The organism is Sphingobium sp. FG58 (assembly GCF_057809055.1).
Map to the genome: position 1 here is coordinate 222333 of NZ_JBMDJF010000002.1, position 57671 is coordinate 280003.

Annotated in this window: 55 protein-coding genes, 2 tRNA genes and 1 other RNA gene (2 of these 58 cut by a window edge); 21 read left to right on the forward strand and 37 right to left on the reverse strand. The window is 63.8% G+C overall.

The window, feature by feature from the left end; genetic code table 11:
• From ACODR8_RS03825 to ACODR8_RS03865, 9 genes are all read right to left on the reverse strand, one after another.
• On the reverse strand, positions 1–359 hold the start of the coding sequence (locus ACODR8_RS03825) for an NADH-quinone oxidoreductase subunit D (RefSeq protein WP_489006028.1). Its footprint begins 877 nt before the window's first position; only the first 359 of its 1236 coding nucleotides appear in the window; the start codon lies at positions 357–359; its stop codon lies beyond the left edge, outside the window.
• The gene (locus tag ACODR8_RS03830; RefSeq protein ID WP_489006184.1) at positions 359–1141 is read right to left on the reverse strand and encodes an NADH-quinone oxidoreductase subunit C; all 783 of its coding nucleotides are present in this window, start codon (positions 1139–1141) and stop codon (positions 359–361) included. The genes ACODR8_RS03825 and ACODR8_RS03830 overlap by 1 nt, the downstream gene beginning before the upstream one ends.
• Position 1142: 1 nt before the next feature.
• Positions 1143–1697, reverse strand: a complete 555-nt coding sequence (locus tag ACODR8_RS03835) for a NuoB/complex I 20 kDa subunit family protein (protein ID WP_489006029.1) — start codon at positions 1695–1697, stop codon at positions 1143–1145.
• Positions 1688–2062, reverse strand: coding sequence for an NADH-quinone oxidoreductase subunit A (locus tag ACODR8_RS03840; RefSeq protein WP_006959701.1), 375 nt, complete (start codon positions 2060–2062; stop codon positions 1688–1690). Before ACODR8_RS03840 ends, ACODR8_RS03835 begins: the two co-directional genes overlap by 10 nt.
• A gap of 128 nt (positions 2063–2190) precedes the next feature.
• A complete protein-coding gene (locus ACODR8_RS03845) occupies positions 2191–3003 on the reverse strand; it encodes an inositol monophosphatase family protein (protein WP_119743853.1) in 813 nt (270 codons plus the stop codon).
• A gap of 120 nt (positions 3004–3123) precedes the next feature.
• On the reverse strand, positions 3124–3687 hold the full coding sequence (gene efp, locus ACODR8_RS03850; RefSeq protein WP_119743854.1) for an elongation factor P: 564 nt from the start codon (positions 3685–3687) through the stop codon (positions 3124–3126).
• Between the two features lie 102 nt (positions 3688–3789).
• A complete protein-coding gene (locus ACODR8_RS03855; RefSeq protein ID WP_489006185.1) occupies positions 3790–4344 on the reverse strand; it encodes a M23 family metallopeptidase in 555 nt (184 codons plus the stop codon).
• Between the two features lie 2 nt (positions 4345–4346).
• A complete protein-coding gene (locus ACODR8_RS03860) occupies positions 4347–5429 on the reverse strand; it encodes a L,D-transpeptidase family protein (protein WP_489006030.1) in 1083 nt (360 codons plus the stop codon).
• 67 nt (positions 5430–5496) lie between these two features.
• Positions 5497–7626, reverse strand: a complete 2130-nt coding sequence (locus tag ACODR8_RS03865; RefSeq protein ID WP_489006031.1) for a malate synthase G — start codon at positions 7624–7626, stop codon at positions 5497–5499.
• A gap of 92 nt (positions 7627–7718) precedes the next feature.
• Here ACODR8_RS03865 and ACODR8_RS03870 point away from each other — a divergent pair, with 92 nt between their 5' ends.
• The 5 genes from ACODR8_RS03870 to ACODR8_RS03890 all read left to right on the forward strand — a co-directional run bounded on the left by ACODR8_RS03870 (position 7719) and on the right by ACODR8_RS03890 (position 14392).
• A complete protein-coding gene (locus ACODR8_RS03870; protein WP_489006032.1) occupies positions 7719–8642 on the forward strand; it encodes a LysR family transcriptional regulator in 924 nt (307 codons plus the stop codon).
• Positions 8643–8651: 9 nt separating this feature from the next.
• Positions 8652–10919 carry an NADP-dependent malic enzyme gene (locus ACODR8_RS03875; RefSeq protein ID WP_489006033.1) on the forward strand — a complete coding sequence of 756 codons (2268 nt, stop codon included), beginning with the start codon at positions 8652–8654 and terminating at the stop codon, positions 10917–10919.
• A gap of 53 nt (positions 10920–10972) precedes the next feature.
• The gene (locus ACODR8_RS03880) at positions 10973–11650 is read left to right on the forward strand and encodes a L,D-transpeptidase family protein (protein ID WP_489006034.1); all 678 of its coding nucleotides are present in this window, start codon (positions 10973–10975) and stop codon (positions 11648–11650) included.
• A gap of 353 nt (positions 11651–12003) precedes the next feature.
• The gene (locus ACODR8_RS03885; RefSeq protein ID WP_489006035.1) at positions 12004–13212 is read left to right on the forward strand and encodes an MFS transporter; all 1209 of its coding nucleotides are present in this window, start codon (positions 12004–12006) and stop codon (positions 13210–13212) included.
• A gap of 40 nt (positions 13213–13252) precedes the next feature.
• The gene (locus ACODR8_RS03890; protein ID WP_489006036.1) at positions 13253–14392 is read left to right on the forward strand and encodes an aspartyl/asparaginyl beta-hydroxylase domain-containing protein; all 1140 of its coding nucleotides are present in this window, start codon (positions 13253–13255) and stop codon (positions 14390–14392) included.
• A gap of 79 nt (positions 14393–14471) precedes the next feature.
• Here the strand turns inward: ACODR8_RS03890 and ACODR8_RS03895 are convergent, their stop codons facing one another.
• A complete protein-coding gene (locus tag ACODR8_RS03895) occupies positions 14472–14711 on the reverse strand; it encodes a hypothetical protein (RefSeq protein ID WP_489006037.1) in 240 nt (79 codons plus the stop codon).
• 3 nt (positions 14712–14714) lie between these two features.
• On the opposite strand from ACODR8_RS03895, the gene ACODR8_RS03900 reads away from it, so the two are divergent.
• Positions 14715–15335, forward strand: coding sequence for a YitT family protein (locus tag ACODR8_RS03900; RefSeq protein ID WP_489006038.1), 621 nt, complete (start codon positions 14715–14717; stop codon positions 15333–15335).
• On the opposite strand, the gene ACODR8_RS03905 is transcribed toward ACODR8_RS03900, so the two are convergent.
• The 13 genes from ACODR8_RS03905 to ACODR8_RS03965 all read right to left on the reverse strand — a co-directional run bounded on the left by ACODR8_RS03905 (position 15329) and on the right by ACODR8_RS03965 (position 26184).
• Entirely contained in the window at positions 15329–15859 is a 531-nt protein-coding gene (locus ACODR8_RS03905; protein WP_489006039.1) for a hypothetical protein, read from the reverse strand. The genes ACODR8_RS03900 and ACODR8_RS03905 overlap by 7 nt on opposite strands.
• Positions 15846–16217, reverse strand: a complete 372-nt coding sequence (gene hisI, locus ACODR8_RS03910; protein WP_489006186.1) for a phosphoribosyl-AMP cyclohydrolase — start codon at positions 16215–16217, stop codon at positions 15846–15848. The genes ACODR8_RS03905 and hisI overlap by 14 nt, the downstream gene beginning before the upstream one ends.
• Positions 16218–16307: 90 nt before the next feature.
• A tRNA-His gene (locus ACODR8_RS03915) sits at positions 16308–16384 on the reverse strand.
• 106 nt (positions 16385–16490) lie between these two features.
• Positions 16491–17042, reverse strand: coding sequence for a septal ring lytic transglycosylase RlpA family protein (locus tag ACODR8_RS03920; RefSeq protein ID WP_489006187.1), 552 nt, complete (start codon positions 17040–17042; stop codon positions 16491–16493).
• Between the two features lie 208 nt (positions 17043–17250).
• Positions 17251–17523, reverse strand: coding sequence for an HU family DNA-binding protein (locus ACODR8_RS03925; RefSeq protein ID WP_006959670.1), 273 nt, complete (start codon positions 17521–17523; stop codon positions 17251–17253).
• Positions 17524–17705: 182 nt separating this feature from the next.
• The gene (gene lon, locus ACODR8_RS03930; RefSeq protein ID WP_489006040.1) at positions 17706–20102 is read right to left on the reverse strand and encodes an endopeptidase La; all 2397 of its coding nucleotides are present in this window, start codon (positions 20100–20102) and stop codon (positions 17706–17708) included.
• A 419-nt stretch (positions 20103–20521) separates the two neighbouring features.
• The gene (locus tag ACODR8_RS03935; RefSeq protein WP_006959664.1) at positions 20522–20845 is read right to left on the reverse strand and encodes a YbaB/EbfC family nucleoid-associated protein; all 324 of its coding nucleotides are present in this window, start codon (positions 20843–20845) and stop codon (positions 20522–20524) included.
• Positions 20846–20848: 3 nt separating this feature from the next.
• A complete protein-coding gene (locus ACODR8_RS03940; protein ID WP_489006041.1) occupies positions 20849–22459 on the reverse strand; it encodes a DNA polymerase III subunit gamma/tau in 1611 nt (536 codons plus the stop codon).
• Positions 22460–22507: 48 nt separating this feature from the next.
• Positions 22508–22605, reverse strand: an RNA gene (ffs, locus tag ACODR8_RS03945) — signal recognition particle sRNA small type.
• A gap of 57 nt (positions 22606–22662) precedes the next feature.
• Positions 22663–23592, reverse strand: a complete 930-nt coding sequence (blaSGM, locus tag ACODR8_RS03950) for an SGM family class A beta-lactamase (RefSeq protein ID WP_489006188.1) — start codon at positions 23590–23592, stop codon at positions 22663–22665.
• Positions 23593–23639: 47 nt separating this feature from the next.
• Entirely contained in the window at positions 23640–23975 is a 336-nt protein-coding gene (locus ACODR8_RS03955) for a 2Fe-2S iron-sulfur cluster-binding protein (protein WP_489006042.1), read from the reverse strand.
• A 17-nt stretch (positions 23976–23992) separates the two neighbouring features.
• A complete protein-coding gene (locus tag ACODR8_RS03960; RefSeq protein ID WP_489006043.1) occupies positions 23993–25081 on the reverse strand; it encodes a cysteine desulfurase family protein in 1089 nt (362 codons plus the stop codon).
• A complete protein-coding gene (locus ACODR8_RS03965) occupies positions 25078–26184 on the reverse strand; it encodes a cysteine desulfurase family protein (protein WP_489006044.1) in 1107 nt (368 codons plus the stop codon). The genes ACODR8_RS03960 and ACODR8_RS03965 overlap by 4 nt, the downstream gene beginning before the upstream one ends.
• Before the next feature lie 152 nt (positions 26185–26336).
• Between ACODR8_RS03965 and ACODR8_RS03970 the strand changes: the two genes are divergently transcribed.
• A complete protein-coding gene (locus tag ACODR8_RS03970) occupies positions 26337–26993 on the forward strand; it encodes an alpha/beta hydrolase (RefSeq protein ID WP_017184627.1) in 657 nt (218 codons plus the stop codon).
• Positions 26994–27173: 180 nt separating this feature from the next.
• On the opposite strand, the gene ACODR8_RS03975 is transcribed toward ACODR8_RS03970, so the two are convergent.
• On the reverse strand, positions 27174–27365 hold the full coding sequence (locus ACODR8_RS03975) for a hypothetical protein (protein WP_294136239.1): 192 nt from the start codon (positions 27363–27365) through the stop codon (positions 27174–27176).
• 102 nt (positions 27366–27467) lie between these two features.
• Between ACODR8_RS03975 and rpiB the strand changes: the two genes are divergently transcribed.
• The 4 genes from rpiB to ACODR8_RS03995 all read left to right on the forward strand — a co-directional run bounded on the left by rpiB (position 27468) and on the right by ACODR8_RS03995 (position 31002).
• Positions 27468–27905: a ribose 5-phosphate isomerase B gene (gene rpiB / locus ACODR8_RS03980; protein WP_489006045.1), complete on the forward strand. Its 438-nt coding sequence runs from the start codon at positions 27468–27470 to the stop codon at positions 27903–27905.
• Between the two features lie 12 nt (positions 27906–27917).
• Positions 27918–29219 (forward strand): serine hydroxymethyltransferase, encoded by a 1302-nt coding sequence (gene glyA / locus ACODR8_RS03985; protein ID WP_489006046.1) that lies wholly within the window; start codon positions 27918–27920, stop codon positions 29217–29219.
• Positions 29220–29387: 168 nt separating this feature from the next.
• Positions 29388–29846 carry a transcriptional regulator NrdR gene (gene nrdR, locus ACODR8_RS03990; RefSeq protein WP_119744218.1) on the forward strand — a complete coding sequence of 153 codons (459 nt, stop codon included), beginning with the start codon at positions 29388–29390 and terminating at the stop codon, positions 29844–29846.
• A gap of 76 nt (positions 29847–29922) precedes the next feature.
• Positions 29923–31002 carry a TrmJ/YjtD family RNA methyltransferase gene (locus ACODR8_RS03995; RefSeq protein ID WP_489006047.1) on the forward strand — a complete coding sequence of 360 codons (1080 nt, stop codon included), beginning with the start codon at positions 29923–29925 and terminating at the stop codon, positions 31000–31002.
• A 205-nt stretch (positions 31003–31207) separates the two neighbouring features.
• Here the strand turns inward: ACODR8_RS03995 and ACODR8_RS04000 are convergent, their stop codons facing one another.
• Positions 31208–31504: a chorismate mutase gene (locus ACODR8_RS04000; protein ID WP_489006048.1), complete on the reverse strand. Its 297-nt coding sequence runs from the start codon at positions 31502–31504 to the stop codon at positions 31208–31210.
• A gap of 213 nt (positions 31505–31717) precedes the next feature.
• On the opposite strand from ACODR8_RS04000, the gene rpsD reads away from it, so the two are divergent.
• From rpsD to ACODR8_RS04020, 4 genes are all read left to right on the forward strand, one after another.
• Complete coding sequence (gene rpsD, locus ACODR8_RS04005) at positions 31718–32332, forward strand: 30S ribosomal protein S4 (protein WP_006964269.1); 615 nt, start codon at positions 31718–31720, stop codon at positions 32330–32332.
• Between the two features lie 81 nt (positions 32333–32413).
• Positions 32414–32641 (forward strand): hypothetical protein, encoded by a 228-nt coding sequence (locus ACODR8_RS04010; RefSeq protein ID WP_489006049.1) that lies wholly within the window; start codon positions 32414–32416, stop codon positions 32639–32641.
• 44 nt (positions 32642–32685) lie between these two features.
• Positions 32686–33216, forward strand: a complete 531-nt coding sequence (gene folK, locus ACODR8_RS04015) for a 2-amino-4-hydroxy-6-hydroxymethyldihydropteridine diphosphokinase (RefSeq protein WP_489006050.1) — start codon at positions 32686–32688, stop codon at positions 33214–33216.
• Between the two features lie 23 nt (positions 33217–33239).
• A tRNA-Lys gene (locus ACODR8_RS04020) sits at positions 33240–33315 on the forward strand.
• A 16-nt stretch (positions 33316–33331) separates the two neighbouring features.
• On the opposite strand, the gene ACODR8_RS04025 is transcribed toward ACODR8_RS04020, so the two are convergent.
• From ACODR8_RS04025 to ACODR8_RS04055, 7 genes are all read right to left on the reverse strand, one after another.
• A complete protein-coding gene (locus ACODR8_RS04025; RefSeq protein ID WP_489006051.1) occupies positions 33332–33892 on the reverse strand; it encodes a hotdog domain-containing protein in 561 nt (186 codons plus the stop codon).
• Between the two features lie 113 nt (positions 33893–34005).
• Positions 34006–35892: a glycogen debranching protein GlgX gene (glgX, locus tag ACODR8_RS04030; protein WP_489006052.1), complete on the reverse strand. Its 1887-nt coding sequence runs from the start codon at positions 35890–35892 to the stop codon at positions 34006–34008.
• Positions 35889–37337, reverse strand: coding sequence for a glycogen synthase GlgA (glgA, locus tag ACODR8_RS04035; RefSeq protein WP_489006053.1), 1449 nt, complete (start codon positions 37335–37337; stop codon positions 35889–35891). Before glgA ends, glgX begins: the two co-directional genes overlap by 4 nt.
• A gap of 8 nt (positions 37338–37345) precedes the next feature.
• Positions 37346–38608 carry a glucose-1-phosphate adenylyltransferase gene (gene glgC, locus ACODR8_RS04040; protein ID WP_217672117.1) on the reverse strand — a complete coding sequence of 421 codons (1263 nt, stop codon included), beginning with the start codon at positions 38606–38608 and terminating at the stop codon, positions 37346–37348.
• 57 nt (positions 38609–38665) lie between these two features.
• Positions 38666–40825, reverse strand: a complete 2160-nt coding sequence (gene glgB, locus ACODR8_RS04045) for a 1,4-alpha-glucan branching protein GlgB (RefSeq protein WP_489006054.1) — start codon at positions 40823–40825, stop codon at positions 38666–38668.
• Between the two features lie 21 nt (positions 40826–40846).
• Positions 40847–43315, reverse strand: a complete 2469-nt coding sequence (locus ACODR8_RS04050; protein WP_489006055.1) for a glycogen/starch/alpha-glucan phosphorylase — start codon at positions 43313–43315, stop codon at positions 40847–40849.
• An 85-nt stretch (positions 43316–43400) separates the two neighbouring features.
• On the reverse strand, positions 43401–44609 hold the full coding sequence (locus ACODR8_RS04055; protein ID WP_489006056.1) for a serine hydrolase domain-containing protein: 1209 nt from the start codon (positions 44607–44609) through the stop codon (positions 43401–43403).
• A gap of 235 nt (positions 44610–44844) precedes the next feature.
• Between ACODR8_RS04055 and ACODR8_RS04060 the strand changes: the two genes are divergently transcribed.
• The 4 genes from ACODR8_RS04060 (at position 44845) to ACODR8_RS04075 (ending at position 52039) form a co-directional block, all read left to right on the forward strand.
• Entirely contained in the window at positions 44845–45357 is a 513-nt protein-coding gene (locus ACODR8_RS04060; protein WP_489006057.1) for an RNA polymerase sigma factor, read from the forward strand.
• A 55-nt stretch (positions 45358–45412) separates the two neighbouring features.
• Positions 45413–46342, forward strand: coding sequence for a FecR family protein (locus tag ACODR8_RS04065; protein ID WP_489006058.1), 930 nt, complete (start codon positions 45413–45415; stop codon positions 46340–46342).
• Positions 46326–48749 (forward strand): TonB-dependent receptor, encoded by a 2424-nt coding sequence (locus ACODR8_RS04070; protein ID WP_489006059.1) that lies wholly within the window; start codon positions 46326–46328, stop codon positions 48747–48749. The genes ACODR8_RS04065 and ACODR8_RS04070 overlap by 17 nt, the downstream gene beginning before the upstream one ends.
• A gap of 86 nt (positions 48750–48835) precedes the next feature.
• Complete coding sequence (locus ACODR8_RS04075) at positions 48836–52039, forward strand: autotransporter outer membrane beta-barrel domain-containing protein (RefSeq protein ID WP_489006060.1); 3204 nt, start codon at positions 48836–48838, stop codon at positions 52037–52039.
• A gap of 163 nt (positions 52040–52202) precedes the next feature.
• Here ACODR8_RS04075 and gatB read toward each other — a convergent pair whose 3' ends face one another.
• Genes gatB through gatC form a run of 5 tightly spaced genes read right to left on the reverse strand, consistent with a single transcriptional unit; the run spans position 52203 to position 56029 of the window.
• Complete coding sequence (gene gatB / locus ACODR8_RS04080) at positions 52203–53708, reverse strand: Asp-tRNA(Asn)/Glu-tRNA(Gln) amidotransferase subunit GatB (RefSeq protein WP_489006061.1); 1506 nt, start codon at positions 53706–53708, stop codon at positions 52203–52205.
• A complete protein-coding gene (locus ACODR8_RS04085) occupies positions 53701–53877 on the reverse strand; it encodes an AbrB/MazE/SpoVT family DNA-binding domain-containing protein (protein ID WP_489006062.1) in 177 nt (58 codons plus the stop codon). The genes gatB and ACODR8_RS04085 overlap by 8 nt, the downstream gene beginning before the upstream one ends.
• Before the next feature lie 40 nt (positions 53878–53917).
• Positions 53918–54259: a hypothetical protein gene (locus tag ACODR8_RS04090; protein WP_489006063.1), complete on the reverse strand. Its 342-nt coding sequence runs from the start codon at positions 54257–54259 to the stop codon at positions 53918–53920.
• A gap of 1 nt (position 54260) precedes the next feature.
• Positions 54261–55745: an Asp-tRNA(Asn)/Glu-tRNA(Gln) amidotransferase subunit GatA gene (gene gatA / locus ACODR8_RS04095; RefSeq protein WP_489006064.1), complete on the reverse strand. Its 1485-nt coding sequence runs from the start codon at positions 55743–55745 to the stop codon at positions 54261–54263.
• Positions 55742–56029 carry an Asp-tRNA(Asn)/Glu-tRNA(Gln) amidotransferase subunit GatC gene (gatC, locus tag ACODR8_RS04100; protein ID WP_489006065.1) on the reverse strand — a complete coding sequence of 96 codons (288 nt, stop codon included), beginning with the start codon at positions 56027–56029 and terminating at the stop codon, positions 55742–55744. Before gatC ends, gatA begins: the two co-directional genes overlap by 4 nt.
• A gap of 140 nt (positions 56030–56169) precedes the next feature.
• On the opposite strand from gatC, the gene ACODR8_RS04105 reads away from it, so the two are divergent.
• Both ACODR8_RS04105 and ruvX read left to right on the forward strand, forming a co-directional pair.
• The gene (locus tag ACODR8_RS04105; protein WP_489006066.1) at positions 56170–57288 is read left to right on the forward strand and encodes a DUF3089 domain-containing protein; all 1119 of its coding nucleotides are present in this window, start codon (positions 56170–56172) and stop codon (positions 57286–57288) included.
• On the forward strand, positions 57285–57671 hold the 5' portion of the coding sequence (ruvX, locus tag ACODR8_RS04110) for a Holliday junction resolvase RuvX (protein WP_489006067.1). Its footprint extends 84 nt past the window's final position; only the first 387 of its 471 coding nucleotides appear in the window; the start codon lies at positions 57285–57287; the stop codon falls past the right edge of the window. The genes ACODR8_RS04105 and ruvX overlap by 4 nt, the downstream gene beginning before the upstream one ends.

The following is a 57671-nucleotide window of genomic DNA, read 5'->3' on the forward strand; positions in this document are numbered from 1 at the left end:
AACACGCGCAGATATTGCGCGCGCAGCGGCACTTCCAGGTTCAGCAGCTTTTCGATCGCCAGCACATAGCTATGCTCCATGCCCAGCGGCGAGCAATAATCGAGCCGGTCGAAATAGGGCAGCGCCTGCAAATAGGTCTTATATTCGATCAGCTTCTCAGTGCCGCGATGCAGCAGCCCGACATGCGGGTCGCAGCGTTCGACAATCTCGCCTTCCAGCTCCATGACGAGGCGGAGAACGCCATGCGCTGCGGGATGCTGCGGGCCGAAATTGATCGTGTAATTCTGGATTTCCGTGTCGCCATAGGTCGGGTCGGCGGCGTCGGTATGGTGGTCCAGCTTTTCGAGATAATCGGACATTATGCCTTGTCCTCCGGCTTGGCAGCGCCCTTGCCCTCATCCGTCGCGGACGCAGGCTTTGCGGGCGCGTCGGCCGACTTGACCTGCGACGCCTTGTTCGCCGCTTCGCCAGCGCCGGTGTCGGCCTTTGTCTCGGTCGTCTTGGGCGTGGAGGCGGCGGGAGCGGACGGAGCAGCCGCCTTCTCGTCACCCGGCAAAATATATTCCGCGCCTTCCCATGGCGACATGAAGTCAAAGCTGCGGAAGTCCTGCGCCAGCTTCACCGGTTCATAAACGACCCGCTTATCCTCTTCGGAATAGCGCAGCTCGACATAGCCGGTCAGCGGGAAATCCTTGCGCTGCGGATGGCCCTTGAACCCATAGTCGGTCAGGATGCGGCGCAGGTCGGTATTGCCCTCGAAAACCACGCCGTACATGTCGAACACTTCGCGCTCCAGCCAGCCCGCGACGGGCCAGATGTGCGTGACGGTCGGCACCGGCATATTCTCGTCGGTGGACACCTTAACGCGGATGCGGTGGTTCCGTGTGACGCTGAGCAGATGATAGGCGACCTCGAACCGTTCGGGACGGTCGGGATAATCGACCCCGGCAATCTCCATCAGCTGCTGATACTGCGCACGATCACGCAGCAGCATCATCGCCTGCGGCAGCGCGTCGCGCAGCACGGTGAAGTTCAGTTCATCGGCGTGATCGACCGTCTCGACCAGCATCGAACCGAGGATCGCCTCGATTTCCTGCGTGATCCCCTCGATGGTCGCGATTTTCGGTGCGGAATGGCCCATCTTAACGCTCAATCGTCCCGATCCGGCGGATCTTCCGCTGCAACTGCATCACGCCATACAGCAGCGCTTCGGCAGTCGGCGGGCAACCCGGCACATAGATGTCGACCGGCACGATCCGGTCGCAGCCGCGTACTACCGAATAGCTATAATGATAATAGCCACCGCCGTTCGCGCACGACCCCATGGAAATCACATATTTCGGTTCCGACATCTGGTCGTAAACCTTGCGCAACGCGGGAGCCATCTTGTTGCACAGCGTACCCGCGACGATCATCACGTCGCTCTGGCGCGGCGATGCGCGCGGCGCGACGCCGAAACGCTCCATGTCGTAACGCGGCATGTTGACGTGGATCATCTCGACCGCGCAGCAGGCCAGACCGAACGTCATCCACCACAACGAACCGGTGCGCGCCCAGGTGAACAGATCCTCGGTCGAGGTTACCAGGAAACCCTTGTCATTCACTTCGCTGTTGAGCGAATTGAAAAAGTCCTGATCGGGCTGCGTCCCTTGCGCGGGCAAAGTGCCGGGCGCCGGGCTATAGAGTTCTACTCCCAATCGAGCGCTCCCTTCTTCCACGCATAGACGAGGCCAAGCACCAGCTCCGCTATGAAAATCATCATCGTCGCCCAGCCGGCCCAGCCGATCTGGTCGAGGCTCACCGCCCAGGGAAACAGGAACGCCGCTTCAAGATCGAAGATGATGAAGAGGATCGCCACCAGATAGAAGCGGACGTCGAACTGGCTGCGCGGTTCTTCAAACGCGGGAAAGCCGCATTCATATTCGCTGAGCTTGGCCGGGTCCGGCTTGTGCGCGCCGGTCAGGCGGCCCACCAGCATCGGCAGAAAGACGAACGCGCTGGAGAGCAGCAAAGCGACCCCAAGAAAGATCAGGATCGGCAGATATTGGGCAAGATCGACCAACGTTATCCCCTGGGCGAAAAGGTTGTGGGGGCGCTTTAGGCCTGCTGCATATGCGAAGCAAGGGGCCTAAAGGCTGAGAATGAATCGCAAAAAGGCCAAGCCCCTGAAGCGCTTGGCCTAGATGCACCTTAGCGCAGGGCGTTGGCGACCAGCTTGTGCAATTTGCTGTGGATCGCGTCATTGCCCGCGATGATTTCCTTGCGCTCGATCGCCTGATCGCCGCCGCGGAAATCGGACACGAAACCGCCCGCTTCGCGCACCAGCAACATGCCGGCCGCAACGTCCCAAGGCTGGAGGCCGCTTTCCCAGAACCCGTCATAACGGCCTGACGCCACATGGGCGAGATCGAGCGAGGCCGCGCCAAAACGGCGAATCCCCGCGACCGACGGCGCGACCGCGCCGAAAATGCGGGTCCATTGCGCAAAATCGCCATGACCCATGAAGGGAATGCCGGTCGCGATCAGGCACTCGCCCATGTCGCGCCGCGCCGACACGCGCAGCCGCTGGTCATGCCGCCACGCACCGCGGCTCTTTTCCGCCCAATAGCTTTCGTCGGAAAAGGGCTGATAGACGAGACCCGTCGTGATCTCGCGCTTGCCGCCATAAAGCGGCTCCTCGACCGCGATCGAGATGGCGAAATGCGGGATCCCGTGCAGGAAATTGGTGGTGCCATCGAGGGGATCGATGATCCAGCGCGGCTTGGTCGGATCACCCTCGATCACGCCGCCCTCTTCCAGCAGGAAACCCCAGTCGGGCCGCGCCTTCTGCAATTCCTCCACCAGCGTCTTTTCCGACTGTTTGTCGGCCTTGGACACGAAATCGGCTGGCCCCTTGCGCGACACCTGAAGATGCTCGACCTCGCCAAAGTCGCGGCGCAGCTTGGAGCCGGCCTTGCGCGCGGCGCGTTCCATGACGGTGAGAAGGCCTGAGTGGGATGCCATATTACTGTCTTTCTCCCCTCCCGCTGGCGGGAGGGGTCGGGGGAGGGCATGTGACGGAGAGGGCGAGACACGCCCTCCCCTAACCCCTCCCGCAAGCGGAAGGGGGACTTTAAGGTCGCGTCAGTCCGCGCGCTTCACATATTCGCGCGCATACACATCGACGACGATGCGCGTGCCGCTGACGATATGCGGCGGCACCATGACGCGCACGCCATTGTCGAGGATCGCGGGCTTGTAGCTGGCAGAGGCGGTCTGCCCCTTCACCACGGCGTCGGCTTCCACCACGGTCGCTTCGATCGTGTCGGGCAGCTGCACCGAAATCGGCCGCTCCTCATACATTTCCAGCGTCACTTCCATGCCGTCCTGAAGGAAGTCGGCCGCATCGCCCAGCAATTCCTGCGGCAGGTTGATCTGCTCATAGGTTTCCTGATCCATGAAAACGAGCATGTCGCCTTCGGCATAGAGATATTGGAAATCCTTGGTGTCGAGCCGGATGCGCTCGACGCTCTCGGCAGAGCGGAAGCGGACATTATTCTTGCGGCCGTCGATCAGGTTTTTCAGCTCCACCTGCATATAGGCGCCGCCCTTGCCGGGCTGGGTGTGCTGAATCTTGACAGCGCGCCACAGGCCGCCCTCATATTCGATATTGTTGCCGGGACGAATGTCCACGCCGCTGATCTTCATGGGAAGAGCCTGCCTGTATGTCTGTGGTGAAAAGAGCCGCGCCTTCGTTAAAAAGGCTGGGCGGGCCAATACAGACAGACGGGCCACAGGGCAAGAGGGGCGTCAACGCGAGCCGGTCAGCAGCGGATAGGGGTTGACCGGACGCCCGCCATGCCATGGCTCGCCCGGCGCGATGGCGTGGACCGCGAAGTGGAGATGCGGCCCCGCCGGATCGGCATTGCCGCTGCTCCCCACGCGCGCGATCCGCTGCCCTCGCCGCACCGCCAGTCCTTCACGGATGCCGGGCGCATAGCCGTCCAGATGCGCGTAATAATAAAGGGTGCGTCGATCGGGCGAGCGCAAATACAGCGTCCGTCCGCCCGCCTCACTCCAGAACAGTTTTTCGATCCGCCCGTCCGTCGCTGCGATCACCGCGCTGCCGCGTGCCGCCATGATGTCGATCGCGTCATGGGGCCGTGCGCCGAAGTCCCTCGCCTGCGTGAAGGTGTCCGTTAGCGCAGCGGATGGCACACCCTCGACGGGTATCTCCAGCGTCCCGCCTCCGCGCTTAACGGACGACTCTGGTCCATCACCCGGCACGATCCGCACGCAAAAATGCGCGAAGGCGATGCAGGCCAGCAGCGCCAGCACCACCCCGCCCCACCTTCGCGCGCTCAGCCTCACGGCTGGAACACCGCCTTCATGCCGCCCTGCACCATCTGCGCCAACCGCGCGGCATCCCAATTGGTCAGGCGGATGCAGCCATGGCTTTGCGTCCGGCCGATATTCTGCGGCTCCGGCGTGCCGTGGATGCCATAATGATCCTTCGACAGGTCGATCCACACCACGCCCACCGGGCCGTTGGGACCGGGCTTGAGAACCGCTTTCTCATCCTTGGCCGCCGCGTCCCAGAATAGGTCGGGATTATAATGGAAATCGGGATTGCGGCTGACGCCCTTCACCGTCCAGTTGCCGATCGGCAGCGGATCATGCTGCGACCCGGTCGTCGCAGGGAATTGCGCGATCATCTTGTCATCGGCGTCATAGACTTTGAGCAGCCCTTCGGACTTGTCGACCACGATATGATCGGCCTTGGGCTGGCCCTTCGCCACCGCCAGACTGGCCAGAGTTTCACCCCAGCCACGCTCATCGCCCTCGATTGTCGCAACCGGCTGGTTGGCGACGGCTGGCACCCGGATGCTCGTACCTGCACCCACCTTCGTACCCGGCGGGTTCAGCGCCACCAGCACTTCAGGCGTCGTATGGAACCGCTCGGCCAGCTTCTCCAGCAGGTTGCGATAGGACAGAGCGGGCAACTTCGCCTGCTCGTTCAACCCCTTGGGCAGCACCGCAAACGGCCCGCGCGCAAAGCCATCCGGCACCTGCACCAGCCAAGTCGCGGGCGGCGGCGCATCGCCCAGCAACGCCTTGGCGGTCGCCTCATCATATTGCCCATTGGGCGTCAGTCCGCGCGCCTGCTGGAAGCCGGTCAGCGCCTTGGTGAAGGACATGCCCTCCTTGCCATCCAGCACGCCAGGCGAAAAACCCGCCCGGTCAAGCGCGACCTGCGCTTGCAGGATCGAATCCACACGCGGCGGCGCGCCCGCGGGTTCGGGCTGCACGACAAAGGCATAGGGGTCAGCTACAGGCTGCGGCGCGGCCCGCTCCTCGCCTTTCGGCGCGGCGGCGCTGTCATTCGCCTCCGTCACCGACATATTGCAAGCCGAGCAGCATAGAGCCGCCACAAGCAGAGACTGTTTCAAGACGATACTCTCCCATCAAATATAGGAGAGAACGCCCCGACCCATCAAAAAGCTGCCTCGTCCCCGCTTATGCCGGTTCAAGCGCCGCCTGCGCCTTGGCCCGCGCCCGCCAGGCGTGGAGCAGCGGCTCGGTATAGCCGTTGGGCTGTTCAACGCCCTCGAACACCAGCGCCCGCGCCGCCTGAAAGGCCAGGCTTTCCGCCTCTCGCCCGCTCATCGGCTGATAGAGCGGATCGCCCGCATTTTGCGCATCGACCTTCGCCGCCATCCGCGTCAGCGCCGCATCGACCTGCGCCTCTGTGCAGACGCCATGCAACAGCCAGTTGGCCATATGCTGCGATGAAATGCGCAACGTCGCGCGATCCTCCATCAGGCCGATGTCGTGAATGTCGGGAACCTTGGAACAGCCGACCCCCTGGTCGATCCAGCGGACGACATAGCCCAACATGCCCTGCGCATTATTGTCCAGTTCCTGGGCAATCTCTTCCTCCGACCAGTTACGCCCGGTCGCGACGGGAATCGCCAGCAGCCGGTCGAGCGAGGCAATGCCCTCCGCCTTGCGCTCCTCCTGCCGGGCAAAAACGTCGATCCGGTGATAATGGGTCGCGTGCAGCGTCGCGGCGGTGGGCGAAGGCACCCATGCCGTGTTCGCCCCCGTCCGGGGATGACCGGCCTTCTGCTCCAGCATGTCGGCCATGCGATCAGGCGCGGCCCACATCCCCTTGCCGATCTGCGCGCGGCCCGACAGCCCACAGGCAAGGCCGATCTGGACGTTGCGATCCTCATAGGCCGCGATCCAGTCGCTGCTCTTCATCTCGCCCTTGCGGATCATCGGCCCGGCCTGCATCGACGTGTGCATCTCGTCGCCGGTACGATCGAGGAAGCCGGTGTTGATGAACATGATCCGGTCGCGAACGGCATGGATGCACGCGGCCAGGTTCGCCGACGTGCGCCTTTCCTCGTCCATCACTCCGACCTTCAATGTGTGGCGCGTCATGCCCAGCATGTCCTCGACGGCGTCGAACAGGGCGTTGGTGAACGCCGCCTCCTCCGGCCCGTGCATCTTGGGCTTGACGATATAGACGCTGCCCGCGCGGCTGTTGCCGCCCTCCCGCGCTAGATCATGCATGGCGATCAGGCTGGTGACGATGCCGTCCAATATGCCTTCTGGCGCGTCCTCGCCACTGGGCAGGCGGACGGCAGGCGTCGTCATCAGATGCCCGACATTGCGGACGAACAGCAGGCTGCGGCCTGGCAGCGTGAAGGTGCTGCCGTCCGGCGCGCTATAGGCGCGGTCGGGGTTCAGCGCGCGGGTCATCATCGCCCCGCCCTTCTCGAACGTGTCGGTCAGATCGCCCTTCATCAGCCCCAGCCAGTTGGCATATGCGGCAACCTTGTCCTCCGCATCGACCGCCGCGATCGAATCTTCCAGATCGCAGATCGCCGTCAGCGCCGATTCCAGGATGACATCGGAAATGCCCGCCGGATCGGTCGCGCCGATCGGATGCGCGCTGTCGAAAACAACTTCGATATGCAGGCCATTATGGCGGAACAGACGCCCCTTGGCGCTCCGCCCCAGATATTGCGAGGGATCGGCAAGGCTGATCTCGTCGCTCGCCAGATCAGCCCAACTGCCATTGGCCAACGGGATCGCCTCGTCCAGAAACGCCTTGGCCCAAGCGATAACCTGCGCGCCCCGCGCGGCATCATAGCCTTTGCCAGCAGCGGCACCGGGAATGGCGTCTGTCCCATAGAGCGCGTCATAAAGGCTGCCCCAGCGCGCATTGGCCGCGTTCAGCAGGAAGCGGGCGTTCAGAATGGGAACGACCAGCTGCGGCCCGGCCAGTCGCGCAACCTCATCATCGACATTCTCGCTACCGATGGTGAAGGGGGCGGGTTCGGCGACCAGATAACCAATCTCGCGCAAAAACGCCTGATAGGCGGTGGCGTCATGCGGCTGCCCGGCGCGCTGTTCATGCCAGCTGTCGATCTGCGCCTGCATCGTGTCGCGCTTGCGCAGCAACGCGATATTGTCGGGCGTGAAACGCGCGAAAATATCCGCTGCCCCGGTCCAGAAAGCGTCGGGTGCGATCCCGGTGCCGGGCAGCGCCCGACTGTCGATAAAATCCGCGAGCGATGCTGCGACCTGAAGGCCGGCCCTGTCGATCATGGGTTCGATCATGCGTTCGGTCATCATTCCACTCCTTGATTGCCGACACGCATAGACCTTTTCAATTATGTCGTATATTCACTATTATTCGAACATAGTATTTCCCATGGTGAATGAATATGATGGACCCGGACCATGAATTGTTCACGACCATAGTGGACGAAGGTGGCCTTGCCGCCGCGGGCCGCCGCCTGCATATTTCACCCGCCATGATGTCCAAGCGCCTCGCCCGGCTGGAGGAGCGGCTGGGCGCGCGATTGATCCACCGCACCACCCGCCGTCTGGCCCTCACCCCGGCTGGCGAGCGGCTCCACACCGACCTGCGCACCATATTGGCCGCGCTCGACGAAGCGGAACGGCGCGTGTCGGGCGTATCGGCGGTCGCCGCAGGGCCGCTGCGCATCACCGCCCCCACCTCCTTTGGTCGCCTCCATCTAGCCCCCTGGCTGCCCCGCTTCCTCGACGATCATCCCCGTGTCGACCTGACGCTCAACCTGTCCGATGATTTTGCCGACCTGATCGAGGCGCGCGCGGACCTTGCCATCCGTATCACCGCCGATCCCGGCCCGACGCTCACCGCCCGCCGCCTCGCGACCAACCGCCGCATCCTGTGTGCAGCCCCCGCCTATCTCGACCGTTTCGGCACGCCCCGGCGCATCGTGGACCTCAAATCCCACCGTCTGCTCGCTGCCGATCGCCAGATGCCCTGGCGCCTGGTCGGGCCAAAGGGTCCGGTCATGGTGGAGGGGCGCAGCCATGTCCGCACCAACAGCAGCGAAGTCGTCCGCGAAATCGCGCTGGCCGGCGGCGGCATCGCGCTGCGTTCGCTCTGGGATATCAGCGAAGCCCTGGCACGCGGTGAAGTTCGGCAGATTTTGCCGGATTTTGAGGGGTCAGCGGACGTCGGCCTGTTCGCGGTGCAATTGCCGCAGCATAATCCGCCGCTCGCCATCACCGCCTTCGTCGATTTTCTTGTCCAACTCTACGCCCCGACCCCGCCCTGGGAGCGCACGGCCATTGCCCCCGGCGCGCCGCGCCTCTAAGGGCATCGCATGGACGATAATACCCGCCGCGCCGCCCTCGACTATCATCGCTTTCCCCGGCCTGGAAAGCTGCGCATCGAACCGACCAAGCGAATGGTCAACCAGCGCGATCTGGCGCTGGCCTATTCGCCCGGTGTCGCCGCGCCCTGCATGGAGATCGCTGCCGATCCCGACAAGGCGCTCGATTATACCGCGCGCGGCAATCTGGTCGCGGTCATCACCAACGGCACCGCCGTCCTTGGCCTCGGCGCGATCGGCGCACTGGCGTCCAAGCCGGTGATGGAGGGCAAGGCGGTCCTCTTCAAGAAATTCGCCGACATCGACGTATTCGACATAGAAATCGACACGACCGACGCGGACAAATTCGTCGAGGCCGTAGCCCTGATGGAGCCGACCTTCGGCGGCATCAACCTTGAAGATATCAAGGCCCCGGAATGTTTCGCGATCGAGGCGCGACTGAAAGAACGGATGAATATTCCGGTCTTTCATGACGATCAGCATGGCACCGCCATCGTCGTCGCCGCCGCCGTGCGCAACGCGCTGGTGTTGCAGGGCAAGACGCTGGCGGACGCCAAACTGGTAACGTCTGGCGCAGGCGCGGCAGCGCTTGCCTGTGTCGATCTGCTCGTGTCGATGGGGCTGCCGGTCGATAATGTCACGATGACCGACAAGGATGGCGTCATCCATTCGGGGCGCGAAGGGATGCTGCCCAACATGGCGCGCTACGCCCGCGTCACCAACGCCCGCACCCTGCCCGACGTGCTGCCCGGTGCCAATCTGTTCCTCGGCCTTTCCGCGCCTGGCGTGTTGAAGCCGGAATGGCTGCCGCTGATGGCGCCTAACCCGCTGATCTTCGCGCTGGCCAACCCGGAACCCGAAATCCGCCCCGAAGCCGCGCGGGAAGTCCGCCCCGACGCGATCATCGCCACGGGCCGGTCGGACTATCCCAATCAGGTCAATAACGTCCTGTGCTTCCCCTATATCTTCCGCGGCGCGCTGGACGTCGGCGCGACCCAGATCAACGAAGCGATGAAGGCCGCCGCTGCCGAAGCCATCGCCGGTCTCGCCCGCCTGCCCGCGCATGACAGCGTTGCGCAGGCCTATGGCGGCCAGAAGCTGGTGTTCGGCCCGGACTATATCATTCCCACCCCGTTCGATCCGCGCCTGATCGCGGAGATCGCCCCCGCCGTGGCGAAGGCGGCAATGGACAGCGGCGTTGCCCGCCGCCCGATCGACCTGGAGGACTATAAACGCAGCCTGTCGCGCCAGAGCGCCCGGTCCGGCCAGCTGATGATGCCGGTGTTCGAGGCCGCCCGCGGCGGCAACCGCCGCATCGCCTATGGCGAAGGCGAGGATGAGCGCGTGCTGCGCGCCATTCAGGACGCGCTGGACGAAGGCATTGTCCGCCCCGTCATCGTCGCACGCCGCCGCATCCTCAATCAGAAGCTGCCCGACCTTGGCCTGCGTTTCCAGCTGGACCGCGATGTCGAGGTGATCGACCCTGAAACCGATCATCTGGTCATGGGCGAACTGGTCGAAGCCTATCGCGCTGTTGCCTCGCGCCGGGGCGTGCCTGCCGCCGAAGTCATCCGCCATGTCTATCGCCGCCCGACCGTGACCGCCGCCTTGCTGCTGCGCACCGGGCGGGTCGATGCCGCGCTGGTCGGTGGCAACAGCGAATATTGGGGCCAGGTCGAACATGTGATGCGCATCATCGACCGGGTGCCGGGGCAGAGCCGCGTCTATGCGCTGTCGGGCCTGATCCTGGACGCAGGCGCGCTGTTCATCACCGACACCCATATGGTGCCTGATCCGACGCCCGAACAGATTGCCGAAATGACCCTGCTTGCGGCGACCGAATTGCTCAATTTCGGCCTGACTCCGCGCGCGGCCCTGCTGTCCCACTCCAATTTCGGCGCATCGCACAGCAACAGCGCGCGCAAGATACGATCGGCACTCAAGCTGGTGCGCGAAGCCGCACCCGAACTGATGGTCGATGGCGAAATGCACGCCGACGCGGCGCTCAGCCAGTCGTTGCGCGAACGCCTCATCCCCGATTCGCGCTTTGAAGGTCCGGCCAATCTGCTGGTCATGCCCAATCTGGATGCGGCCAACATCACCCTGACGGCGCTCTCCGCCTCCTCCAGTTCACCCACGGTCGGGCCGATGCTGATGGGCCTGAAACAACCCATCCATGTGCTGACGCCCGGCGTCACCTCGCGCGGCATCCTCAATCTCACCGCCATCGCGGCGGCGGAAGTCGCGCGCGAAGGCTGAGCTTAACCTTTTGGCGCTATGCTCGCGCCGACTGGACATAAGCGAGGACGGACATGGCGGGATTGCTCAAGGCGCTGGCGAAAAGCGCCGGACCCAAGCTGGCGATCGGCGCAGCGCTGGCGGGCGTCGGCCTGCTGGTCACCAACTGGATCGACCGGCCCGCAGCCGAAGAACCGGCTCCCGTTGCCAAATCCGCCGCCGCGCCTGCGCCCGCAAAGCCGGTAGAACGTAGCAGCGATCAGGGCATGGCGGTCGATCCCGCCGCGCTGCGCGTCAAGCGTGTGCTGAAGATCGACGGCCCGTTTCGCCATGGCGACTTTGCCTGGGACGAAAATGGCGCGCCCGCGACCGGCCCGGTCATCATCACCGTCGACCTGCGCGCGCAGACCCTCTCCGTATTCCGCGCGGGTTACGAGATTGGCGCTGCCGTCATCCTCTACGGCGCAACCGACAAGCCCAGCCCGCTGGGTGCCTTCCCGATCATGGCCAAACATGCCGACTATTATTCACGCACCTACGACAATGCCCCCATGCCCTTCGCACAGCGCCTGACCAACGACGGCGTGTTCATCCACGGCAGCGACGTCCAATGGGGACGCGGCACCCATGGCTGCATCGGTGTACCGAAGGAATTTGCCCAAAAACTTTTCGGCGTTACAAAATTGGGCGACCTGGTTGTCATCACCAACGGCAAGATGCTGGACGTCAGCAAGGCGCAAGTTGGGACGTAACTCTGCGTTAAAGCAGCACGGCTTATGCATCCTCCCCTTCGAGGGATCGTTCCGAAATTCGGATGGCCTCAAAAAGCATCGTCATTCCCGCGTAGGCGGGAATCCATCTCCCACTTTATCATCTTGAATTTACGTCGTGAGATGGATCCCCGCCTGCGCGGGGATGACGTGATGGATTTCGCAACGATGCCCTTTTAAGGGTGGCATCGTAATCACGCCAAGCTACTCACCCGCCCACCTCACCCGAATTGTGCGCCATGACGACGCACTTGCAATAAACTCACCCACCCCGACCCTTGACCAACGTTGTCACCGGGTCCATTTGCCCCACTCACCCTTTATTGCATTGCAGCATGGAGCTGGCCATGGGCATTCCCCGCCCCACCGCGCATCCCGCGCTCGTCCTTTTCGCATTGTCTGTCGGTGCCTTCGCCATCGGCACGACCGAATTTGCGGCGATGAGCCTGCTGCCTTTCTTCGCCCGCGACCTGGGCATCGATGCGCCGACCGCGGGCCATGCGATCAGCGCCTATGCGCTCGGCGTCGTGGCGGGCGCACCAGTGATTGCGGCTTTCGGCGCGCGCCTGCCGCGTCGCACCCTGCTGATCGGCCTGATGGCGATGTTTGCGATCGGCAACGGCCTTTCCGCCCTTTCGCCCAGCTATGGCTGGATGCTCGCCTTCCGTTTCCTCAGCGGTGTGCCACACGGCGCCTATTTCGGCGTCGCCGCGCTGGTGGCGGCCAGTCTGGTGCCGATCGAAAAGCGGGCGCAGGCGATCGCGCGGGTCATGTCGGGCCTGACCATCGCCACCATCATCGGCGTGCCGGTCGCCAACTGGATGGGGCAAGCGATGGGCTGGCGTTCCGGCTTCTTCGTCGTAACCGCCCTCGCCATCGCCACCATGACGCTGGTGGCGCTCTACGCGCCGCGCGACGCGGGCGATCCCAAGGCAAGTCCCGCGCGCGAACTGGGCGCTCTGGCCAAACCGCAGGTCTGGCTGACGCTGTTGACCGGCGCGATCGGCTTTGGCGGCCTGTTCGCCGTCTATACCTATGTCGCATCCACCATGATGGAGATCACCCACGTCTCCCCCGCCTGGGTGCCGGTGGTACTGGCGATATTCGGCATTGGCCTGACGATCGGCAATCTCGTCGCCGCCTGGCTCGCCGACCGCTCGCTCAACCGCACCGTCATCGGCGTCACCCTGTGGAGCGCCGCCGCGCTGGCGCTCTTCCCCTTCATGGCGGGCAATATCTGGACGCTCTGCCTCAGCATCTTTCTGATCGGCGCAGGCGGTGGCCTCGGCACGCCATTGCAGGCGCGGCTGATGGACGTGTCCGGCGACGCACAGACGCTGGCGGCCGCGCTCCACCATAGCGCCTTCAACATCGCCAATGCACTTGGCCCATGGCTGGGTGGGCTGTCGATCGCGGCGGGCTATGGCCTGACCTCGACCGGCTGGATCGGCGCGGCGCTGGCGCTGGGTGGCCTTGGCATCTTCCTGCTGTCGATCATGCTGGAACGGCGCACGACGCGCCTTGTCACCATTCCCTGCGAATAAGCCGCTTCCGCCTCGCCCCGCTGCCGTTTAAGGCTGGGCCATGATCGATCAGGCAAGAGAGAATGCGCTGCAAGAGGCCGCCGTTGCCGCGTTACGGCGCGGGGAGGCCGCCGTTGCGCGCGCCGCATTGAACGACATGGCCGCCCCACCGCCCATGCTGCTGGCGCAGGCGTGCAACCGCACCGGCGACTGGGACGGCGAAGCCGCCGCGCTCCAGCACATATTGCGCGAACAGCCGCGCGATCTCCCCGCCTTGCTGGCGATGGGCCAGAACGCCCTGCGGCGCGGCGATGAGCGCGAAGCAACCCGCTGGTGCCGCGCTGCCGTGGCACAGGCCGCCGCAACCGGCGCGCCGCCCCAACTCCAGCCGATGCTGCTCCAGGCGCAGGCCATCCTGACCAACGCCAGCGCCCGGTTCGAGGATCATCTGAGCGCCGCCATCCACGGCCTGCCAACCCTGCCCCGCATCGCCCAGGCGACCGACCTGCTGCTGGGCAAGAGCCAGCTCTACCTCCAGCAGCCCAGCATGTTCTATTTCCCCGGCCTGCCCCAGCGCGCCTTTTATGAGCGCATCGAGTTCGACTGGGTCGCGCCGATCGAAGCGATGACCGATGACATCGTGGCGGAACTGAACGCCGTGCGCGCGGGCGCGCCCGACTTTGCCCCCTATGTCGAAACCCCGTCCAACGGCCCCGCCCCCAACAATCCGCTGCGCGACGATCCCAGCTGGGGCGCCTATTATTTCTGGCAGGGCGGCGCGCCCGTCACGGACCATGCCGCCCGCTGCCCCGCCGTCATGGCCGCTCTGGCCCTTGCCCCCATGCCGGTCATCACCAGCCGCTCGCCCATGGCGCTCTGGTCGCTGCTCAAGCCCGGCACCCATATCCAGCCACACCATGGCCTGCTCAACACCCGACTGATCTGCCACCTGCCTCTGCTGGTCCCCGAAGGCTGCGCGCTGCGCGTCGGCGCGGAAACCCGCGCATGGCGGCCCGGCGAAATGCTGATCTTCGACGACAGCATCGAACATGAAGCCTGGAACCGCGGCACCGACACCCGCGTCGTCCTGCTGTTCGAAGTCTGGCGTCCCGAAATCCTGCCCGAAGAGCGCGAAGCGCTCACCCGGCTTTTCGAGGCGATCGACCAGTTCGGCCCGGCCCAGATCGACACGGGCGGTTAACCAAGGCGCGATAATTTCAAACTATTACCCCTCCTTGAGGATAGACCATCCTATATGGACCACACCTCATTTTAGTCCGTCATGCTGAACTTGTTTCAGCATCCATCGTGTCCCAAAAGCCGCCGCTCATGGCGAAAAATGGATGCTGAAATAAATTCAGCATGACGTTGTGGGATAATGGAAAGTCCTTTCCCATCGCCCCGCCGGGAAATGGAGATGTAGTACGATTTGTAAGCCAGGGCTTTGCAGCACCCTGCCGCGCGACTATCAAAAATCCAAAGGAGGGAGGATGACCGGAGCATAACCCTTTAACGGACATGCCATGCCCCCTGCTTCTACGCCCCTCGCGCCCCGCCCGCACAATCTGGCCGAAGATGGCTATGCCATCGCCATTGGCTGCGCCTTCATCGCCATGGGGCTGATGCTGCTCAAGGCCGCCAATCTGGTGACGGGCGGCATGGCAGGGATCGCGCTGCTGCTCTCCTATCTTATGCCCTATCCGCCCGCGACCCTGTTCCTGCTGATCAACATCCCCTTCTTCCTCTTTGCCGGGCGTGCGATGGGGGTTGCCTTCGGTCTCAAGACTTTGTTCGCCAATCTGGCGATCATGGCGATGGGGCTGATGATGCCATCGGCGCTGCATCTGGCGCAGGTCAGCCCGCTCTTCGCCGCGCTGTTCGGCGGGTCGATCATCGGCTTTGGCATCCTCGCCATCGCCCGCCATGGCGCAGGCGTCGGCGGCCTCGGCGTCATCGCCCTGCTGCTCCAGAAGCGGCGGGGATGGAACGCCGGACGAACCCAGATGCTGGGCGACGCGCTGATCCTGTTCGCCTCGCTCCCCTTGCTCAGCGCAGACCGCTTCGCCCTCTCGATCCTCTCAGCCGCCGCCATCAACGCGGTCCTGATCGTCAACCATCGGCCGGGCCGCTATATCGGCTATTGAGGCTCACATAGCGGATCACCGCCCCGATCACGCGCCCGCAACGCACTCGCCGCATCATTGGCGATCCGCGGAAAGCTGACACCCTCCAGCGTGCCGCGCCCTTCGCACAGGTCCGCGCAGGCCATGTCGACCACGCCGGGCAGCGCGACCTGATCGCCATCATATTGCGCCACGACGATGCAGCGATCGCCCCCGGAAAAGCTCAGGATCAGCTTGTCGCCCGTGCGGCGCGCCTGGCCCTGCCCCCGGCAGCTTTGCTCCTCGCCGAAATTGGCCTCCAGCCCGAACCGCAGCGCGCCGCCCTTGCCGGGAATGACGCACAGCGCGTCGCGCCCAGCCTCATGATCGCGCTGGAACAGCCCGACCGGGGAAATCGCCGCCGCATCCGCAATCGCGCCGCTGGCGATCGCCGCCTGCTCCAGACCCGACGCCGCGACGCCGCCCGTCACCGGTCCCGCATCGCTGGCCGGTTCACGCTGACACGCCGCCAGCAACAATAACAGGACAGCGCTAGTCCGCCGCATCGACCGCCATAAGCCCGTCCGCACCCACCCGGCGGAAGAAACAGGATCGTGCGCCCGTGTGGCAGGTCGGCCCCGCCGGCACCGCCTTCACCCACACCGCGTCCTGATCGCAATCGATCCGAATATCGCGGACCTCCAGCATATGCCCGGACGTCTCGCCCTTCTTCCACAATGATTTGCGACTACGCGACCAGAAATGCGCCAAGCCGGTTTCGACCGTCAGCGCCAATGCCTGCGCATTCATATGCGCCACCATCAGCACGTCGCCGCTGGCCACGTCAGTGACCACCGCGGTAATCAGGCCCTGGTCGTCATATTTGGGATTAAGGGTCAGCCCTGTGTCGCGCGCATCGGTCATGCCGGGGCTATAGAGCGCAATCACGATGCTGCGAAGCCCCTTCCCGCCTGCCCGGCGATTATGCCAGGATCAGGCCAAGAAAAGCGAAAATGGGGCGATCGAGGGGTCTTGAACCCCCGACCTCCGGTACCACAAACCGGCGCTCTAACCAACTGAGCTACGATCGCCACAACACTTAGCTAGGGGCGCTTGGCCCCGCGAGAAGTGGGCACATATGCGGCGGATAACCGGGCGTCAAGCAGGCAATTGCACCCGCGCCATCTTTCGCCGGGGTTACAGGCCCGCCGCCTTCATCTGCGCGCGCAGCTTGACCAGCGTCCGCTCCGGCACGCGCGGCCGTTCTTCCGCCGCTTTGCCCTTGCGCAACCGTTCGCGCGCCTTTTCCGGCGGATTGACCACCCGCACCCGCACCGCGACCTGCCCCTGCGCGCGCATCCCCAATTGCTCGGCCGCCCCGCGCGACAGGTCGATCACCCGCCCCTTGCCCGCAAACGGCCCGCGATCATTGACCCGCACGATGATGGTGCGCCCACTGTCCAGCGCCGTCACCTCGACATAGCTGGGCAGCGGCAGGCTGGTATGCGCCGCCGTCACCCAATCGGGGCGGAAGCGCTCGCCATTGGCGGTACGGTTGCCCGATTCCGATCCATACCAGCTGGCATAGCCCAGCATGTCATAAGCCGGATCGGCAGCCGGCACATAGGTGACGCCGCGCACCGTATAAGGCGGGCCGATCCTGACCGGCACATCGCGCACCGGGCGGTAATCGCCCCCCGCGCACGCCGACAGGGCCAGTGCCAGACCCAGCGCGCTGGCGGCCCCCATTCTATCTTTCATGCCACCCCCGACACGCCACATCGCCCTACCAAAAGAAAAGGGGCGAAAGCTGCATCAGCCTTCACCCCCTTGCCCAGACATACATGCGCGCCTGGGGCTGTCCCCTGTGGCAACGCTACTCTCCTAAATGCTTTCCGGCCGCGACACCGGTTGTGGTCAGACGTGAGCGCTCACCAAATGGCAAGCACCCGGACCGTCAGTTGACCGAATCCTTGAGGCCCTTGCCGGCCTTGAACTTGGGCTGGGCCGAAGCCTTGATCGTCATCGTCTCGCCGGTACGCGGGTTGCGACCGGTCGAAGCCTTGCGCTGCGAAACGGAAAAAGTACCAAAACCAACCAGGCGCACTTCGTCGCCCTTCTTCAACGCGCCAGTGATGGCGTCGAATACACCTTCGACGGCCTTGCTGGCGTCGCTTTTGCTGAGACCGCTGCTGTCGGCGACAGCGCTGATAAGATCCTGCTTGTTCATGCCTTGGGAACCCCCTTGTGCTATTTGGTTGTTTAGGAATCGCGGCGTAGGCGGCGCAATAAGGCGCAGCTTCCAGCGCCTGTCAAAGGGAAAGCGACGAAGCCACCAGCTTCGATGCAATTTTGCGCCATCAGGTGCAAAATGCCCTAAAACCGGGCGATATCAGCCGCTTTCCCTTTCAATCAATGCCGCAGTGCAGCATCCCCGTCCCGCGTCGGCCCGTTGCTCGGCTGCGCGGCGAGGTCATCCTCCTCCGTCCAGGCGATCGCTTCGGGCAGCGACACCAGCGCGCGGGCCAGCACCTCATCGACATGCGACACCGGCACGATCTCCAGCCCGTCGCGGATGTTGGCGGGAATTTCCGCTAGGTCTTTCTCATTTTCCTGCGGGATCAGCACCGTCTTGATGCCCCCGCGGAGCGCCGCCAGCAGCTTCTCCTTCAGGCCACCGATCGGCAGCACCCGGCCACGCAGAGTCACCTCGCCGGTCATCGCCACATCCTTGTGTACCGGGATGCCGGTCAGGGTGGAAACGATGCAGGTGACCATGCCGATGCCCGCCGACGGACCATCTTTGGGCACCGCCCCTTCAGGCAGATGGATGTGGATGTCCTTCCGGTTGAACAGGCTGGGCTTGATGCCATAGCCCGGCGATCGTGCGCGGACATAGGAAAAGGCCGCCTGGATAGATTCGTTCATGACCTCGCCGAGCTTGCCGGTAGTCTTGATCATGCCCTTGCCAGGCACCGTCACCGCCTCGATCGTCAGCAATTCGCCGCCAACTTCGGTCCAGGCCAGACCCGTCACTGCGCCGATCTGATGCTCATCCTCACCCACGCCATGGCGGAATTTGCGCACCCCGGCATAGTCGGCCAGATTGTCCGGCGTAATCACGACCGTTTCATAAACGCCTTCAAGGATCTTGCGCAGCGCCTTGCGGGCGAGCCGCGCAATCTCGCGCTCCAGCGTGCGGACACCGGCTTCGCGGGTATAGTAACGAATGAGGTCGCGCACGGCCTCTTCCGTCACCACAAATTCGCCCTCTTTCAGACCATGGGCGTCGATCTGCTTGGCGACCAGATGCCGCTGCGCGATCTCGACCTTCTCATCCTCGGTATAGCCCTCCAGCCGGATGATCTCCATCCGGTCGAGCAAAGCCTGCGGCAAATTCAACGAGTTGGCGGTCGTCACGAACATGATGTCTGAAAGATCGACGTCGATCTCCAGATAATGGTCCTGGAATTTATTATTCTGTTCCGGGTCCAGCACCTCCAGCAGCGCCGACGCCGGATCGCCGCGGAAATCCTGTCCCAGCTTGTCGATCTCGTCCAGCAGGAACAGCGGGTTCATCGTCCCGGCCTTTTTCAGGTTCGTCACGATCTTGCCCGGCAGCGACCCGATATAGGTGCGCCTGTGGCCGCGAATCTCCGCCTCGTCGCGCACGCCGCCCAGCGACTGGCGCACAAATTCGCGACCCGTCGCCTTGGCGATCGAACGGCCAAGCGACGTCTTGCCGACGCCCGGAGGACCAACCAGGCACAGGATCGGGCCTTTGAGCTTATTGGTGCGCGCCTGCACCGCCAGATATTCGATGATCCGGTCCTTGACCTTGTCTAGCGCGAAATGATCCTCGTCCAGCACGTCCTGCGCGCGCTTCAGGTCATTCTTGACCTTGCCTTTCTTGCCCCAGGGCAGGCCCAGCAGCACGTCCAGATAGTTGCGCACCACCGTCGCTTCAGCCGACATGGGCTGCATGCCTTTGAGCTTCTTCAGCTCGGCGGTCGCCTTGGCGCGCGCTTCCTTGGACAGCTTGGTCTTGGCGATCTTCTCGGTCAGTTCGGCAAGCTCGTCGCCTTCCTCACCCTCGCCATTGCCCAGCTCGCGCTGAATCGCCTTCAACTGCTCGTTCAGATAATATTCGCGCTGGGTCTTTTCCATCTGGCGCTTCACGCGGCCACGGATCTTCTTTTCGACCTGCAGGACGCCCAGTTCGCCCTCCATGAAGGCAAACACCATCTCCAGCCGCTTGACCGGATCGGCCTCGACCAGCAGCGACTGCTTGTCGGATACTTTGACGTTGATGTTGGCGGAGATCGCATCGGCCAGCCGCCCGGCATCCTCAATCTCGCGCAGCTGCACCGGCGTCTCGGCGGGCAGCTTCTTGTTGAGCTTGGCGTAATTTTCAAACTGTTCGGCCACAGACCGCATCAGCGCGGCGGCTTCCGGTCCCTCGGCAACGATATCCTCTACCATCTCGACGTCCGAGACCAGATAGCCATCCTTGCTGTCCATCGTCTGCAACCGGGCGCGATGCTTGCCCTCCACCAGCACCCGCACGGTGCCGTCGGGCAGCTTGAGCAGCTGCAACACGATGGCGACGACGCCCGTGTCGTACAGCGAATCACGGCCCGGATCATCCTCGGCCGGGTCGAGCTGCGACACCAGGAAGATTTCCTTGGAACCTTCCATCGCCGCTTCCAGCGCGGCAACGCTCTTGTCACGACCAACGAAGAGCGGGACGATCATCTGCGGAAAGACGACGATGTCACGCAGCGGCAGAAGGGGATATTGCACGGTCATTCACTCTCCGGGGCCAAAAGACGCGGCCCTGTCCTACGGTTCATCGCCTTTATGGGGATGCCCGTCGCACCAATCAATCGTCACTTGTCATAAAGCCGCAACGATGAACCGGGGGTTATCGGGTTTTGGCGGGCCAAAAGATGTCCCTCAACCCATTAAAGCGGCTGAAATGTGGTTTGCAGACCCAGTTGGCCAACGCCCATCCTGACCTTGCTAGGGGATCATTGCGGCATTCATTCCCCACGAATTTTCACGTCATCCCCGCGAAGGCGGGGATCCATCTCCCAACCGAAAATCAAAACGATAAGGTGGGAGATGGATTCCCGCCTTCGCGGGAATGACAACATCGTGTGGGAACAGCCGTATTGTGCAACGATCCCGTTGCTGGGACGGACTGTCGCGCCCGATCTGCAAAAGAATCAAAAAGGCAGCTTGAAGCCTGGCGGCAGTTGCAGGCCGGATGTCATCTTGCCCATTTCCGCATTGCTGACCTCATCGGCCTTCTTGCGCGCATCGTTGAAGGCGGCGGTGACCAGATCCTCCAATATCTGCTTTTCGGACGGCGCGAGCAGCGTGTCGTCGATCGACACGCCGATGATCCGCCCCTTGGCCGATGCGCGCACCTTCACCAGTCCGCCGCCAGCCGCGCCTTCGACCTCCAGCTTGTCCAGATTATCCTGCGCGCGTTGCAGTTCCTCCTGCACGCGGGTGGCCATGCCCAATATTTCGTTCAAGTCTTTCATGCGTCATGCACTCCATTGTTCCGGCTGGTCGGTTTCGACCAGCGCAGCATCGGGGAAAGCGGCCATCGCCGCCTTGACCACCGGAATTTCCAATATGTCGGCGCGGGCCTCCGCCTTGGCCGCTTCCTCGCGCTCCAGCAAGGTCGGCTGTGCCGCCGCGTCGCTCGGTGTCACGCGCCAGCCGCTGCCCGTCATCTCACGCAACGCCTGGGTCAGGCGCGCGGCGAAGTCGGACGGCAATTGCGGCGTCGCGCGATAGTCGATTTCCGGCGGCGCATAGCGGACCAGCCCGACACAATCATGCAGTTCCTGCGCGAGCTGCCCCTTGCCCTTCTGCCACAGCGCTTCGATCAGATCCTCGAACGTCGCAGGCAGGTTCGCCGCCGGGCCAGCCGCAGGAGCCGCTGCAACCGCCTCCGATGGCGCAGCGACGACAGGCCCGCCCTCGCGCAACAGCCGCGCCAGTTCGCCCGGATCGGGCATGGTCGCCGCGTGCATCACCCGCAACAGCGCCATTTCGCAGCTTTCGATCGGCAGGATCGCGCCCGCCACCTCGTCATGCCCCTTCAGCAGCAATTGCCACAGCCGATGCAGCGGCGCGAAGCCCAGTTGCGAAGCCCAGTCGGCCAGCGCCTCGCGCTCCTCGGCGGACTGGCCGGGGCTGGCAATGTCGCGCCCGGCCTTCACCAGCGTCACCGCATGGACCAGTTCCAGCAATCCGCGCATCAGCGCCAGCGGCTCGACCCCCAGCGCATATTGATCGCGCACCCCGCTCAGCAGCGCGGCGGTATCCCCCTCCAGCAGCAGCCCCAGCAACCGGCGCACCGATCCGCGATCGGACAGGCCCAGCATGTCGCGCACCTGGGTGGCGGTGACCATCGGCTCACCCTCACCCATTTCCGCATGGGCAATGGCCTGATCCAGAATCGACAGCCCGTCGCGCGCCGACCCTTCCGCCGCCTGCGCGATCAGCGACAGCGCATCCGCCTCCGCCGCAACGCCCTCGGCCTCCACGACATGGGCGAAATGCCCCGCCAGCAACTCGGCCGGAATCCGGCGCAGGTCGAACCGCTGGCAACGCGACAGCACCGTCACCGGCACCTTGTTCACCTCGGTCGTGGCCAGAATGAACTTCACATGCTCTGGCGGCTCTTCCAGTGTCTTAAGAAGAGCGTTGAACGCATTCTTCGAAAGCATGTGAACTTCGTCGATGATATAGACCTTGAATCGCGCCGAGAACGCACCCTTCCCCGCCACGTCAATGATCGCCCGGATATCGTCCACGCCGGTATGGCTGGCTGCATCCATCTCGATCACATCCATGTGCTGCCCTTCAGCAATCACACGACACGGTTCGCACACCCCGCACGGGTCGATCGTCGGCCCGCCCTGCCCATCCTCGCCAATGCAGTTCAGCGCCTTGGCGATCAGCCGCGCGGTCGACGTCTTGCCGACCCCGCGCACGCCGGTCATCAAGAAGGCATGGGCCAGCCGCCCCCGCTTGATCGCATTGCCCAGCGTCTGGACCATCGCGTCCTGGCCGATCAGCTCGCGGAAATTGCGCGGCCGATATTTGCGCGCAAGGACGCGATAGGGCTGTGGGGAATCGGACATGGGGATTGTCTAGCCGTTTGGATGGCTATTGTCGAAGCGGGATGATGGGAAGGTGGGAGCCGGAACGACCCGCGGCAAAATCACTGTGGCTGCTTCCGTCAGGACCTGACCAGGTTGGCGACGACCTCGTCCGCCCGACTCCCGGCGCGGCATATGGCGAAGAAGGATGGGGATGGCAAGGGGCCACACACCACATCCGTTCGTCAGTCCAGCCCGCTCTTCTGCGCCTTGGCCAGAAAATCGAGCGCCGCCTGCGCCGCCTGCGCAATCGCCGCCTCGGCTGCCTTCGCGTCCACGGTCGGGCGATCGAGATAGACGGCCAATATATAGTCCTCGCCCGACGGCGCCTTCACCAGCGCCACGTCATTATAGGCGGTGCCGCACGTCCCGGTCTTGCTGCCCGACGTCCAACCGTCGGGCAGGCCCGCCTTGATCCGCTTGTCGCCAGTGCTGCTGGCGTTGAGCCAACCGCGCAGCGTATCGGCGCTCTTACCCTGCATGTCGCGAAACAGCAGCCGCCCCATCAGCCCCGCCATCGCGGCTGGCGTCGTCGTATCGCGCGGATCATCCGGCGCATTTTCATTCAATGCCGGTTCGTTGCGATCCAGCCGGGTCACGCTGTCGCCATGCGCCCGCATGAACGCCGTCAGCCCCTGCGGTCCGCCAAGCATCGGCAGCAGCAGGTTCGCCGCGCTATTGTCGCTCACCTCGACCGTCGCCTGCGCCAGCTCGGCCATACTCATCCGGCCGCGCTTCCTGTTCTTCTTCACCACCGGCGCATAATCTAGAATATCGTCCTTGCCGAAGGGGATTTCTCCTTCCAGCCCGAATTTGCCCCCCTCCGCGCCGATCAGCACGGCAGCGGCCAGCGGCGCCTTGAAGGTCGAACAGAGCGCAAACCGCTCGTCGCGGTTGAAGCCCAGGATCAGAGCGCCCTTGCTGTCCACCAATGCGATGCCCAGCCGCCCGCCGGTTTCCTCCTCGATCGTCTTGGGATTGCGCACCGACGCCAGCGCCGATTGCGGCACCAGATAGCGCGGTGGCGGCGGCAGCAGCGAATCGAGCCGCCCGGTCGGCACCGGTTCCTGCGCCTTCTTCTTCGGCGCGGCCAGCGTCGGCATGGCGAGGCACATTATGACAGCCAGCGCGGCGAGGCGAAGAGGTCCATGCACGATGATGCTCACATGCCCTGCATATTATAGGATTCGGACGGAATACGGACGGTCAGGCTTTTCAGCCCCTCGGCCAGCACAATCTGACAAGACAGGCGGCTGGTGCGCGTGGCGGACGCTGCCAGGTCCAGCATATCCTCCTCATCCTCGCTCGCCCGGCGCAGATGCGGAAAATCGGCGGCATCGACGATGACATGGCAGGTGGAACAGGCCATCTGGCCCTCGCACGTGCCCTCCAGCGGCTGGCCCGCCGCCTGCGCCACATCCAGCAGGACCGATCCCGCCGGGGCGTCGACTTCCTGCCGTCGCTCGCCATCGGCGCTGATGAAAATGATCCTGGTCATTGACGCGACGCTCCCTGTCACGGCGCCGTTTGCTCGGCTGCCGCCCTGTTCAATGCCTCCGCAGCGCTCTCCAGTTCGGCCGACGTCGTGTAGCGGCCAAAGCCGATCCGCACCGATCCACGCGCCTGTGCGTCTGTCAGGCCCAGTGCGCGCAGCACATGGCTAGGCCGCCCGGACCCGCTTGCGCAAGCGCTTCCCAACGAAAAAGCAATATTGCGGCAATATGACAACAACCGCGCGCCGTCGATCCCGTCCCGGCGCAGGTTCAGATTGCCGGGATAGCGCGCGTCCGCGCTGCCATTGATCGTCCAGTCGGCAAACAGGCCGCGCGCCATCGCCGCCAACATTTCCACATGCGCGCGATCATCCGCGGCTCGCTCCCGCATCAACCGCGCCGCAACGCCAAACCCCGCGCATAGCGCAGGCGACAGCGTACCCGATCGCAAGCCGCCTTCCTGCCCCCCGCCATGGATCAGCGGCGCAGGCTTTACCCCATCGCGCAGCCACAATGCGCCGACACCCTTGGGACCGTGAATCTTGTGTGCGCTGATCGCCACCATGTCGCATGTGTCGGGGATCGGTACGCGGCCATAGCCCTGCACCGCGTCGCACAGGAATGTAGCGCCCGCAAAATCCGACAATTCGACCAATTGCTCAATCGGCTGGATCACCCCGATCTCGTTATTGACGAGCATCGCAATCACCAATGATACGCCCGGCACAATTGCAGCGAAGGCCGCGTCCATGTCGACGATACCGTCTTTCTTTACCGGCAGCACCGTGACGGTCCGCCCAGCGCGACGCAACGCCTCCACCGTATCCAGCACCGCTGCATGTTCCGTCGCGATCGTCACGATGTCGCCGGGCGGCGCGCCCTGTATCGCGATATTGAGCGCCTCGGTCGCGCCGGACGTAAACAGCAGCCGACCTCCAACCGGCAACAACCGACCAATCTCCTCGCGCGCCACCTCCACCTGCGCTGCGGCAGCCCGGCCCAACCGATGCGCGCTGTGCGGATTGGCAAACTGGTCGCGCAGCAACGGCACCATCGCGTCAAAGGCTTCCGGCGCTAGCGGCGTGGTCGCCTGATAATCCAGATAGATCATCGTCTCGCCCGTTCCGCCATGGCGACCCACTGGCCCAGGAACCGCTCGACATCCGCCTCGCTCGTCTGCGGCCCGAAACTAACCCGCACCACCTCGCTCGCCGCCGCCTCGTCCCATCCCATCGCGTGCAGCACATGGCTGGTCTTGAGCGATCCCGACGAGCAGGCACTGCCCGCCGACACCGAAATCCCCGCCAGATCGAACTGGATCAGCTGCGCCCGCGCCGACAGGCCCGGCATCCGGTAGCTGGCAATGGCCGGGATTCGCGCCGCATCGCGCGCAACGACTTGACCCCCCGCCGCCTCAATCCCCGCATCCAGCCGCGCCCTCAGCCGCGCCGCATCGGGCAACCAATCCGTGCGCGCCTCCAGCGCCGCCGCCATCGCCAATATGGCAGGCAAATTCTCCGTCCCCGCCCGATAGCCCTGCTCCTGCCCGCCTCCTGCATGGAGCACCCCCAGATCGCGCACCAGCAAAGCCCCGATACCCGGCGGCCCGCCAAATTTATGCGCGCTGATCGCGATCATATCCGCGTCCGGCAGCGCCAGCTTGCCCGCACTCTGGGCGCAGTCAGCGAACAGCAATGCTCCGTCCCGCTCCAGCCCGTCGAGCGGCTGGATCGCCCCGGTCTCATTATTGACGTGCTGGATGGCAAACATAACTCCGTCATCCCCGCGCAGGCGGGGATCCATCTCCGGCGTTGTATCAGGCGATAAGGTGGGAGATGGATTCCCGCCTGCGCGGGAATGACGGAGAGAGATCATCCCATCCCCATCCACCGCCAGCCGCTCCGCACCCTCCGTCACCCGCAACACCGAATCATGCTCGATAGGCGACGTCACCACCCGCGCCGCCTTTGCCCGCGTCAGCCCGATCGCAATCGCCTCGCTCGCCCCCGACGTGAAGATCACATGCCCCCGCCACCCCAGCGCCTCGGCAATCCGCGCCCGCGCGCGCTCCAGCGTCGCACGCGCAGCGCGCCCGTCGGCATGGGGGCTGGACGGGTTGGCCCAGCACTCCAGCGCATCGACCATCGCCGCCTTGGCAGCGGGCAGCATCGGCGTGGTCGCGGCATGGTCTAGATAGAGGCGGTCGGCAGCCACGATGCGATGCTACTCATTGATTGCGGAAATGGCGGCGGCTTCTATATAGGCGGTCTGCCGCGCAGCGCCAGCTTCTGGCGTGGCGCGCGTCCTTTTGCCACCGCCCGCCGACCTGACATAGGTGTTCGGTGGCCATAACGATAACAGGTGCCATGCCCGACGTAATCTTTACCGGACCCGAAGGTCGCCTCGAAGGCCGCTTCAGCCCCCCGCCCCGCCCGCGTGCGCCGGTCGCCATGATCCTGCACCCGCATCCCCAGGGCGGCGGCACGATGAACGACCGCATCACCCAGGCGCTCTACAAGACATTCGTGAAGCGCGGCTTTGCCGTGCTGCGCTTCAACTTCCGCGGCGTGGGCCGCAGCCAGGGCACGTTCGACAATGGCATCGGTGAACTGTCCGACGCCGCAGCGGCACTCGACTGGGTCCAGAGCTTCCATCCCGAAGCGCAGACCACCTGGATCGCGGGCTTCTCCTTCGGCGCATGGATCGGGATGCAGCTGCTGATGCGCCGCCCGGAAATCCGCGGCTTCATCTCGGTCGCCCCCCCGGCGAACATGTACGACTTCTCCTTCCTCGCGCCCTGCCCCTCATCGGGCATCATCGTGCAGGGAACCTCGGACGAAGTCGTGACCGCCAGCGCCGTGCAGAAACTGGTCGACAAGCTGCGCACGCAAAAGGGCATCACCATCCACCACGACGAAATCCGTGGCGCCAACCATTTCTTCGAACATGAACTCGACCAGCTGATGAAGTCGGTCGACAATTATCTCGACATGCGCCTGTCCCCGGACTCGCCGATCCGCTGAGGATAGTGGGAGGCAAGGGGCGTCCACTCCCTATGCCCGTTTGCCCTGAGCGAAGTCGAAGGGCTTGGCTGAGCGCAGTCGAAGCCACTTCGCTTCGCTCAGTGCAGGGCTTCGACTTCGCTCAGCCCGAACGGCGTTAAAACAGGCCGTTTGCCCCTTGGTCGGCCTTGCCCTTGCGGCTCAGCGCTGCTCCAGCCCCGGCAGATCCGGCCCCGGAATCGCCGTGATCGCAACATTGCCGAACATCACCAGCCCCGCGATAATCATCAGCGCGCCCCGCTTGCGATCGCGCAATTTGAGCATCACATATAGCCCGCCGCCGGTCAGCAGCAGCCCGGCGAGCATCAAGATAGATAAAATCGTGCCTGTCATGCCCCTTCCCATAAGGGCGGCGGTCCAAGGTGGCAATTGCCGCCCTCACCCCCTATGAGGCGCGGGAACGAATCACCCCAGTGGTGAAGGGACGCATTCCATATGAAAATCGCCATTGCATCCGACCATGCCGCCATCGACCTGAAGGCGGAACTCGCCCAGTGGCTGCGCGACGAAGGACATGATGTCGCCGACCTTGGCCCCGCCACGGCCGACCGGGTCGATTATCCCGATTATGGTTACAAGCTGGCGACAGCCGTAGCGTCCGGCGACGCGGAACGCGGCATTGCGCTGTGCGGATCAGGCATTGGCATTTCCATCGCGGTCAATCGCAACCCGGCCTGCCGCTGCGCGCTGGTCGGCGAACCGCTATCCGCCGCGCTCAGCCGCGAACATAATGACGCCAATGTCCTCGCCATGGGTGCTCGCCTAACCGGCGTGGACATGGCCAAGGCCTGCGTCACCGCTTTTCTCACCACGGAATTTGGCGGAGGCCGTCATAGCGGCCGCGTCGAAAAACTCTCCCATCCCGCGCTCTGAAAGGAATCTTCGATGAGCATCGACACCCTCGCCCCCGCCATCCGTCAGGACGGCTTTTTCAGCGAAAACCTCGCCAGCGCGGACCCGGAAATCTTCGGCGCGATCGGTAACGAGCTGAAGCGCCAGCAGGACAAGATCGAACTGATCGCGTCTGAAAATATCGTGTCGAAAGCGGTGCTGGAAGCGGCCGGCTCCATCTTCACCAACAAATATGCCGAAGGCTATCCGGGCAAGCGTTACTATGGCGGCTGCGAATATGCCGACGTCGTCGAAACGCTGGCCATCGAGCGCGCCAAGCAATTGTTCGGCGCGAACTTCGCCAACGTCCAGCCCAATAGCGGCAGCCAGATGAACCAGGCCGTGTTCCTGGCGCTGCTCCAGCCGGGCGACACCTTCATGGGCCTCGACCTGTCGTCGGGTGGCCACCTGACCCACGGGTCGCCGGTCAATATGAGCGGCAAATGGTTCAACCCCGTCCCCTATGGCGTGCGCGCTGACGATCATCTGATCGACATGGACGAAGTCGCCCGCATCGCCCGCGAGTGCAAGCCAAAGCTGATCATCTGCGGCGGCACCGCTTACTCGCGGGTCTGGGATTTCCCCCGCTTCCGCGAGATTGCCGATGAAGTCGGCGCCTATCTGCTCGCCGACATGTCGCATTTCTCCGGCCTGGTCGCGGGCGGCGCGCATCCCTCGCCCGTCCCTTACGCCCATGTCACCACCACCACGACCCACAAGTCGCTGCGTGGCCCGCGTTCGGGCATCATCCTGAGCAATGACGAAGCCATCGCCAAGAAGCTGAACAGCGCCATCTTCCCCGGCCTCCAGGGCGGCCCGCTGATGCACATCATCGCGGCCAAGGCCGTGGCGTTCAAGGAAGCGCTTTCGCCTGAGTTCAAGGCTTATGCCCACCAGATCGTCGCCAATGCCAAGACGCTGGCCGCAACCCTGGCCGACGCTGGCCTGTCGATCGTGTCGGGCGGCACCGACAATCACCTGATGCTGGTCGATCTGCGGCCTAAGAACACCACCGGCAAGGCCGCGGAAAAGGCGCTCGATCGCGCCTTCATCACCTGCAACAAGAATAATGTGCCCTTCGACACCGCCAGCCCGTTCGTGACGTCCGGCGTACGCCTCGGCACCCCCGCCGGCACCACGCGCGGCTTTGGCGAAGCGGAGTTCCGCGAGATCGGCCAGCTGATCGCGCAGGTCGTGGAAGGCCTCAAGCGCAACGGCGACGAAGGCGACGGCCAGGTCGAAGCCCATGTGCGGGAAAAGGTACTGGCGCTCACAAGCCGCTTCCCGATTTATTGAAGCTAACTTGCCTTTACCCGTTCGTCCTGAGTAGGGGCTGAGCTTGTCGAAGACCTTGAAACGAGTCACGCGCCTCGTTTCAACGAAGGGTCTTGCAGAACCTGTCCTTCGATACGCCATTTCGACTTCGCTCAATGGCTACTCAGGACGAACGGAGTTGAAGAGTCCATGCGCTGCCCCTTCTGCGCCCATGAGGACAGTCAGGTGAAGGACAGTCGGCCGACGGAAGATGGCAACGCCATCCGCCGCCGCCGCCAGTGCGAAGCCTGCGCCGCGCGCTTCACCACCTTCGAGCGTATCCAGCTGCGCGACATCTGGGTGGTCAAGAGCGAGGGCCGCAAGGAAGCGTTCGAGCGCGACAAGCTCGCCCGCTCGATCGGCATCGCCTGCCGCAAGCGCCCGATCGACCCCAGCCGCATCGAAAAACTCATCTCCGGCATCCAGCGCCAGCTCGAAACCAGCGGCGACAGCGAAGTCCCCGCCCGCGCGATCGGCGAACTGGTGATGGAAGGCCTCAAGCGCCTGGACAGCGTCGCCTATATCCGCTTCGCCAGCGTCTATAAGGACTTCACCGACGCCAGGGATTTCGAGGAATTTGCCAGCACGGTGAAGGAAGTGGGCGGGTGATAGGCTTCTCTCTCACTCCGTTCGCCCTGAGCGAAGTCGAAGGGCTCGACCGAGCGCAGCGAGGTCCTGATCAGCAATGACCTTTCACGCCTATATGCTGCGCTGTTCCGACGGCTCCTATTATACCGGCCACACAGATAATTTTGAAACACGGATCGCCCAGCATCAGTCGGGCGTCATCAAAGGCTACACATTCGACCGTCGTCCCGTTGAACTTGTTTGGTCCGCCGAGTTTGAAACGCGCGCGGAAGCACTTGCCAGCGAACTGCAAATCAAGGGCTGGTCACGCAAAAAGAAGGAAGCGTTGATTGCGGAGAATTGGGACAAGCTGAAGAAGGCTTCCATTTCCCACACTTCGCCTTCGCTCAGTGACGCCCTTCGACTTCGCTCAGGGCGAACGGAGGATGAGACTGATCCTGCTGACCAATCGGAACCCGTCATGCCCCCTCCCCCCGTCATCGTCCTAGTCCGCCCCCAGCTTGGCGAAAATATCGGCAAGGCCGCCCGCGCCATGCTCAATTTCGGTCTCACCGAAATGCGGCTGGTCTCGCCCCGCGACGGCTGGCCCAACCCGGACGCCGGCCCATCGGCCGCGGGCGCGGATTTCATCCTCGATCAGGCGCAAGTATTCGAAACCCTCGCCGAAGCCGTCTCCGACTGCGCCCATGTCTATGCCACCACGGTGCGCAAGCGTGGCGTCACCAAGCCAGTCGTGACCCCGGAGGAAGCCGCCCGCGAAATCCACGCCGCACAGGGCCGCTGCGCCTATATTTTCGGGCCGGAACGCTCAGGGCTAGAGACCGAGGATGTCGCGCTCGCCCGCAAAATCCTCACGGTGCCGATCAACCCGGAATTCGGCTCCCTGAACCTCGCGCAGGCGGTCATCCTGTGCGCCTATGAATGGTCGAAACAGGCCGACCTGTCGCAACCCACCATCACCGACCTCGGCGAACCCGCGCCACAGGCAGAGTTGGAGGGGATGATCGAGCAACTCAACACGCTGCTGGAGAAGGTCGGCTATTTCTTCCCGCCCGACCGCGCCAATGCGACCCGGCTGACGCTGCGCAACCTGCTGACCAAGCCGGGTTGGAACCATCTGGAGGTGCGCACGCTCCGCGGCGTCCTCTCCCACCTCAACCGCCCGCGCGAGCGCTGAAGTGATGATGTTAGCATTCCCAAACACCGTTCGTGCTGAGTAGGGACTGAGCTTGTCGAAGGCCCGTATCGAAGCATGTGGCGCTTGTCCTTCGATACGCCATTTGACCTACGGTCGTCTGCGACTCCGACTTAGCCCAATGGCTACTCAGAGCCTGCCCCCGCGAAGGCGGGGGACGAACGGGTTTGCTACAAGTCACCCTATTTTAACCCCGCGTCCGGTCAAACTCCGCCATCTCATAGGCAATCGACGCCTCGACCAACTGCTCCCACAGCTCCGCCACAATCTCCACCGGCGCGCCCACCCGCGCCGCCTCCGCGCACGCCTGGTCGATTACCTGCCGCTTGCGCGGTTCGTCTCGCACAGCGCCGCGATCAGGCTTGATCCGGGCGGCCGCGCGCATATGGGCAAAGCGCTGGCCGATCAGCGCGACCAGTTCGCGGTCGATCGCATCGACACCCGCCCGCACTTCGACCATGCTGCTATAATCATCAGGGTTCATGCCCCGCCAATTAGGCGTCGCTCAAGCCCCTGTCGAGGGTTGACATGCAGCCCCCTTGTGGCCATAGGCGCGCCTTCGCAATTGGTCCCGCATCCCGGTGAAGCGGTGGCCCTGCCCCTGAGCGCGCAAACGCAAAACGGACGTAGGCGATACCGGGAATGATGCTCACCCTTCCAGGGCGGGCTTAGTCGTTAGCTATTGTAAGGAAATACCATGACGAAGCGCACCAGCGCCAAGTATAAACTCGACCGTCGCATGGGCGAGAATATCTGGGGCCGTCCCAAATCGCCTGTGAACAAGCGCGAATATGGTCCCGGTCAGCACGGCCAGCGCCGCAAGGGCAAGGTGTCCGATTACGGCATCCAGCTGCGCGCCAAGCAGAAGCTGAAGGGCTATTACGGCGACATCACCGAAAAGCAGTTCAAGAAGAACTATTTTGAGGCGAGCCGCATGAAGGGCGACACCGGCCAGAACCTCATTGGCCTGCTGGAGCGCCGCCTGGACGCCGTCGTCTATCGCGCCAAGTTCGCGCCGACCATCTTCTCGTCGCGTCAGATCGTTTCGCACGGCCACATCTATGTGAACGGCGTGAAATGCAACATTGCCTCGCGTCTGGTGAAGCCGGGCGACGAAATCACCTTGGGCAAGAAGGCGCAGGAAATGGCGCTGGTGATGGAAGCACAGGCCCTGGCCGAACGCGACATCCCCGACTATGTCTCGCCCGATGGCGCCGCCAAGGTCACCTATGTCCGCGTCCCCACGCTGGACGAAGTGCCTTATCCGGTGAAGATGGAACCCAATCTGGTCGTCGAATTCTATTCGCGCTGATCGGCTTCTACCCAAGCTTTACAAAAAGGGCGGCCCCGCAAGGAGCCGCCCTTTTTCATGCAGAAAGCGCCACGACAGACTATGACCGACACCGAAAGCGCATCGCCCATCGGACGAACGCAAAGGCGACTGCTCAGGCGGATATACAATGGCCGCACCGTGCCGATCATCGCCGATGGCCAGGCCTTCCTGACCTACAAGGACGCGGTCAAATATCTTGAGGCACTGGACGCCGATACGCGCGAAGCCGTGTATGAGGAAATGAAGGCGTCAGCGAAAAATGGCAAAGGCGGGACAGCGGCGTCCTGACGTCCTGTCTTGCACCCGCCAGCCACAACTGTAAGCGCAGCCCTATGGCGAAAACAGCCCTTCACCTCTACGCGCTGGCCCTGGGATCGAACCGTTCCCTGTCCGCCCGCCTGACGCCCCGGCACCTGCTGGCCGAAGCCGCCACGCGAATCGCGCAGCACGCCCGGATCGTGGCAACGTCGCCTACCATCGAAACCCCGCCCATCGGCCCGTCCCGCCGCCGCTACGCCAACGCCGCGCTGCTGGTCCAAAGCCCGTTCGAACCGCCCGCCATGCTGGCCTGGCTCCAGTCGATCGAACAGGCATTGGGCCGCCGCCGCTACCGCCGCTGGGGCGCGCGCAGCGTCGATATCGACATCATCCTCTGGTCCGGCGGCCTCTGGAACAGCCCGATGCTCACCATCCCCCATCCCGCCTTTGCCGCGCGCGATTTCGTCCTGACACCGTTGCGCGCCATCGCGCCCGCCTGGCGCGATCCCCGATCCGGCCTCACGATCCGCCACCTCGACGCCCGCCTGCAAAAAGCCCAACAATCCATGCCACAAGAGGTTGACCATCCCCGCCGCCCCCTTTAGGGCGAGCGCACCTCAGCAATCGGGGGTCCATAGCTCAGTCGGTAGAGCAACTGACTTTTAATCAGTAGGTCGCTGGTTCGAACCCAGCTGGACTCACCATTTTTATTGGCCATCATCATTGCTGGCCGGGCAACAGCTCCAGAAACAGCCCATCGGCATCGGCGCACAGCCGTTCCCCATCCTTCAATTCCCCGCGCACGAACCGCTTTCTGCCCTCGACCGCATAGAGGGTCGCCGTCACGGTCAGCGGCCGGTTCATCGGCGTGATCGCGCGGTAATTGACGTGGAGATAGGCGGTGCGCGCCATCATGGCCGGACCCGAATTGGCCGGTATGCCCAGCACTTCGTCGAACAGCAGCGATACCGCGCCGCCATGGGCCGCGGCATTACCGCCCAGAAAATAGTCGCCAAAGGTAACCGTCGCCCGAACTGACGTCGCATCCTGCTCTTCGATCGCGAAGGCCGGACACATGACCTGACCATGGCCCGGCACATCATCGACGCGGCCAAACATCCGCTCGTCTTCACCTGCTTTCAACGGCGCCAGTCGTCCGCGCCAGTCGCTTAGCTCCGCCGTCAGCGCCCCGATCGTCGCTTCGTCCAGGCTGGCACTGGCCAGATCGTCCAGAAAATTCCGCAGCGTATCGATCATCGCGGGATAGGCCGAATCCGGCATCGGCCCTCTGGCCCTGCCGCGCCGAAGGCCTTGAAACATGGGGGGCCGTTTTTCCGACATCGCGCCAACTTTCTCTTGTTCGTTCCTGCCCCGGCTATCGGGAGGCTTGTCCCCTAGCCGGACAATGGATCGAGCAGCATCAGGCTACGACTGGCAACACTGACGTAGCGATCATCGCCCAGGCGAAAATCCACCGCCTTGCCGCCGCCATTGACGCACAGCGTCCATCCCGACCGCACGAAATGCAGCGCGACGCAGCGCCGCTCCGGCTCTTCCCATTGCGCGACTGTCATCGCCTCGCCGCCCTCATTCAGCCAGACCACATCCTCCTCGCGCAGCAGGGCAATATCCGTCAGGTCAGGACATCGCGCCCGCAGCGCCGCCAGCGCAAAGGCGTGGGTTTCTATCTCCCGATCACGCCCCGCCCAGTCGATCCAACCGATCGCATTATCTTGCGCATAGGCATTATTATTGCCCCGCTGGCTGCGGCCAAATTCGTCCCCCGCGCTCAGCATGATCGCCCCGCGCGAGCAGAAAAGCGTCGACAGCAGCGCCATCACATCGCGCCGCCGCGCCGCGACGATGGCCGGGTCGTCGCTCACCCCCTCGACGCCATTATTCCAGCTCAGATTTTCGCCATGGCCATCGCGATTCTGTTCGCCATTGGCATGGTTGTGCCGCTGCTCATAGGCGGTCAGGTCCGCCAGCGTGAAGCCGTCATGCGCGGCCAAAAAATTGACGCTCCGTGTCTCACCGCCCCCAAATATGTCCGACGATCCCGCCAGCCGCGTTGCAAAACCGCCCAGCGTCCCCGCGTCCCCCCGCCAGAAACGCCGCATATCATCGCGATAGCGGTCATTCCATTCCAGCCACCCGTCGCCAAACCGTCCCAGCTGATAGCCGCCCGGCCCGATGTCCCACGGCTCGGCGATCATCACCCGATCCGCCAGCTCCGGGTCAGCCCGCATCTGTTCCAATAATGGCGCATGGGGATCAAAGCCGTCCGCCATCCGCCCCAGCGCTGGCCCCAGATCGAAGCGAAATCCATCGACCCCCGCCTGCGCCACAAAATGGCGCAAGGACTCCAGGATCAGACGACGCACCACCGGCTGGTTGCACGCGATGCTGTTGCCCGTCCCGGTATCGTTGATCAGCCGCCCATCATCGGCGTGGCGGAAATAGTCGCGGGCATTCAGGCCACGCAGCGATAGCGTCGGTCCATATATGTCGCTCTCACCATTATGATTATAGACCATGTCCAGGATCACACCGATCCCCGCCTCATGCAGCGCTGCGACGGTCGCACGCAATTCGGCCATCCCGCCGGGCGCCAGCCGCGGGTCCAGCGCGAACCAGCTGACCGGATTATAGCCCCAATAGTTGGTGAGGCCGAGCGGCCCCAGATGCCGCTCGTCGATCCAGGCGTTGATCGGCATCAGTTCCACGGCAGACACATGCAACTGCTGCAAATGCGCGATCACAGCGGGATGGGCCAGCGCGGCAATGGTCCCGCGCTGCGCGTCCGGCACATCGGGATGCAGCATCGTGAAACCACGCACATGCAGTTCGTAGATCAGACCACCGGGCGCAAAATGCGGCGGCTTGGCAGGCCACGGAGCCATCGGCGCTCCCACCACCCCTTTCGGCATCAGCGGTGCGGTATCGCCCCCCTCCCCGCGCCGCGCCGTCAGCGCCGGATCATAGGCGAACGCCCGGTCGATCGCCGGCGCATAAGGGTCGAGCAACAGCTTGTCGGGATCGAACCACAGCCCCGCAGCCGGATCATAGACACCATCCGCCCGCACGCCATAAAGCGCGCCCGGTCCGACACCCGCCGCCTCGACATGCCACACGCCATCGACATCGCGCAGCATCGGCAGCCGTTTCTCCCGATCGGCATCATCAAACAGGCACAGCCAGAGCTGATCGGCCTCTGGCGACCAGATCGAAAAGCGGGTGGCGGTGGCACCGATAACCGGCGCGCATCCGCCCCCGCTCACGCCACCTCCGCCAGCAACGCCCGGTAGAGCGCGGCATAGCGCGCCGCGCTATGATCCCACGACACTTCGCTGCGCATCCCCGCCCGCTGCATCGCCTGCCACACCGGCCGTTGCCCATGCAGCCGCACCGCCCTGCCAATCGCGCCATGCAGCGCCAGTGGATCGGACGGGGCAAAGACGATGCCCGTCGCCGCCCCCGCCGCCACCGCCGCCTCATTGGCGTCGATCACCGTATCCGCCAGCCCGCCGACCCGCGCCACCACCGGCACGCAGCCATAACGCAGCGCGTAAAGCTGGGTCAGCCCGCACGGCTCGAACCGCGACGGGATCAATATCGCGTCACCACCGGCCTGCATCAAATGCGACAATGGCTCGTCATAGCCGATCTGCACGCCGATCCGTCCGCGATGCCGGTCCGCCGCGCCCAGAAACGCGCCCTCCAGCGGATGATCGCCCGATCCCAGCACGGCGAGCTTCGCACCCAGCCCAATGAGGTGATCGATCGCGCCGACCAGCAGGTCCATCCCCTTCTGCCAGGTCAGGCGGCTGACGATGATGAAGATCGGCGCGCCATCATGATCCAGGCCAAAGCGGCTCTCCAGCGCCCGCCGGTTGGCTGCCCGACCACCTAGCGCGCGCGCCGTATAAGTCTTTGTAATCAGGCTATCATTTGCCGGATTCCAGATGTCGGTATCGACCCCGTTCAATATCCCATGCAGCCGGTCGACCCGCCCGTTGATCAGGCCATCCAGCCCCATGCCATGGACGGGCGAACGAATTTCCTCCGCATATGTCTGGCTCACTGTCGTGATCGCATCGGCCGACACCAGCCCCGCCTTCAAATAACCGATGCCGCCATAATATTCGACGCCATCCACCCCCCACGCCTCCTGCGGCAGGCCCAGCGCGGCAAAGATATCCGCACTGAACCGCCCCTGAAACGCCAGATTATGGATCGTCACCACCTTCGGCACCCGCGCCGCCGGACCAAAGCGCATATAGGCCGCGGTCATCGCCGCCTGCCAGTCATGGACATGGACGACATCGGGTCGCCAACCCTTCACCCCGTCCGCCGCAATATCTGCGCCCACCCGCGACAAGGCCGCAAAGCGCCGCCAATTGTCGCCCCATTCATTGCCCGCATGGTCGCCATAGGGACCGCCTTCACGCGCATAGAAATCGGGCGCATCCAGCACCAGCAGGTCCAGCCCGCCGACGCTGGCCGCCAGTACGGTGGCGGGAACGCCGAACAGCGCCTCATAACGCCGCACCACCTTCGCCTTGCCCAGCCGCGCCATCACGGCGGGGTAACCCGGCACCAGCGTCCGCACCATCACATCCTGCGCCGCCAACGCCCCCGGCAGCGCGCCCGCGACATCGGCAAGCCCGCCGGTCTTGACCAGCGGATAGACTTCGGAGGCAACCGACAGCAATTTCATCGCCACAGGCCCGCTCAAGCCACCAGCCGCTCGATCATCGGCTGCGTCACCAGGCATATGCCGCTTTCGGTCCGGCGGAAACGCTGCGCATCCTCTTCGGGATGCTCGCCGATGATCAGGCCGGGCGGAATGATGATCCCGGAATCCAGCACGCATTTATGCAATCGCGCGCCACGCCCGATCTCGCAATTGGGCATGATGACGCTGTCGGTGACCGACGAGAAGCTATGCGTCTTGACCCCGGAAAAGAGCAGGCTGCGATGCAGCGAGGAACCCGACACGATACAGCCGCCAGCGACCAGCGATGATGTCGCGGACCCGCGTCGCCCATCCTCATTATGGACAAACTTGGCCGGCGGGGTAACTTCGGAATAGGTCCAGAGCGGCCAGCTGCGGTCATACAGGTCCAGCGAAGGCACCACATCGGTCAGGTCGATGCTCGCCTGCCAATAGGCGTCGATCGTCCCCACGTCGCGCCAATAGGGGACCAGCTCGCTTTCGGCCCGCACGCAACTGCTCGAAAAGCGGTGCGCCACCGCTTTGCCATGCTTGACGATATAGGGGATGATGTCGCCGCCAAAATCGCGCTTGCTCGCCGGGTCGTCCGCGTCGCGCCGCAATTGCTCGATCAGGAAGCGGGTCTGGAACACATAAATCCCCATCGACGCCAGCGCCATGTCGGGCTGGCCGGGAATGGCGGGCGGGTCCTTGGGCTTTTCGACGAAGGCGGTGATCCAGTCCTTCTCATCGACATGCATCACGCCAAAGCCTGACGCCTCACTGCGCGGCACCTCCATGCAGCCGACCGTCACATCCGCGCCGCTGTCGACATGCTGCTGGAGCATCAGCTCATAGTCCATTTTATAGACATGATCGCCCGCCAGCAGCACCATATATTCGGGCGCATAGCTTTCGATGATGTCGATATTCTGGAACACGGCGTCCGCCGTCCCTTCATACCACTGGCTTTCCGACACGCGCTGGCTGGCGGGCAAGATGTCGAAACTCTCATTGCGTTCGGGACGAAAGAAGTTCCAGCCGCGCTGCAAATGGCGGATCAGCGAATGGGCCTTATATTGCGTCGCCACGCCGATCCGCCGGATGCCGCTATTGAGCGCATTGGACAGGGCAAAATCGATGATCCGCGCCTTGCCGCCAAAATGGACGGCGGGCTTGGCGCGCTTGTCGGTCAGTTCCGCCAGGCGACTGCCGCGCCCCCCGGCAAGCACATAGGCCATGGCGTCGCGGGCGATCGGCTGATGTCGTGTTTGCTGCATTTCGGGCCTCTCCTTGGCTTTGCCCCGTCCGTCGCCTGCACGCGCCCGTCGGCTTCGTTAAATATCCAGTTCCAGCATCAACGTCGCAAAAGGGGGAATGGTCACATTGGCCCAGCCCTCCTCGTCCGCCGTCACCATGCCCATATTGCCCGCATTGCTGCCGCCATAATCGGCCGCGTCGCTGTTCAATATCTCGCGCCAGCGCCCGCCCGACGGCAGCCGCATCCGGTAGCCATGGCGCAACACCGGCGTAAAATGGCTGATCACGACGATCGGCCGGACGCCTGGCGCGCGCCGTACCCAGGCAAAGACGGAGTCGGCTGCGGCATCGACCAGCACCCACTCAAACCCCTCCGGCTCGCAATCGCGCGCGTGCAGCGCCGGGCGGGAGCGATAGAGATGGTTGAGATCGCTGACCAACTGCTGCACGCCATGGTGCGGCGCATGATCGACCAGATGCCAGTCGAGCGCCCGCTCCTCGCTCCACTCGCCACGCTGGGCAAATTCCTGCCCCATGAACAACAGCTTCTTGCCCGGATAGCCCCACATCAGGCCATAATAGGCCCGCAGCGTCGCGAATTTCTGCCAGTCGTCGCCCGGCATCTTGTGCAGCAGCGACGCCTTGCCATGCACCACCTCGTCATGGCTCAGCGCCAGCACGAAATTTTCGGTAAAGGCGTAGAGCAGCCCGAAGGTGATGTCGTCATGATGATGGACGCGATGCACTGGATCACGCTGCAAATAGCGCAGCGTGTCATGCATGAACCCCATATTCCATTTAAAGCCGAAACCCAGCCCGCCCGTATGCACCGGGCGCGACACGTCCGGCCAGCTGGTCGATTCCTCCGCGATCGTCATCACCCCGCCATGGGTGCCGTAAAGGTCGCTGTTGAGCTGCTGGAGGAACGCCACCGCCTCCACATTCTCCCGCCCGCCATGGTCGTTGGGGACCCATTCGCCCGGTTGACGCGAATAATCGAGATAGAGCATCGATGCGACCGCATCGACCCGCAGCCCGTCGACATGATAGCGCTCGGCCCAGAACAGCGCGTTGTTGACCAGATATTGCGACACTTCGCGCCGCCCGAAATTATAGATGGCGGTGTTCCAGTCGGGGTGGAACCCCTTGCGCGGATCGGCATGTTCATAGAGCGCCGTGCCGTCAAAATAGGCCAGCCCATGCTCATCAGTCGGAAAATGCGCCGGCACCCAATCCAGGATCACGCCAATCCCGGCCCGGTGCGCCCCGTCGACGAAACGCGCAAACCCCGCCGGATCGCCAAAACGCGCGGTCGGCGCATAGAGGCCCAGCGTCTGGTATCCCCAGCTGGGATCATAGGGATATTCGCTGATCGGCAGAAATTCGATATGGGTAAAACCCATACCGACAACATAGGGGATCAGCCGGTTGGCCAGCTCGTCCCAACTCAAAAAATCGCCGGACTCGTCCAGCTGCCATGACCCGGCATGGACTTCATAGATCGAAACCGGCTCGCGCCGCGCATCGGCCTTCTGCCAATGCGCCTTATGCCGCGCGTCGCCCCATTTGTGATCAAGCGGCGCAGCCACGATCGACGCAGTCGAGGGGCGCAATTCGGACTGGAAGGCGAACGGATCGGCCTTGAGCGGCAGCACCACCCCGTCCGCGCCCATAATCTCATATTTATAGGCGCTGCCCGGTCCGACATCGGGCAGGAAAATCTCCCACACGCCCGCGTCCGCCCGGTGGCGCATCGGCGCGCGGCGGCCATCCCAGCGGTTGAAGTCGCCGACCACCGACACCCGCTTGGCATTGGGCGCCCAGACCGCGAAATGCGTGCCGGTCGCCCCGTCATGGGTCATGACATGCGCGCCCAGCTTGTCGAACAGCCGCCCGTGCGATCCCTGGGCGAAATAATAATCGTCCATCGGCCCCAACACCGGGCCGAACCCATAAGGATCAACCATCGCATGATCGCCGCCATCGCCATAATGCGCGACATAACGCAGCGGCTGGCGCTTGCGGATTTTCACCTTACCGAAAAACAGCCCGTCCGGGTGGATCGCCGCCAGTTCGCCGACCGGCTTGCCATCCAGCGTCTGGGCAGTAACCCCGACCGCTTCGGGCAATAAAACACAGGCGGTAAAACCGCTATCGGCCGGATGCACGCCAAGCGTGGCAAAGGGGTCGTCCTCGCGACCTTGTATCAGCCGGTCAATCTGCTCCGGCGTCAACACCGCTCTATCCTCGCATCCAGGTCATGACTTTATCTTCCAGATGTCGGTCGCATATTCGCGGATGGTCCGGTCTGACGAGAACCAGCCCATCCGGGCGACATTATGGATAGCCTTCTTCGCCCACAAAGCGCCATCCGTCCAGAGCGCATCGACATTGCGCTGCGCGGCGGAATAGCTGTCGAAATCAGCCGCCAGCATGAACCAGTCATGCTCATAGATGCCCTGGATCAACCCCTTGTAGCGATCCGGGTCGTCGGGCGAAAATACGCCGCTGGCGATCGCATCGAGCGCCTGAGACAATTCGCGGCTCTGACCGATCACCTCGCCCGGATTATAGCCATTGGCGCGGCGCTCATTCACCTCCTGCGCGGTCAGGCCGAAGATGATGATATTCTCTTCACCCACATGATCGCGCATCTCGACATTGGCGCCGTCCAGCGTGCCGATGGTCAGCGCACCATTGACCGCGAACTTCATGTTTCCGGTGCCGGACGCTTCCATGCCTGCGGTCGAAATCTGTTCGGACAGGTCCGCCGCCGGGATCATCACCTCGGCCATCGACACGTTATAGTTAGGCACGAACTGCAACTTGAGCAGCCCCTGCACCGCCGGATCATGATTGACCGCCCGCGCCACATCGCCCGCCAGCTTGATGATCAGCTTGGCGTTATGATAGCTCGACGCCGCCTTGCCGCCGAACAATTTGACCCGCGGCACCCAGTCCTTTTCCGGGTGGGACCGGATCTGGTCGTAGAGCGACACCGCCTCGACGATGTTGAGCAATTGCCGTTTATATTCGTGGATGCGCTTGATCTGAATGTCGAACATCGCTGCCGGATCGATCCGGGCGTTGACCTTCTGCCGCAAGATATTGGACAGCGCTTCCTTGTTGGCCCGTTTGACGCCCAGGAACTTCTCCTGAAACGCGCTGTCGTCGGCGAACGGATCAAGGTCGCGCAGCGCTTCGGGATCGTCCATGAACCGGTCGCCAATCGCCTCGCGGATCAGCGCGAACAGGCCCGGATTGCACTGCATCAGCCAGCGGCGGAAGGTGACGCCATTGGTCTTGTTGTTGATCCGCGTCGGATAAAGATTGTGCAGGTCGGCAAAGACCGTGACCTTCATCAAATCGGTATGCAGCGCCGACACGCCATTGACGCTGTGCGACCCGGCAAAGGCCAGATTGCCCATCCGCACCCGCCGGTCGCCGCCCTCATCAATCAGGGAGATCGCGCCGATCCCATGGTCGTCAAACCGACCGGACTTGCGCGCCTCGGCCAGCAAGCGACTGTTGACCGCATAGACGATCTGCATATGCCGGGGCAGCAACCGTTCGAACAACGGCACCGGCCAGCTTTCCAGCGCTTCGGGCAGCAATGTGTGGTTGGTGTAGCTGAAGGTGCGCCGGGTAATGTCCCACGCCTCGCCAAAATCCAGCCCATGATCGTCGAGCAGGATTCGCATCAACTCCGCCACCGCCACAGCCGGATGGGTGTCGTTGAGCTGGATCGCCGCCTTGTCCGGCAAAGTCACGATGCTGCCGAAATATTGGATGTGCCGCCGGACAATGTCCTGCAACGACGCGGAGGAGAAGAAATATTCCTGCCGCAGCCGCAATTCCTGCCCCGCCGCCGAACTGTCGGCAGGATACAACACGCGGGTCAGCGATTCCGCGCGATTGCTTTCGGCCAGTGCGCCCAGATGATCGCCCGCGTTGAATTTGGCGAGCAGGATCGGGTCGATCGGCTGCGCCTGCCACAGCCGCAGCGTATTGACCCGCTTGCCGCGCCAGCCCGCGATCGGCGTGTCATAGGGGGTCGCGATCACCCGTTCGGCCGGACGCCAGTGCATCTGGTTCGGCCCGACATCCTCGCCTTCCGCCGGATCGACCCGCCCGCCAAAGCCGACCTCGTAACTCGCCTCGCGCCGTTCAAACTCCCACGGATTGCCATGCGCCAGCCAGGTTTCGGGCAGCTCCACCTGCCAGCCATCCGAAATTTCCTGCCGAAACATGCCGTTCACATAGCGGATGCCATAGCCATAGGCCGGCACGTCGGTCGTCGCCATGCTCTCCATGAAGCAGGCGGCCAGACGGCCAAGCCCGCCATTGCCCAGCGCGGCGTCCGGCTCCAGCGCCGCGATAATGTCGATATCGACGCCCAGAGAGGCGAGCGCGGCCTGCATGTCGTCCAGCATTTCCATGTTGGACGCGGCATCGCGCATCAGCCGACCGATCAGGAATTCCAGGGACAGATAATAGACCCGCCGCCCTTCTTCTTCATAGGTTTTCTGGGTCGATGTGATCCAGGCGTCGATTACCCGGTCGCGGATCGAGAGGATGACAGCGTGCAGCCAGTCATGCGGCTTGGCCGCAGCCGCATTCTTGCCGATGCGATAGGTCAGCCGCTCGACAATCTCATGGGCCAGGACTTCGGGATCAACCCGGCGCGGCGCGGGGATGGGAAGTTTGGTCTGGCCCTTGAGGTTCATGCGGCTGGTCCCCCTATTCTGTCAGGGCGATGATGGCACAGCGTCCCGGCCCAAGCCAAAGGGTTTTTGCAGCGCAGCAAAAAAATCAGCGCACCTCGCTACCCCGACGCGCGACAATCGAATCCCGGACACCTGCGCGCAATTCGGCCCGCACCGGATAGGCGCTGGAAGGCAGCAACTGCGTCATGAAAATGCCGATCAGCTGCTCGATCGGGTCGATCCAGAAATAGGTCGAAAACACCCCACCCCAATAATATTCCCGGCTTTCAAGGTTCATCGCAAAGCCCAGGCCAAAGCCCACGCCCTCATAGTCGGCCTCGCTGAACATGCCGGTCGAGTGGCGGGCCAGATCACCCCCGCCCGGCAGATGATTGTCCCGCATCATCGCCACTGTTTCGGGCAGCAACAGCCGCGCTCCATCCAGCTCTCCGCCGCGCAGCAACATGCGGGCGAAGCGGTGATAATCCGCCACGCTCGACACCAGCCCGCCCCCGCCGGACAGGAAACGCCCCTGCCGCCGCCAGCCGCTGCGCGCGCCCAGATCGGCGATCACCCGCTGCCCATCCTCATCCAGCCGCCAGGCGTCGGTCAGCCGATCGACCTGATCATCGCGCACGACGAAGCCGGTGTCGGTCATGCCCAGCGGATCGAAGATGCGACTGCGGAAAAAGGCGTTCAAGTCCATCCCGCTCAGCCGTTCCACCACCACACCCAGTACATCGGTCGATACCGAATAATTCCACCGTTCACCGGGCGAAAATTCCAGTGGCAGGCCAGCGAGATCGGCGATGAACGCATCCGACGTGCGCTTCTGCTGGAATTCGTCCAGCCCCAGCAAGCGGTATCGCGCGTCGATCGGTGTCTGGCGCTGCAGCCCGTAGGTCAGCCCGGACGTATGGCGCAGCAGGTCGATCATCCGCATCGCCTGCTTCACCCGCGCCCGATTGCCCCGCCCGACGCGCAGGTCGGCAAATTCGGGGATGACGTCGGCCACCGGCGTATCGAGCGCGACCTTGCCAGCCTCCACCAGCATCATGAAGGCGACCGAGGTGACCGGCTTGGTCATGGACGCGATGCGGTACAGCGCATCGTCGCGTAATGGCTCGCCACTCGCCCGCGCCGCACCGCGCGCCATCGACAGCAAAGGCTGTTCATCGCGCGATACCAATAACTGCATATGCGCCAGCTTGCCCGACGCCAGATAGGTCCGGTCCAGATGGCCGACCAACGCATCCAGCCGATCCGGGTCCATCCCCGCCGCCTGCGCCGCCGCCCTGTCCACGCCATCCGTCATGCCGTCATGCTCCCAATATTCGCCCTGACAACATGCCGAGACATTCACCACATCCGTTCGTCCTGAGCCTGTCGAAGGACTGTTCTTCTTTTCCAGAAGGAGGCGGCTTCGACAAGCTCAGCCCGAACGGAAATATTGGCTAGCCACCCCGTAAACAGCTTGGGCGTTGCCAAGACCCCGCCCGGCCATCTATGGCAACCCGCCAAGAACTGCCCCGCATTGGACATAGACAGGCATGGCCACCGGCCTTTCCGCACTTTTCATGGCAAACCGCGCCGCCCTGCTGCGCTTCCTGCGCGCACGCGGTGCGGGGGAGAATGCGGAGGATATGATCCAGGACATGTGGATGAAGCTGGAGGCCAAGGATATCGGCCCGGTCGCCGATCCGCTGCCCTATCTTTATCGCATGGCCAATAATCTGATGCTGGACCGCTACCGATCCGCCACCCGGCGCGAACGGCGCGAACAGGATTGGGCGGAAGGGGCAGGCGGCGTGATGGCGGACCCCGCCGATGACATGCCGGTCGACGAACGGCTGATCCTCAACCAGACGCTGGAAGAGGCGCGCGAGGTGCTTCGCGCGCTTGGCCCGCGCGTCGAGATGGTGTTTCGCCGCTTCCGTATCGAAGGGGTCGGGCAACGCGCCATCGCCGACGAACTGGGGGTCAGTCTGACCACGGTGGAGAAGGATCTGCAAAAGGCCTATCGTGCGATGATCGCGCTCAAGCAGAAAATGGATACGGCATGAGCGGATCGGCGGCGTCAGTCTCTGTAAAGGGCAAAAAATGAACAGGGCTGGAGCCATGATGCAAGAGGAAGCGCTCGGATGGGTTATCCGCACGCGCGATCCCGACTTTGTCGACTGGGAGGCCTTCACCCTGTGGCTGGAGGGCGACCCGGCGCGTGCCGACGCCTATGACGCACTGATGGCAGCCGACACCGAGCTGGACATGATCATTCCGCCCGAACCCGTCGCCATGCCGGTCGCGGCCAATGATCCGGGGCAGCCGCGCCGCCGGATATGGCGCTGGGTCGGCGGCGGCGCGATTGCCGCGGCGCTGGTTGCGGCCATCTCGGTCGGCATGATGAACCAGGCGGACATCTACACCGTCACCACCCGCCCCGGCGAAACGCAGACCATCGCGCTGGAGGATGGCACAAGGATCGACGTCAATGGCGGCACCACGCTGCGGCTCGACCGCAACGACACCCGCTTTGCCGCGCTCGACAGCGGCGAAGCGGCCTTCACCGTTCGCCATGACGAGGCCAATCCGTTTCGCGTGACTGTGGGCGACGCCGTGTTCGAGGATGCAGGCACGGTGTTCAATATCGTCCACAGCGGCGGCGCGACCCGCATCGGCGTGTCCGAAGGCAAGGTGATCTACAACCCGGAGGCGCAAGCCATCAGCCTGCCCGCCGGACGCGCGCTGGCCGACGATGCGCAGGGCTTACGGGTGATGGATGTCGCGCCCGCCGCAGTGGCCAGTTGGCGGCAGGGGCGGCTGGTCTATGCCAATGCGGCCGTGGGCGAGATTAGCGAAGATATTGGCCGGTCGCTCGGCGTAAAGCTGACCGCCACGCCCGGCGCGCGGGCCATGCGTTTCACTGGCACGATCCGGCTGGACAACGACCCGGCACGCTTCTTCGCGGGTGCCGCCCCGCTGATGGGGCTGCGCGCGATACGCACCGGCGACGGCTGGGTGCTGAAGGAAGGGAATGGGCCGCAAAGCTGACCTCCTGATCGTCACCGCCCTGGCAATCGCAACGCCCGCACAGGCGGCGGACAGACAGAGCATCAGCATCGCCCCTACTCGACTGGGCGAGGCCGTGGTGGCGCTTGGCCGTCAAACCGGGGTCAGCGTCGGCATGTCCGACCAGTCGCTGGCCGGGATCGCCACCCCCGCCGTCACCGGTCGCCTGTCGGTGGAAGCCGCGCTCAAACGCCTGCTCCGGGGCAGCGGCGCGACCGCCCGGCGGATCGACGCCACCACCTGGCGCATCGTCCGCGCCCGATCCACCCCGCGCCCCACTGCACCCCCACCTGTTCCTGCGGCACCTCTGGCCGATCAACCCGCAGCCGACATCGTCGTCACCGCCTCCAAGCGCGACACGCCCCTGCTCCGCTATGCCGGCATGGTCGAAGCGCTCGACACCAACCTCTTTTCCAGCGGCGAGGCTTCGGGCGGCACCGCAACGCTACTGGCACGGGTCGCGAGTCTCAGCTCCACCCATGCAGGCGCGGGCCGCAACAAGCTGTTCATCCGTGCCATCGCCGATTCCGGCGTTGCTGGGCCGACCCAGGCGACGACTGGCCAATATCTGGGCGACATGCGGCTCAACTATGCCGCGCCCGACCCGGACCTCAAACTCTATGATGTCGGCCGGGTCGAGATATTGGAGGGGCCGCAGGGTACGCTCTATGGCGCGGGATCGCTTGGCGGGATTATCCGCATCATGCCCAACGCCCCCAATCTCGGCGAATTTGGCGGACAAGTGTCGGCGGGCCTCTCCGCGACCCAGCATGGCGACCCCGGCGGCGACCTGTCCGCCACGCTGAATATGCCGATCGTCGCGGAAAAGATTGCGCTGCGCGTCGTTGGCTATGGCGTGCAGGAGGGCGGCTATATCGACGATGTCAGCCGCGACCTGAACGACGTCAACCGCACCCGCACCTATGGCGGGCGCGCCGCTTTGCGCTTCGCCCCGGACGAAAACTGGACCATCGACCTCAATGGCGTGTACCAGCATATCGACGGCCGGGATGCCCAATATGCGACCCAGTCGCTCGCCCGACTCCAGCGCGCCTCCAGTGTCGCCCAGCCCTATTTTTCCGACTATCTGCTCGGCAACATACGGATCGAGCGTCAGTGGGATACGCTGCGCTTCGTGTCCTCGACCGGCTTTGTCCATAATGAACTCGCCGAAAGCTATGACGCGACCCAGGAAGGCGGCCCCAGCGCGCTGTTCCGCCAGCGCAATGATGTCGATATCTTCTCCACCGAAAACCGGCTGGTGCGCGATCTCGACAATGGCCTGGGCTGGATATTGGGCGCATCCTATCTGCAAAGCCGCTCGAAGATCAGCCGCTCGCTGACCTCCTACGGCACCACCCCTTTTCAGCCGCAGGTCATCCCCGGCGTCCCGATGTTCGGCGACGGGATGCCCGCGACGGCGACCGGGGTGCGCAACAGCGTCAAGGAAGCGACCCTGTTCGGAGAAGCTTCTTTCGAGCCGCTCAAAGGCCTGATCGCCACGGTCGGTGGACGGCTGACCAACAGCCGCCTGTCGGGCGAGGCGCTCGATCCCGTTTCGGCCCTGTCCTCGGCTGATCTCGCCCGCGCCGAAGCCCAGGCGGACCGCAGCGAAACCATCTTCCTCCCCTCCTTCGCGCTGCTGACCGACGCGATCCCCGACGTCACCCTTTATGCCCGCTATCAGCAGGGCTTTCGGCCCGGCGGCCTGGCGGTGGATGACCAGCGGGTCCGCCGGTTCCAGAATGACCGCGCCTCGACCGTGGAGGTCGGCTTTCGCAAAGGCGTGCCGGGGCGCGACGCGATCGCGATCAGCGGCAACCTGGCCTATACCGACTGGCGCAACATTCAGGCCGACGTGACCGACCGGATCGGCCTGCCCACCACCGCCAATATCGGCGACGGGCGCATCTATACGGTCGAGGGGCGGATCGTCGTGCGGCCGGTGCCGCGCCTGACGCTGGATGGCAGCATCATCTATAATGACAGCCGCCTGACCCAGCCCGCGCAGTTTCTGCGGGCGCTCTCGTTCGACGGGCGATCGCTCACCCTGCCCAATGTCGCCAATCTGGGCGGGCGGCTGGCATTCGATTATCGCGCGCCGATGGGCGATGCGATGACCCTGCATCTGTCAGGATCGGCCCGCTATGTCGGCAAGTCGCAACTGGGCGTCGGGCCGATATTGGGGCGGACCCAGGGCGATTATGTCGACACCAGCCTGTCCGCCAGCGTGACGCGCGGCCCCGTGCAAATGTCGCTTTCGCTCACCAACCTGCTCGACAGTGACGGCAACCGCTTCTCGCTCGGCACGCCCTTCGACCTGCGTACCGACTACTACACCCCATTGCGGCCCCGTACCGTGCGGATCGGCATCGACTTCGCTTTCTGAACATCGGTTCAGACGGAAATGCCCGTCCGGCACCGTCCTTCCTGCACGCGCGCATAAAAACAGGCGCGGCACGCAGAGGAGACATCATGCGACATCTACTGGCCTGCACGGCCATCGCCCCGGCGCTGGTCGCGCTGACGCTGGCCAACGCCATGGCAGCCACCACCATCGGCACGTCGACCACGACCGCAGTCAAGACATCGACCATCGCCAGCGGATCGGCGGACGACATCATCATCAGTTCCGCAGGAACAATCACCCTGACCAGCGGCACAGCGGTCACGCTCGACAGCAATCATGACGTCAGCAATGCCGGCACGATCACGATCAACGACGCGGACAATGTCACCGCCATTCTCGCCGCTCCCGGCACCACCGGCGACATCACCAACAGCGGCACGATCACCCTCACTGAAAATTACACGGCAACCGACACCGACAGCGATGGCGACATAGATGGCACCTTCGCCAAAGGATCGGGCAAGACCGGCATCTGGGTCCAGTCCGGTGCAGCCCATATCGGCAATGTGGAACATAGCGGCACGATGACGATCGAGGGCAACCAGTCCGCTGGCATCCGGCTCGACGGCGCACTGACCGGCAATCTGACGACCAGCGGCACCACCACCGTCACCGGCGACAACAGCTATGGGCTGGTCGCAAACGCCGTCACCGGCAATGTCACGCTGCGCAGTTCGACGTCAGTGCTGGGTGCTAACAGCATCGGTGCAGCTTTGCTGGGCGACATCAGCGGCGCGCTCAAAATCCAGGGCAGCGTCGTCAGCACCGGCTATCGCTCCACCACCCGACCGACCGACGTGACCAAGCTGGACGCGGACGATCTGTTGCAGGGCGGCTCGGCCGTCGTCATCGCGGGCAATGTGGGCGGCGGCGTGATCTTCGACGTGCCGCCAACGCTCAGCACCACGGATACCGATGTGGACGATGACGGCCTGCTCGACGCCAGCGAAGGCAGCGCGTCGATCATCAGCTATGGTTCCGCCGCTGCGGTGCAGGTCGGATCGTCCAGCGCCAACACCGTCATCGGCGCCGTCGCGGCCGACAGTTCGGGCTATGGCCTGATCGTCAAGGGCGCGATCGGTGGTTATGGCATTTATGACGGGGTCGCCGCCAATGGCCTCACCATCGGTGGCCTCGGCGGCAATGTCACCATCGCCAAGGGTGTCGCGATCGACGGCACGCTCGCCGCCGTCTCCTATGACAGTAACGCCACCGCATTGCGGCTGGGGTCCGGGGCCAGCACCGGCACGATCAAGGTGGGCGGCACGATCGGCGCTACCGGTTCTGCACTGACCGGCACATCGGCGCGCGCCATCGTCATCGACGCGGGCGCATCGGTCAACGCCCTCACCATCAGCGGCACTGTCGGCGCATCGGCTCTCAGTACGGAGAAGGGCATAGCGATCGCGATCCTCGATTCCTCCGGCACGCTCGCCAGCCTGTCCAACACCGGCCGGATCAGCGCATCGGGTGGCCTGACCAACACCGCGATCGACCTGACCGTCAACAGCAGCGGCGTCACCCTGACCCAGGCGCTCGCCTCCGCGACTGCCGCCGCGCCGTCGATCATCGGCGACATCAAGCTGGGGTCGGGCAATGACGCGATCACCGTTTCGGCGGGCAGCATCACCGGCAATCTGACGCTGGGCGCGGGCAATGACAGCATTGCCCTTTCCGGCACGTCCAGCCTCAACGGCAATGTCGGCTTCGGTGTCGGCAATGCCAGCCTCTCCCTGGCCGACAGCGCCAAACTGACCGGCGCGGTGGACTTCGGCAGCGGCAGCGGCACGCTGACATTGGGCGGCACATCGACGCTGACCGGTGCGATCAGCAACAGCGGCAATATGGCGGTGGTGCTGAACGGCGGCACGCTCAATGCCACCAACAGCGGTACGGTGTCGCTTGCCTCCCTGTCCGCCAGCGGCACATCGACCCTTGGCGTCACCATCAACGCGGCGACCAACACCGCCACCGTCTATGACGTGGCGGGCGCGGCCAGCTTTGCCAGCGGATCGCAGGTCAAGGTGAACCTAACCCAGGTCAGCGGATCGGCGGGCGACTATGTCATCGTGCGCGCCGGGTCGCTCAGCGGATCGCCGACGCTAGCAACCAGCACGCTGCTACCCTATCTGTTCAAGGGCAGCGTCACTGGCGACAGCAATGCCGGCACAGTGACCCTCTCGATCGCGGCCAAAAGCGTTACCGATCTGGGCCTCACCGGCTCGCTCGCCCGCGCCTATCCAGCGATCTTCAATGCGCTCGACAATGACGCCGCGGTCGCCAGCGCCTATCTCGGTATCAGCGACGGCACGACGCTCGCCACCAATTTGCGCCAGATGCTGCCCGACCATGCAGGCGGCACGTTCGAGGCGGTGACGTCGGGGTCGCGCGCGACCGCACGCATCCTGTCCGACCCCAATGGCATTTATCGCACCAAGGACGGGCGGCTGGGCTTCTGGCTGCAACAGGTCGGTTTCGGCGGGGCCAAGAGCGTGGGCGATACAGCCTCCTACGACATCAGCGGTTGGGGCGCTGGTGGTGGCGTCGAATATCTGACCGATCTGGGCGCGTTCGGCGGTTCCTTCGCCTATATCCACGCCAGCGACAGCAGCGGCAGCGCCAACAATGCAGTCGATTCCGACCAATATGAGTTGGCGGCACACTGGCGCGGTCAATGGGGACCGTTGCTGGCCTTTGCTCGCCTGTCCGCCGCGACGATCGGCTTTACCGGCAGCCGCCATTTTGAAAATGGCGACGTCACCCGGACGGCGGACGGCAAATGGGATGGCAAGCTCTATTCTGCGACCGCCGGTGCCTCCTATCAGTGGCAGATGGGGCGGCTCAGCCTGCGCCCGGCGGTCGGCATCGACTATTACCGCCTGAAGGAGGACGGCTATAGCGAGGCTGGCGGCGGCGACGCCTTCAACCTGACCGTCCTGGGCCGCAGCAGTGATGAAACCACCGCCAACGGTACGGTGACGGCGGGCTATGATTTCGGCAGCCTCAGGCCAGAAGATGGCTGGGTCCGTCTGGAGCTGGAGGGTGGCCGTCGCCAGATCATTGGCGGATCGCTGGGCGATACGGTGGCCTATTTCAAGGATGGCGACCGCTTCACCCTGGTGGCGGACGATCGCACCAATGGATGGACCGGCCGCGCGCGCCTTTATGGCGGCACTGACACGTTCCGCGTCGGCGGGGAGTTTGGCGCGGAGGAACAACAAAATCACGTCGCCATCTCATTTAGGGCGACGGTTAACTTCGTGCTGTGACGTCTTGAGTGTGAATGGACGGGCCACACCCCACAGACCCTCCCGGTCCGTCCATTCCGCCCCGGCAACATCCCTCCCCCAGGGCGCCGGGCACAAAAAGAGGGGCGTCGCCGGTCCCCCCGGCGGCGCCCCTTAATTTTTCCGTTTGAAAGAGCGGCGCGGCTTACCCTGCCAGCGCCTTCTTCACCAGTTCGTTCACCACCTGCGGGTTGGCCTTGCCCTGCATCGCCTTCATCGTCTGGCCGACGAAGAAGCCGAACAGCGCTTCCTTGCCGCCGCGATACTGCTCAACCTTGTCGGCGTTGTTAGCCAGCACGGCGGCCACCGCTGCTTCGATCGCGCCGGTGTCGGATGTCTGCTTCAGACCCTTTTCCTCGACGATCTTGCCGGGCGCGTCGCCGGTTTCCAGCATGATTTCGAACACCTGCTTGGCCAGCGATCCCGACAGCGTGCCGTCCGAGACCAGCGCCAGCAATTCGGCGGCCTGCGCGGGACTGACGGGGCTGTCCTCCAGGCTTTTGCCCAGCCGGTTGAGCGCACCATACAGGTCGGATAGCAGCCAGTTGGCCGCCGCCTTGGCGACATCGCTCTCGCTCTTTTTCTGGGCGGCGGCGCTTTGCGCCAACAGCGTTTCGAACCAGCGGGCGGTATCGGCGTCGGCGGTCAGGGTCGCGGCATTATAGGGCGACAGGCCCAGCGCCTGCTCGTAGCGCTTGCGCTTGACGTCGGGCAGTTCGGGCAGCGAGGCGCGGCATTCGTCGAGGAAAGCGTCGTCCAGCACCAGCGGCAACAGGTCAGGATCGGGGAAGTAGCGATAATCATGCGCATCTTCCTTCGACCGCATCGACCGGGTCTCATTCTTGTCCGGGTCGTAGAGGCGGGTTTCCTGCACGATCTTGCCGCCGGCCTCCAGCACATCGACCTGACGGCTCGCCTCCCGCTCCACCACGGCCATGACGAAGCGCACCGAGTTGACGTTCTTCGTCTCGGTCCGCGTGCCGAGTTCTCCGCCGGGCTTGCGCACCGACACATTGACGTCGGCGCGCATCGACCCCTGATCCATATTGCCGTCGCACGATCCGACATAGCGCAGGATCGTCCGCAGCTTGGCCAGATAGGCCCCTGCTTCGGCGGGAGAACGCATGTCCGGCCGCGACACGATTTCCATCAGCGCGACGCCCGACCGGTTGAGATCGACATAGGAGCTGGTGGGATGCTGGTCATGCATCAGCTTGCCCGCATCCTGCTCGACATGGATGCGCTCGACGCCGATCACCTTGCTACTGGTTTCGGGGTTCTTTTCGTCCAGCACGATCTCGATCTGCCCTTCGCCCACGATCGGGTGATAGAGCTGGCTGATCTGATAACCCTGCGGCAAATCGGCGTAGAAATAATTTTTCCGGTCGAAACGCGACCATTTGTTGATCTGCGCGTCGATCGCCATGCCGGTGCGCACCGCCTGACGGATGCATTCGCGGTTGGGGACGGGCAACATGCCGGGCATGGCCGCATCGACCAGCGACACCTGCGTATTTGGCTCCGCCCCGAACGCGGTCGCCGCGCCGGAAAACAGCTTGGCGTTCGACGTGACCTGCGCATGGACCTCCAGGCCGACCACGACCTCCCACTCACCGGTTGCGCCCTGGATGCGATAGGTTGATTCAGTCATGAATTTGCTTATTCCGCTTCGGTTTGGCAGCTCGAAAAGCAGCCTGCCCATAATCGTTGATGAAAAACTCAACCGCTCCGCCAGCCGTTAATCCCAAGGCGCGCCGTATATCGAGCGGGATAAAGATATGCCCTTGCTGATCCATGATCGTAGATTTGCGGTAACGCATAGCGACGGCCTTTCTCCAAGAGCATTTTTCAAAATGTTAATTACTTTGTACGCTCTCCACCCAAAAACACGATTGTTTCTTCAATCTCATTTTCCAATAGATCAGCACGGGCGCCTCTAACTTCAATGTCTCGCAAAGCGCGGATAATCACTTCCGAATAATCTGGGAATTTTCTTAGCTCATAACAAACTGCAACATTTCCAAGAACAGACTTTCCGCTGGTTCCCAGTTCACACATAAGCCGGTGGAGCTTTTCAAATTCCCGATACTTCTGCTCTCTGCGCTGAGTTGCAACATACTGTACAGCGGCCCAAGCAATCGCAAGCAAAGGAATTACAATTCCTGCCCATGCAATCCAATCTTGAACGCTGGACAGTTTCATCTCACCACCACTTGTCCGGCCGCGCCACAAAGCCAGCGCGTTCCTCGATAGCCAGCCCCGCGTTCAGCACCGTTTGCTCGTCCAGCGCCTTGCCGATGATCTGGAGGCCCAGCGGTAGGCCTTGCGAGTCCAGACCGCCCGGCACGCTCATCGCGGGCAGTCCGGCCAGCGAGGCTGGCACGGTGAACACGTCGTTCAAATACATGGCCAGCGGATCGGCCTGCTTCTCGCCCAGCGTGAAGGCCGCGCTTGGTGCAGTCGGCGTCAGCAGCAGGTCGCATTGCTCGAACGCCCGGTCGAAGTCGCGCGAAATCAGCGCCCTGACCTTCTGCGCCTGGGTATAATAAGCGTCGTAGAAACCGGCGCTCAGCACATAGGTGCCGATCATGATGCGGCGCTTGACCTCCGGCCCGAAACCCGCGGCGCGAGTGGCTGCATACATGTCCTGCAGGCCTGCGCCATCGGGCAGGTCGCGCTGGCCATAGCGCACGCCGTCATAGCGGGCGAGGTTGGAAGAGGCTTCGGCGGGCGCGATGATATAATAGGTCGGCAGCGCATATTTGGTATGCGGCAGCGACACGTCCACCACGTTCGCGCCTGCGTCCTTGAGCCAGGCTATGCCCTTGTCCCACAAAGCCGCGATTTCCGCGTTCAGGCCATCGGGGCGATATTCCTTGGGAATGCCGACCGTCTTGCCGCGCAGGTCGCTGGACAGGTTTGCTTCCCACTGAGGCACGGCCAAATCAAGGCTGGTGGAATCCTTGGGATCGAAACCCGCCATCACCTCCAGCAGCAACGCATTGTCGCGCACGGTGCGCGCCATCGGTCCGGCCTGATCGAGCGAACTCGCAAACGCCACGATGCCCCAGCGCGAACAGCGGCCATAGGTCGGCTTGATGCCCGAAATGCCGGTGAAGGCGGCAGGCTGGCGGATCGAGCCGCCGGTATCCGTACCGGTCGCCGCCGGGCAGAGCCGCGCGGAAATAGCGGACGAAGAGCCGCCCGAAGAGCCACCGGGCGCCAGCGCCGCATTGTCACCGCCGCCGCGCTTCCAAGGGGAAATGACATTGCCGAAATAGCTTGTCTCGTTGGACGATCCCATGGCGAACTGGTCCAGGTTCAGCTTGCCCAGCATCCCCGCGCCCGCTGCCCACAGCTTGCCCGACACGGTCGATTCATAGGTCGGCACAAAGCCTTCCAGCATGTGCGACGCGGCGGTGGTCTGCACGCCCTCTGTACAGAACAGATCCTTCATGCCGATCGGCACACCGGCCAGCGCGCCGAGCGTTTCGCCAGCGGCCTTCGCCTTGTCGGCGGCATCGGCAGCGGCCAGCGCCTTTTCCGGCGTTTCGACGATGAAGGCGTTAAGCGCCTTGGCCGCCGCGACATTGGTGTTGAAACCTTCGGCCACTTCGCGCGCGGAAAAATCGCCAGCGCGGAATCCGTCGCGGATTTCGGCTACGGTCAGGTCAGTAAGATTGGTCACTCGATCACCTTGGGAACGGCAAAAAAGCCATGCTCGGCCTGGGGCGCATTGGCCAGCACCTTGTCGCGGACATTGCCGTCGGTCACGGCGTCCACGCGCAGGCGTTGGGTATTGGGGATGACGGCGGTCATCGGCTCTATGCCGGTGACGTCCACCTCGCCCAGTTGCTCCACCCAGCCAAGGATGTTGTTGAGTTCAGGCACCATCGCCTGCGCTTCGGCGTCGGTCACCGAAATGCGCGAGAGGCTGGCGATCTTTTTTACGGTTTGAAGGTCTATCGACATGGCTCCGCCGCTAGCACTCGGTTTAACCCGCTTCAAGGGGCGACCTGCCGACCATGGTTCATCTTGCGCCGCCGCGGCGGTTGGGCCAGACAGGCGGGCAGAAAGGCGGGACGGGTTCCGCCCGGCATCGGAGAGCAGTCGTGGCGCGCAAATTCCTCTATGTCATCGCTGGCCTTGTGGTGCTGGTGATCGCCGCGCTGCTGGTCTATCGCATCTGGGGGATGCAGTTGATCCGCGCGGTCATGATTCCGCGCGAGGCGTTTAGCGACCTGAAACCCCTGCCTGCCGACGCCTATGACGGACAGGCGATGTGGATCGCCCGGCCCGATATCGTGAAGGACAATCCCGCGCTCTGGACGCCGCAGGGGATCAAGGACGCACCCGTGCCGGAAAAAGCGGCGGTGTTCTTCATCCACCCGACCAGCTATATCACCACCTTTGGCGACGCCCATTGGAACGCGCCCATCGGCGAGAAGGAGGCTGACGCAACCGCGCGCCGCTTCGTCACCGGACAGGCCAGCGCCTTCAACGCGGCGGGCGATATTTGGGCGCCGCGCTATCGCCAGGCCAATTATGGCGCATTCCTGACCGACGGGCCGGAGGGGGACAAGGCGCTGGCCGCGGCCTATCGTGACGTGGCCCAGGCTTTTGCCGCCTTCCTGAAAGCCAATCCTACCGGGCCGCTGATCCTGGCCGGGCATAGCCAGGGGTCGCGCCACCTGCTGCAATTGCTGCGCGAGCAAGTCGCGGGCAAGCCGGTCGCGGATCGGGTTGCGGCGGTCTATGCGGTGGGCTGGCCGATTTCGGTGGAGGCGGACCTACCCGCACTCGGCCTGCCCGCCTGCGCGCGGGCGCGCCAAGCGCATTGCATCGTCAGCTGGCAAAGCTATGCCGAACCGGCCGATCCGTCGGCGGTGATCGAGACGTTCGGCAAGAAAACCGGCTATAGCGGCAAGCCGCGCAAGGGCACGCACATGCTCTGCACCAACCCCCTCACCGGCGCGTTCAACGGCGCGGCCCCGGCCAGCGCCAATCGCGGCACGCTCGACAGCCGGGAAGAAGGAAAGCCCCCGCGCCTCCTGTCAGGCATCGTGCCTGCGCGCTGCGACACCAGCGGCGTGCTGATGATCGGCGAGCCGGTGGACATGGGGCCGTTCACCCTGCCCGGCAACAACTATCATGTTTACGATTACAGCCTGTTCTGGGCCAATGTCCGCGACGATGCCCGGCAGCGGCTGGCCGCGTTCGTCAAATCATGAGCCTGCTGACAACTGACCGCGTGGCCTTTCGCGAGTGCCTGCCCCAAGGCGGACGCCTGATCGGCATGGACGTCGGCACCAAGACGATCGGGCTGGCATTGTGCGACGATCGCTGGTCGATCGCCAGTCCCGCCCACACGATCAGCCGCGGCAAGTTCACCAAGGACAAGGTCGCCATCGCCGCCTTTATCGCGGAGCAGCAGGTCAAGGGTATCGTCATCGGCCTGCCGCTCAACCTGGACGGCACCGGCAGCCCCCGCAGCCAATCCAGCCGCGCTTTTGCGCAGAACCTCCTCGATCTGGGCCTGCCGATCCTTCTGTGGGACGAACGCTGGTCGACCCAGGCCGTCACCCGCACCCTGCTGGAAGCCGACGCCAGCCGC

Coding starts and splice junctions, on each gene's coding strand:
- ACODR8_RS03830 (WP_489006184.1), bottom strand. CDS start 1,141: ATGGGCCATTCCGCACCGAAAATCGCGACCATCGAGGGGATCACGCAG.
- ACODR8_RS03845 (WP_119743853.1), bottom strand. CDS start 3,003: ATGGCATCCCACTCAGGCCTTCTCACCGTCATGGAACGCGCCGCGCGC.
- efp (WP_119743854.1), bottom strand. CDS start 3,687: ATGAAGATCAGCGGCGTGGACATTCGTCCCGGCAACAATATCGAATAT.
- ACODR8_RS03865 (WP_489006031.1), bottom strand. CDS start 7,626: ATGATGACCGAACGCATGATCGAACCCATGATCGACAGGGCCGGCCTT.
- ACODR8_RS03870 (WP_489006032.1), top strand. CDS start 7,719: ATGATGGACCCGGACCATGAATTGTTCACGACCATAGTGGACGAAGGT.
- ACODR8_RS03875 (WP_489006033.1), top strand. CDS start 8,652: ATGGACGATAATACCCGCCGCGCCGCCCTCGACTATCATCGCTTTCCC.
- ACODR8_RS03880 (WP_489006034.1), top strand. CDS start 10,973: ATGGCGGGATTGCTCAAGGCGCTGGCGAAAAGCGCCGGACCCAAGCTG.
- ACODR8_RS03885 (WP_489006035.1), top strand. CDS start 12,004: ATGGAGCTGGCCATGGGCATTCCCCGCCCCACCGCGCATCCCGCGCTC.
- ACODR8_RS03890 (WP_489006036.1), top strand. CDS start 13,253: ATGATCGATCAGGCAAGAGAGAATGCGCTGCAAGAGGCCGCCGTTGCC.
- ACODR8_RS03895 (WP_489006037.1), bottom strand. CDS start 14,711: ATGTCCGTTAAAGGGTTATGCTCCGGTCATCCTCCCTCCTTTGGATTT.
- ACODR8_RS03900 (WP_489006038.1), top strand. CDS start 14,715: ATGCCCCCTGCTTCTACGCCCCTCGCGCCCCGCCCGCACAATCTGGCC.
- ACODR8_RS03905 (WP_489006039.1), bottom strand. CDS start 15,859: ATGCGGCGGACTAGCGCTGTCCTGTTATTGTTGCTGGCGGCGTGTCAG.
- hisI (WP_489006186.1), bottom strand. CDS start 16,217: ATGACCGATGCGCGCGACACAGGGCTGACCCTTAATCCCAAATATGAC.
- ACODR8_RS03920 (WP_489006187.1), bottom strand. CDS start 17,042: ATGGGGGCCGCCAGCGCGCTGGGTCTGGCACTGGCCCTGTCGGCGTGC.
- ACODR8_RS03925 (WP_006959670.1), bottom strand. CDS start 17,523: ATGAACAAGCAGGATCTTATCAGCGCTGTCGCCGACAGCAGCGGTCTC.
- lon (WP_489006040.1), bottom strand. CDS start 20,102: ATGACCGTGCAATATCCCCTTCTGCCGCTGCGTGACATCGTCGTCTTT.
- ACODR8_RS03935 (WP_006959664.1), bottom strand. CDS start 20,845: ATGAAAGACTTGAACGAAATATTGGGCATGGCCACCCGCGTGCAGGAG.
- ACODR8_RS03940 (WP_489006041.1), bottom strand. CDS start 22,459: ATGTCCGATTCCCCACAGCCCTATCGCGTCCTTGCGCGCAAATATCGG.
- blaSGM (WP_489006188.1), bottom strand. CDS start 23,592: ATGTGCCTCGCCATGCCGACGCTGGCCGCGCCGAAGAAGAAGGCGCAG.
- ACODR8_RS03955 (WP_489006042.1), bottom strand. CDS start 23,975: ATGACCAGGATCATTTTCATCAGCGCCGATGGCGAGCGACGGCAGGAA.
- ACODR8_RS03960 (WP_489006043.1), bottom strand. CDS start 25,081: ATGATCTATCTGGATTATCAGGCGACCACGCCGCTAGCGCCGGAAGCC.
- ACODR8_RS03970 (WP_017184627.1), top strand. CDS start 26,337: ATGCCCGACGTAATCTTTACCGGACCCGAAGGTCGCCTCGAAGGCCGC.
- ACODR8_RS03975 (WP_294136239.1), bottom strand. CDS start 27,365: ATGACAGGCACGATTTTATCTATCTTGATGCTCGCCGGGCTGCTGCTG.
- rpiB (WP_489006045.1), top strand. CDS start 27,468: ATGAAAATCGCCATTGCATCCGACCATGCCGCCATCGACCTGAAGGCG.
- glyA (WP_489006046.1), top strand. CDS start 27,918: ATGAGCATCGACACCCTCGCCCCCGCCATCCGTCAGGACGGCTTTTTC.
- nrdR (WP_119744218.1), top strand. CDS start 29,388: ATGCGCTGCCCCTTCTGCGCCCATGAGGACAGTCAGGTGAAGGACAGT.
- ACODR8_RS03995 (WP_489006047.1), top strand. CDS start 29,923: ATGACCTTTCACGCCTATATGCTGCGCTGTTCCGACGGCTCCTATTAT.
- ACODR8_RS04000 (WP_489006048.1), bottom strand. CDS start 31,504: ATGAACCCTGATGATTATAGCAGCATGGTCGAAGTGCGGGCGGGTGTC.
- rpsD (WP_006964269.1), top strand. CDS start 31,718: ATGACGAAGCGCACCAGCGCCAAGTATAAACTCGACCGTCGCATGGGC.
- ACODR8_RS04010 (WP_489006049.1), top strand. CDS start 32,414: ATGACCGACACCGAAAGCGCATCGCCCATCGGACGAACGCAAAGGCGA.
- folK (WP_489006050.1), top strand. CDS start 32,686: ATGGCGAAAACAGCCCTTCACCTCTACGCGCTGGCCCTGGGATCGAAC.
- ACODR8_RS04025 (WP_489006051.1), bottom strand. CDS start 33,892: ATGCCGGATTCGGCCTATCCCGCGATGATCGATACGCTGCGGAATTTT.
- glgC (WP_217672117.1), bottom strand. CDS start 38,608: ATGCAGCAAACACGACATCAGCCGATCGCCCGCGACGCCATGGCCTAT.
- ACODR8_RS04050 (WP_489006055.1), bottom strand. CDS start 43,315: ATGAACCTCAAGGGCCAGACCAAACTTCCCATCCCCGCGCCGCGCCGG.
- ACODR8_RS04055 (WP_489006056.1), bottom strand. CDS start 44,609: ATGACGGATGGCGTGGACAGGGCGGCGGCGCAGGCGGCGGGGATGGAC.
- ACODR8_RS04060 (WP_489006057.1), top strand. CDS start 44,845: ATGGCCACCGGCCTTTCCGCACTTTTCATGGCAAACCGCGCCGCCCTG.
- ACODR8_RS04065 (WP_489006058.1), top strand. CDS start 45,413: ATGATGCAAGAGGAAGCGCTCGGATGGGTTATCCGCACGCGCGATCCC.
- ACODR8_RS04070 (WP_489006059.1), top strand. CDS start 46,326: ATGGGCCGCAAAGCTGACCTCCTGATCGTCACCGCCCTGGCAATCGCA.
- ACODR8_RS04075 (WP_489006060.1), top strand. CDS start 48,836: ATGCGACATCTACTGGCCTGCACGGCCATCGCCCCGGCGCTGGTCGCG.
- gatB (WP_489006061.1), bottom strand. CDS start 53,708: ATGACTGAATCAACCTATCGCATCCAGGGCGCAACCGGTGAGTGGGAG.
- ACODR8_RS04085 (WP_489006062.1), bottom strand. CDS start 53,877: ATGCGTTACCGCAAATCTACGATCATGGATCAGCAAGGGCATATCTTT.
- ACODR8_RS04090 (WP_489006063.1), bottom strand. CDS start 54,259: ATGAAACTGTCCAGCGTTCAAGATTGGATTGCATGGGCAGGAATTGTA.
- gatC (WP_489006065.1), bottom strand. CDS start 56,029: ATGTCGATAGACCTTCAAACCGTAAAAAAGATCGCCAGCCTCTCGCGC.